This is a genomic window from Prosthecobacter sp., assembly GCF_014879935.1.
Lineage (GTDB): Bacteria > Verrucomicrobiota > Verrucomicrobiia > Verrucomicrobiales > Verrucomicrobiaceae > Prosthecobacter.
On sequence record NZ_JACSRD010000075.1, the window covers coordinates 1 to 57,671 of the forward strand.

Below are 57,671 nucleotides of genomic sequence, written 5' to 3' on the forward strand. Positions count from 1 at the left end.
TCCCTCTTCCTACCACTCCGCTTTCGCCGCTGCTACCTTCGATACCCACTCAGGACAGCGAAGACTCCTTCTTTCTCGCGCTGGAGAGGCCCCAGTTCACGGGGACGCTTTGGTAGCCGTCATCGAAGCCCTCACTCTTCATACGGAAGTCGAAGTAGCCCCAGGAGACGTGTTCCTTCACGGCGGCGGTGAAGTTGTTGTCTGGCTGGTCGAAGTCGAAATGATCGTCCTCATTCACCACGATGGGGATGTTCCGGTCGCCACGGGCGGCTTTGACCTTGGCGATGAACTTCCGCATCGCGTCCGGTCCTTTGACGCCGTTGCCGTGGATGAGGAGGAAGTCGGAATGCTCGATCACCTGGGACGTTGGCACGGCGCCGCCGCCAAACGACGTTCCCACCAGCAGGCGGCGGCCGTCCACCGCGATGCCTTTCACGCGCTGGATCAACTCATGCACACGATCTGGATTCAGGATGGCGTGATCGTATTTCACGTTCGCTTCGTTGTTCACCTCCAGCAGCACGTTCTGCCACTTGTGAGCGAGAACCCACCGCGTGGTGGCCTCCACGGCGGCGACGACGGCACTTTCGTCCTTCAGCCGCTGATCCTGGCCGAAGTAGAACACCCCCAGGATCACGACCATGCCCAGTTCGTCGGCCCTCGCGATGATCTTCTCCGCACGGCTGAGATCATCATCCCGCAGCGTGCCGTCGTCATTGATGGCGGAGTTGTGCCAGGGCTGATCCTTCGAGTAGCCATAGGGGGAGCCGCCTTGCAGGTTCAACGTGAAGGCCAGCAGGCCATGCGCGCGCCATTCCGGCATCGCGACGATGAATTCGCGTGTGTTGCGTTCCGCGTCCCACTTGCCGGTGTCAGGGTAGGCCCAGTTCTTCACGGTTTCCCGATTCCGATCATCGAAGATGCCCTGCACCATGCGCGAATTCATGAGCAGCCCCTCGATCCGATGCCCCTGCCACTCGCGTCCGGCGTAGGTGGGACGGCCGTTCAGGTGAAAATCCCCGCCTTGGATGGAGACGATGGTTTCGGCATGAGAAACGACGGCGACCGTGAAAAGAAGTGCGAGGAGGCGCATGTGCCGCGAAACGCGAAATCCCCCGTCTTGTTGCGATGAAGATTTCCTTGCCAGAACAGCCGCTTTTTGGCGGTATGAGTCACTCCATGCGCATCCTCCCGCTTCTCGCCGTCCTCCTTTCCGCCGCCAGCCTGCGCGCGGAGTCCCTGCTGCCACCCAATGCCCGCGTCGCCGTGATTGGCGACAGCATCACGGAGCAGAAGATCTATTCGAAATACATCGAGACCTACCTGCTGGCCTGCACCGGCCGCAGCGACATCAAAGTCTTCCAATTTGGCTGGAGCGGTGAGCGGGCAGGCGGTTTTGCAGCGCGGCTGGAAAACGACCTCGCGATCTTCAATCCGAACGTCGCCACGACGTGCTACGGCATGAATGATGGCAGCTACAAGGCCTACGAGGCCGCGATTGGTGCCGAGTATGAGAAGAACATGCGTGCCGTGATCGCCGGGCTGCAAAAAGTGGGCGTGAAAGTCATGGCCGTGGGCTCTCCCGGGGGTGTGGACCCGGATTTCTTCAAGCGTCCGACAGTCGAGGGCGGCGTTTACAATCAGAACCTCGCCCAGCTCCGCGACATCGCCAAGAAGCTGGCGGCGGAGAACAAGCAGCCGTTCGCGAATGTGCATGACACGATGATGGACGCGCTGGCGAAGTCGAAGGCGGCTCTGGGAAAAGACTACGGCCCCTTTGGCGGTGACGGCTTTCATCCGGCTTCGGCGGGCCAGCTTCTCATGGCACAGGCCTTTTTGAAGGCACTGGGATTCGATGGCGAGATCGCCACGATCACGGTGGATATGAAGGGCCAGGGCTCCGCGAGCAGCGGTCACGTCGTCAAAGCCAGCCAGGGCGGCAGCGTGACGCTGGAGAGCACGAAGTGGCCCTTTGTCTTCGATGCTGATCCGAAGAGCGCCGGCAGCAACCGCAGCATCCTGCCCTTCACCACCTTCAATCAGGACCTCAATCGCTTCACTTTGGTGGTGAAGAACCTCGGTTCGGCGAAAGCCAAGGTGACCTGGGGTGCACAGGGCAAGGAGTTCAGCCGGGAGCAGCTTGAGACCGGTGTCAATCTGGCCGCCGAATTCACGAAGACGCCGTTTGACGGCGCCTTTGCAAACCTGAGCAATGCCATCGCCTTGAAAGAGAGTTTTGAGACGACGCTGATCAAGAGCCTCGTCACCCACATGCGTGTGATCGCCGCCGAAGCCGCTGAGGAGCCGAAGGTGGCCGCCGCACTGGTGAAACTGAAGAAGAAGCTCGGCGATGAACACGCGAGGATGGACGCCAACGTGCGCAAGCAGGTGGTGCCGGTCACCCACACCATCCAAGTCGAGGAAATCCGCTGACCGCCATGCAGCTCGCCGATTTGAAATGGAGTGAGGTCGATGCGCTGAGCCGCGACACACCGGTGGTGTTTCCGATTGCCGCGCTGGAGCAGCACGGGCGGCACATGCCGGTCTTCACGGACAGCATGCTGACGAATGAACTGGTGCGCCGGACCGAGACCGCGATGGGCGGGCGTGTGCTCTTCGCTCCCTTGCAGTGGCTGGGGAATTCGCATCATCACATGGATTTCCCCGGCACCCTCTCAGCCGAGCCGCGGGTGTATCTCGATCTGCTGAACGGGCTGCTGGAAAACTTCATCGCGCACGGTTTCAAGCGGCTCGTCTTCCTGAACGGCCACGGCGGCAATGACGTGCCTGGAAAGCAGTCTGTGTTCGAGGTGCGGCAGAAGTATCGCGACCGCAAAGACCTGCTGCTGCTCTTCGTGACCTACTGGAACCTCGGCGCGGAGCCTTGGACGCGTGATCCATCGATCCAGCAGCGCGTCATGGGCCACGCGTGCGAATGGGAGACCAGCATGGTGCTGCGATTGCGGCCCGAACTCGTTGGAGACCTTGCCAAAACCAATGAGGTGCCGTTTGGAAACCCGTTCGAGCCCGCCAGCCGCGGCTGGATCATGCCCGACCGCAGCGAGCCCGGCCATGTCGGCGATCCACGCGGTGCCACGGCGGAGAAAGGCGAGGTTTTGTTCCAGTGCTTCAGCGAGCAGGTGGTGAAACTGCTCGATCGCGTGATCGCTTGGGATGGGAAAAGCTGGGAAGGGTAAAAAACGTGCCTGCCATTCCGGAAAACCCAAAGCCCTCCTCAACTGATCACCATCACCACCAGTATGACCACGCAACGCTCCTCCCTCTGGAAATGGTACATCTGCGGCCTGCTGCTGCTGGCGACGATGATCAACTACATGGACCGCCAGACGCTGGCGAACGCGGCGGCGGCGGTGAAGGCGGAGTTCAGGCTGGATGATTTGCAATACGGGAATCTGGAGACGGCTTTCGGCCTCGCCTTCGGACTTGGGTCGCTGGTGTTTGGCTTCCTGTGCGAACGCTTCAGCCTGCGCTGGATGTATCCGGTCGTGCTCGGAGGCTGGTCGCTGGCAGGCTTGTTTTCCTCCTGGGCGGCGGACTATCACCAGTTCATGGCCGCACGTGTGATGCTGGGCTTGTTCGAGGCGGGACACTGGCCCTGCGCGCTGAAGACGACTTTCCGCCTGTTGCAGCCGAGCGAGCGCATGATGGGCAACAGCGTGCTGCAAAGCGGCGCGTCCATCGGTGCGATCATCACGCCCCGGCTTGTGCTCTGGCTCTCGGAAGGGCATCCACAGGGCTGGCGCTTCGCCTTCCAGGTGATCGCGCTCACAGGCGTGGTGTGGATCGTGCTCTGGATGGTGTCGTTCCGGCTGCAAACGAATGCAGAATCAGGAAATCAAGGCAGCGAGGCCAGCGAACGTGACACAGCCTCGCTGATGCCCATCATCATGGGCAAAAAGTTCTGGGCGATCGCGCTGCTGCTCATCGGCATCCAGATTCCGTGGCAGATCATTCGTGCCTGGCTGCCGCTGTTTTTGCAGGAGGGCCGCGGTTACGATGCGCTCAGCACGGCGAACTTCGTCTCGGTTTACTACATCGCCACGGATGTGGGCTGCATCCTCGCCGGCATATTGTCCATGCAGCTGGTGAAGCGCTTCTCGCTGTCGAATCATGACGCAAAACGCCGCATCTTCAATGTGGCCGCGTTTCTGGCATCGTTGACGGTTTGCATCCCGTGGCTGGGCCAAAGTCCGCTGCTGCTGGGGCTGCTGCTGGTGGTCGGCGCGGCCTCGCTGGCGATGTTTCCATGTTACTACAGTTTCGTGCAGGAGCTCAGTGCCGAGCATGTCTCGCGACTGACGGGACTGTTCAGCATGTGGGTGTGGATCACCACTTCGCCGCTGCAATCGCTGTTTGGCTGGCTCCGCGTGCAGCTCGGCAGCTATGATCCTGCGCTCGCTCTCACGGGTCTGACGCCGTGGCTCGGCGTGATCGCGATGAAACTGCTGTGGGATGCAACGAAGGAGCCTGCTGCGGCCGTGTAGAGCTGAAAAGCCTCACACCAGCAGATCGCGGATCACATGCCCGTGCACATCCGTGAGGCGCCGGTCGAGGCCGTTGTGACGGACGGTGAGTTTCTCGTGATCAATGCCAAGCAGGTGAAGCATCGTGGCGTGGATGTCGTAGCAGGTCGTCGGATTGGCGCGGTCGAGCGGCTTGTAACCCCATTGATCGCTCTCGCCGGCCACCACGCCGCCTTTGATGCCGCCGCCGCAGAGCCAGTTGGTGAAGACATAGGGATTGTGGTCGCGCCCCTTGCCGCCCTGCGTGCTGGGCATGCGGCCGAACTCCGTCGTCCACAAAATGATCGTCTCATCGAGCAGGCCACGCTGCTTCAAATCGAGAATCAGCGCCGAAACGGCCTTCGCCATCCCCCAGGCGAGCGGACCGTGGTCACGCTCGACGTCTTCATGGCTGTCCCAGTTGCGACGCGGGAAGCCATTGTCGTTGCCGCTCCAGATCTGCACAAAGCGCACGCCGCGCTCCAGCAATCGACGCGCCGCAAGGCACTTGCGGCCCATGTAGTCGGCTTCTTCCTCGGCGTTGATCTCCGTGGGCCACACTTTGCGGTGCTCCTGGATGCCATACATCGTTTTCATCGCATCGGACTCCTTTGAGATGTCCAGAGCCTCCGGCGCGGCGAGCTGCATCTTCGCGGCCAGTTCATAGCTCTGGATGCGACTTTCGAGTCGTGAGTCTTCCTCACGTAGTGCGGCGTGTTTTCGGTTCAGCTTCTCCAAAAGGTCAAAACCACCGCGATCCGACCTCGCACTGATGTAGCGGCCGTTTTTGTGCGGAAATAGATCCGCGATCGGCACCTCTGCTCCGGGATAAATGATCGTCCCGGCATGCTGCGAGGGCAAAAAGGCCGAATCCCAGTTCTTCGGCCCGTTCGAGGCAAAGCCACGATGATCCGGCAGCACGACAAAGGTCGGCAAATTGTCGCTGATCGAGCCCAGCGCGTAACTCACCCAGCAGCCCATGCCAGGAAAGCCGGGCAGATTGAACCCCGTGGCCTGCAGCAGCGTGCCTTGCGAGTGCACGCCCGTTTTGCCGACCATGTTGTGCACGAAGGCCATGTCATCCGCACACGCACCGAGCGGTGCCACGGCCTCGCTGAGCATTTTGCCGCTCTGGCCGTAGGCTTTGAAGTCCCAAACGGGCTTCTTCCATGGCCCGAGGCCGTTTTGAAACGCCTCCACCGCCTCGCCGAAGTTCGATTCTTCGCCGTGATGCTTGATGAGCGCGGGTTTGAAATCAAAGAGGTCGATGTGGCTCGCCGCGCCGCCCATGAAGAGCTGCACGACGCGTTTCGCCTTCGGCGCGATGACCTGCGAGCGATGCGACGTCTCCGCCGCCTGCATCGAGGCAAACGCGAGCGCTCCGAAGCCTTGTCCGGTCGTTTGAAGAAGCTGGCGGCGTGTGAGCATGCTTGATGTTGTTGCCATACCAACGCCGACGCCAGTCACGCTTTTGCGGGACACCCAAGTTGGCTCAATCGGCTCTCAAAATGCGGATGATCTTCAGATCACGATCGGCAAAATCATCCCAAAAGTAGATGGCGTGCTTCCCGGCGACATGGACATCGTATCGACGAAGATCTGGCTCGATGTGCACGAAGTCAGAAAACAGTCGGGGCTCCTCTGTCATGCGCATGAACAAGGCGCGTAGCCGGCGGCGTTCGCCGGGCCGCTGCCGCTCCAGATACTCGATCGCTTCGAGCGATATGAGCAGACGATAGCTCATGCGGCATCGCCTTTGTCCCAGCCGAGGCGCACATCCGCCTCCTCCATGGTCAGCCACTGCCCGGGGCTTTTGTCATCGCAAATCTCTCCGAGGCTGCGACCGCCGCCAGCCCTCGAAGTCAGGCGATTGAGTTCAAGGGCAAAGATGCCGATCTCCCGTCGTTCGTTGGGACTCAGGCTTTGGATCTCAGATTTCAAGGTTTCTAAGCTCATGCCGTCAAGGATGCCTCTGGCCTTGGAATGTTCAAGGTTTGAATCAATCCACAAAAGAGAACTCGTTAAGGTTCAAAATCACGCGGCAGGCATTTTCGAGGCCTTCGCGTTTCGCGTAGTCCTCCAGCGCGGCGAGTTCTTCCGCCGTGGGCTCGCGGGCGAGGGCGAGCTGGAACGCACGTTTCACACTGCCCGCATGCGCGGCGAAATGCTTAGCCATCGTCACGGTGAGGCCGTTGTTCATCATCGCGAGCGCTTGGAGCGGACTCAGCGACTCGTTGCGCTTGTCCACGCGCATGGATGGGTCGGCACAATCGAGCACGGTCATGAATGGCTGCTGCTGGCTGCGCACAATAAAACGATAAATGCTGCGGCGATGGCTCTTCGGATCCTCGGGGTCGTGCAGATGATATTCGTAGTGCGGCGAGTGCTGCGGCTTGTCGATCACGAAGTCCTGAAAGCTCGGCCCGCCCATGGTGAGGTCGAGTTTGCCGCTGACGGCGAGGATGGAATCCCGAACGGCCTCCGCATCGAGCTTGCGGCGGGTTTGGCGGGCGTAGAACGAGTTTTCCAACTCGTTGCCTGAACGAGTTGGAAAACTCGTTCTACGATACGCCTCGCTCATCACGATGAGCTTGTGCAGCTTCTTCAAACTGCCGCCGAGGTCGTCGCGAAAGGTCACCGCCAGCCAGTCGAGCAACTCGGGATGGCTCGGCTTCGCGCCCATGCGGCCGAAGTCGTTCGCGGTCTCCACCAATCCGCGACCGAAGTGGTGCTGCCACACGCGGTTCACGATGCTGCGCCAGGTGAGCGCGTTGTTTGGATGCGTGATCCACTTCGCCAAAGCGGCGCGACGGTCAGATTCATTGTGCCCCCAAACTGCAAAAGGAATGTCGAAGAGACCCGCGAGCGCTTGAATCGTGTTTGGCCCGACCTCTTGCGCAGGTTGTTTGAGGTCGCCTCGCTTGAGCACCTGAATCGTGCGCGGCGTGCCGTGCGTGCCTTTGAAGGCACCGCTGCCGTAGTGAACCGCTCCAGCATACACTTTCTGCGGCGCGGGCAGCGCAGGCTGGGAATCGCGCTCTTTTCGCAGCGCGACGAGCTGCTTCTTCCTCGCTTCATCCGCTTGAGCGAGCATGAGGGCATCGCGCTGCCGGATGAGCTGCTTTTTGTCCTCTTCACTGCGGCTTTCCGGGGCGATGCCATCGGTGAGGTTCGTTTTGCGCCAGCGCGGCGGAGCCTCGATGCTGTCGAGCGAGGTCACGGGCTTGCCTGCGGCCAGATTCGGCCCGGTTTTGCTGTCATAGACTTCTAACTCGGCGAGCGCGAAGATGTAGTCGCCTCGGCGCGACGCGAGCTTCACGGCGGTGACGCGCACAAACCGACCCGTGACGCCGTCATCGCCTGCGGTGCCGCTTTCGAAGGGTTTGAGGCCGGGATTCGCGAAATCCTGCATGAAGGTGGCGTCATGCTTTCGCCACACGAGCGAGACTCCGGTTTTGAACTCCGGGTCGTCGCTCACTTCGACCTTGAACCGCACCGGGAAGCCGAAACCGCCGCCGATCTTGCCGTAGTCGTCGTAGCAGGGCTTCAGCACGATGCGCTCGACCTGCACGCTCTTGCCGAGATCGACCTGCACCCACTTTGTGGCGTCTTGCGTCGGCGAAATGGCGCTGTGCCAGCCGAAATCGGGCTTTGCGTTCGGATTCGCGCCTTTTTCCGCCGCCCCGTCGATGCGCTTGCTGAGCGCGGTGTAGGCTTCACCGGCTTTTTGCTTCAATGGAGCCTCCAAAGCCGCGATTTGATCGGCGAGCCTCTTCTTCTGTTTTTGCAGCGCCGCGAACTTCTGCATCGACGCGTCATCCGGGTAGTAATCGACCTCCGTGCGGTCGATCGCGGCAAAGACGGCGTGCAGCGAATAGTAATCCTCCTGCGTGATGGGATCGAATTTGTGGTTGTGACACTGCGCGCACTGGATCGTGAGGCTGCACACGGTGCCGATGGCGTTTTGCACCATGTCATCGCGATCCAGATGACGTGCGATTTTGCCATCGAGCTTCGTCTCCGGCACCTCCGCATGCCCGATGTAGTCCCACGGCCCCGCCGCGATGAAACCCAGCGCCGTGATGCCATCCACCGTGCCCGGATACAACCCATCCCCGGCGATCTGCTCCTCGATGAAGCGTGCGTAAGGTTTGTCGTTGTTCAGCGCGCGAATAACGTAGTCGCGATACGGCCAGGCATTGAAGCGCGGCTTGTCTTTGTCATAGCCGTGGGTTTCGCCATAATGCACCGCATCCAGCCAATGCCGAGCCCAGCGCTCGCCGTGGCGCGGTGAGGCGAGAAGATGATCAACGAGCTGTTCGTAGCGTTCGTCAGACAGGTCCGACCAGTCTGACAAGTCAGACGGAGTGGGCGGAAGGCCGGTGAGATCGAAAAAGAGCCTGCGAATGAGTGTGCGCACATCGGCACGAGGAGCGGGCGTGAGGCCTTTCTCCTTCAGCTTCGCTTCAATGAAGGCATCAATGGAAAGTGGCTTGAGCTTCAGCTCAAGTTTGGCGGAATCTTCGGCTGAATCCGAAGCCACTTTGAGCGGCTTGAAGGCCCACCAGTCCGTTTTGTCCTCCAACTTCGCCACATCGACCCCATCCGGCCAGTTCGCGCCTTCATCGATCCAGCGTTTCAGCGTTTCGAGCTCTGCTGAGCTCAGTTTCGACTTCGGCGGCATCGGTGTGTCCTTCTCCAAACCGCTGACGAAGCGAAACAGCGTGCTTTCGGCACTTTGGCCGGGTTTCACGTGCTTCAGCGCCACCGCCTTGATATCGAGCCGGTAGTCGTTCTTTTGTTTTTCGGCCCCATGGCACTCGTAGCAGTGCTTTTCAAAAATCGGCCGCACCTCACGCACAAAATCCACCGCGAGGGCGGAGGTCGTGGAAAGGATGAGATGGCAGAGGAAGCGCATGGGACTTCATACGTGGTCAAACCGGATCTTTCATGTCCCGTCTGGGCGGCACAAGCTCACTTCACGAATTTGACTTCCACATTCGGCAGCAGGGCTTTCACCTTGGCCAGCGTTTCATCGGGATAGCCTTTGCCGTAGCGGATGAGCGTGAGCGTTTTGAGGTGAGTGAAGGCTTGGAGGTGCGGCAGGCTGGTGTCGGTCAGTTCAAGGTTAGAGAGGGAGAGTTCTTTGATCTGATTGACGCCCGCGAGGGCGGTGAGATCAGCGTCGGTGAAGGCTTTGGCATCGAGGGAGAGCTTGCGCAGGGTCGGGATGGCTTTGATGGTGGCGATGGCTTCTGCGGCGGGACTGCACACGCCGTATTCGAGCGCGACGTATTCCATCGGCAGGTCGCGCAGGTGCTTCATGAGGCCTGCGGTGGCTTTGGCGCAGCTGATCTCGATGCCGGTGAGGTGCTTGAGCTTCTTGAAGTGCTCGGCACCGGCATCGGTGAGCTGCTTGGAGTGCCAGAGCTTGATGAACTCGAGGTTCGGGAACTTTTCGCATACATGGCCGAGTCCCTCGTCATCGAGACCGTTGCTGTGGAAGTTGATGCGCTTCAGCTTCGTCCAGCCATCGAACTTCGCGAAGAAGTGGCCGGGATACCCCGCGCCTCGTGGTGTGAACGACTCCAGGTTCTTGAGGCCGGCGAGCTTTTCCCAACCGGCATCGGTGGCCTTGCCAAAATAGGCGAGTTCGAGGTTGGTGAGATCCGGACAATCGGTGAGTTGCTGGAGTTGGGCCAGGCTGGCATCGCCCAGTCGGCCAAAGCCACTGACGCTGAGGCTCTTCAACTTCTTGAGCTTGAGCAGCGGAGCCACCCAGTCGTCCTGAATGCCCGAAGCCTCCAGCTTCACCGATTCCAGCCAAGCGATGTGCCCGAGGTGCTCGATGAACGCGGCGTTGTAGGGATCGGCGTTCTCCTTGCGATGATCGTGCGCTTTGCCGCCGAGGATGTTCGTGCTGACCTGCGTAACCGTGTCAAAGAGCGCGATGTCGCCGCCAACCGCTTTCTTCAAAATGTCGGGCGTGGTGTTGATCTTCGTGAAAGCGCCCGGCGCACCCTGGATGGTGCGCATGACGGCCTCGACATGCGGATGCTGCTCGGCGGCGGCCAAGATCTCGCCAGCGTGATCGCTGAGCGCCTGTTTCAAAGCGGCATCCGTCGTGGCGGCGATGACAGCATCGAGTTCGGCACGCGAGCTGACTTTGGAGACATCGGGCGCGGCAGCACTGAGCGCCGCGAGAGAGCCGAGAAGGAGGGTGGTGAGAAAAGCGGCGCGGATCATTTGCTGAGTTCTTGGTTCATCGTTCTTTGTTCTTGGCTCATCTTCTCGGCATCTTGGCGACTGTCAGGTGAACCAAGAACTAGAAACAAAGAACCACGAACAGTAGGCATCAATACTTCGGAAAGATCGTGGGCGTGGGGAAGCGGTCTTCGGGGTTGCTGCCGTCGCCGATGTATTCTTCGCGGGGGAGGTTGACGAGGGGCCAGTTGCTGGGGCGGACGCGGACGACACGGCCAAGGCGGATGCCTTCGATGATGAGATCGGTCTCGAATCGAATCTGAATGCCGCTGCTGCCGAGCGGGATGTCGCCGGTGGCGTTCGTGACATCGAGCAGCGTGCCTTTGGAGGCCATGTGGGCAGGGCCGTAGCCGCCGCCGGCGTGTTTGAGGGTGGCTTCGGCACCGTTCATGTTGGCGGTGGCGCCTTTTTTGAAGTCGGCGTAGAGCGCGGCGTCCATGCCGCCGAACAAGGTGGCGGTGACGGTGGCGCGACCGAACTTGCCATACTCGACGGCGTCGATCCACGCGGGCATCCAGCGGGTGCGGATGAAGGTCTTGTGCGTTTCGGTCTGGTTTTGCGCGGCGCGTTGCATGGAGGCGTCGTCGAGCCAGATGTCGGAAACGTGGAAGCGAGTGAAGATGCCGTCGGGCGTGGGTTTCCAGGTGATGCCAAGCAGCACCGCCTGACCACCGAGCGCCTTTTTGCCATCGGCAGGCCATGCGCCGTCGGCGATGAGTTCGTCGATGCCGAGGCACTCGCGACCGCGCCAGAAGCGTGTGGCGGCATCGAAGGTGAGCTTTTCTTCGGTCGCTTTGGCTTTGCTGCCTTGTTTGGGCTCGCAAGTGGCGATGAGCATGCCTTCGCGGTTTTTGACCTCCACTTCCTTCAGCTTCCACATGAGGCCTTCGCGCTGGCAGTGGCTGGGTTCGTCTTCGAGCAGCAGGAGGTGATTCTCGGCAGGCGCGACGCCTTTGCCGCTGTAGCCGGCAGTTTTGTTTTTGTTGTCCACCGGCAGCACGGGCACGGCCGAGGTGGCCGGATCAGGCGGCAGATACGCGCGGATGTGCAGCAAGGTGCCGAGCGGAATGTCGCGCAGATCCGCCGGGGCACCGTGGTAACGCACCACCGCATACGGCAGCAGCGCGAAGGGATGCGGCGCATTGCGGAAGTAGGTGCCCTCGCCCGGAATGCGCACGCTGCCACGACGGTTCGCATGATCGACAAAGACGAGTTCACCGCGATAGGAGAGCGCTTTCTCCAACGGCGGGAACTTGCCAGCTTCGGGGCGGAAGGGCTCGGTTCCTTGTTCTTGGTTCTTAGTGTTTGGTTCGTTCACGGCGTGGGCTTGAACGCATGCGAGCAGGGCAAAACCGAGGCAAATGGTCGTGAAGTGCAGTGGATTAGTCATGATACTTCGATTTTTTCATTCGGGTTTTTCTCCCACAGATTCAGGGAGGCCCACAGATTGGATTTTGGCATTGAACATCAGTGTAAAGATCATCTGTGGGCTTCCCTGAATCTGTGGGAAATCAGTAGGTGGGGAAGATGGCGGGCGTGGGGAAGCGCTCGTGGATGTTGGAGGCTCCGTTGCCGAGGTATTCTTCGCGGGGCAGGTGGACGTCGGGCCAGCTACTCGGGCGGACTTTGACGATGCGCGTGGGGCGCATGCCTTCGGTGATGAGATCGGTTTCAAAGCGGATCTGAATGCCGCTGCTGCCGAGTGGAGGGCTTGCTGAGTTTTGATTTCCCACAGATTCAGGGAGGCCCGCAGATTTCTTTTCTGAGTCGGATTTGGTTTCTGAATCAATCTGTGGGAGAAAAGGATTGCCACGAACTTCAATGAGTTTGCCGCGTGCGGCCATTTGCGTGGGGCCAGCAGTGCCGCCTTCGGTGTGCTTGAGGGTGTTCTCGACGCCGTTCATCAGGGCGGTGATGCCTGGTTTGAAGTCGGCGTAGAGCGAGGCGTCCATGCCGCCGAAGAGCGTCGCGGTCACGGTGGCGCGGCCGAACTTGCCATACTCGACCGCATCGACCCACGCGGGTATCCAGCGGCTGCGGATGAAGGTCTTGTGCAGCTCGGTTTGATGCTGCGTGGCGTTTTGCATCGCCTCGTCGTCAAGCCAGATGTCGGAGAGATGAAAACGGCCAAACACACCGCCGGGCGTGGGCCGCCAGGTGATGCCGAGATTCACGACTTGGCCGCCGAGAGCCTTTTTACCTTCGGCGGGCCACGTTTTGTCGGCGATGAGATGCTCGATGCGCAGGCATTCGCGACCGCGCCAGATGCGCGTGGCGGCATCGAAGGTCAGCGTTTCATCGCTGGGCTTCGCTTTGGCATTGTTTTGGGCTTCGCGGCTCGCGAAGATGGTTCCTTCGCGATTTTTGATCTCCAGCTCCTTCAATTCCCAAACCAAGCCTTCGCGCTGGCAGTAGCTCGGTTCGTCTTCGAGCAGCAAAACGTGGTTTTCCGCTGGCGCGGTGCCCAAATTGCCCGCTGGAGACTTTTCGCGATTGTTCACCGGCAAAACGGGCACGGCGGAGGTCTTCGGATCCGGCGGCAAAAACGCCCGCACATGTAGCATGGTGCCCAGCGGAATGTCCCGCAGGTCCGCCGGTGCGCCGTGATACCTCACGACCGCATACGGCAGCAGCGCAAAGGGATGCGGTGCCGTGGTGCGGAAGATGCCGCCGGATGTCAGGCGCAGGCTGCCACGCCGATTCGCGTGGTCCACAAAGACGAGTTCGCCGCGATAGGAGTGCGCTTTTTCCAACGGCGGGAACTTGCCGGCTTCGGGACGATATGTTCCTGGTGCTTCGTTGGCAGCGTGAGCGGTGACGACGAGCAAGCCGACCAAAACCAAGAACCAAGAACGAGGCACCAAGAACATCACAAAGCGATCACTTTGTTGCTATCGCCGAACTGCTCCGTCTCGACGCCCATGCGCTGGGCCATGAGGAGGAGGAGGTTGCTCATGTGGGCGTCGGTGTTGACGGGGCGGCTGCAGACTTGGTAATGCGCGGTGGTGAGCGCGCCGTCGGTGCTGAGGGAGTAGCCTTCGAAGGCTTTGGCGTCCTTGTTGAAGTCCAGATGGCTGCCGTGCTTCAGGCCGAGATCGCCGCCGCCTGCGAGCACCAGCGGGAGATTCGCATTGCCGTGGCTGTGGCCGTAGGACATGCCGCTGCCGAAAAGCGCCATCGTGGAGCCGATGAGCGGCTTGCCATTGAGGTCCTTCGTTTCGGTGAGTCGAGTGATGAAGTAGCTGAACTGCTCGATGGCGAAGGTGTCATACATCGTGAGCTTTTCCATGTAACCGGCATCGCCGCCGTGATGACTGAGCTGGTGGCGCGATTCGGTGATGCCGATCTCGGGAACGGAAAAGGCATCGCCCTCGCCGCCGAGGCTGAAGGTGGCCACGCGGGTCACATCGGTCTGAAAAGCGAGCACCATGAGGTCATACACGGTGCGGAAGTAATCGCCGGCCATCGTTGCGGCGATATCGCGGTTCGTACGCTTGCGATCGGCATCAGTGATCGTCGGCAGCGGCGTGTCGAGCCACGCATCGGCGCGACGCGTGCGGATCTCCGTCTCACGCACAGAGGTGAGGTATTGCTCCATGCGGCCTTTGTCCTCCGCTCCCATCTTTTTCTCCAACTGGCGCACCTCGGCGAGATTCGCGTCCAGCACGCTGCCCTTGCGACGCAAGGCGCGGCGCTGAGCCTCTTTTCCGCCCTTCGGTTCTTCAAAGAGCGAGGCAAAAATCTCGCTGCAACGCCGCAACGCGGGCAACTGCACGCCATCCGCCGTCCACGCGAGCGAACCCTGCGTCAGCGCGACCTCCATCGATGGGTAACGCGTGTGCGGCGCCGTGATCTCCGCCATCTTCTGGTCCACGGAGATGGTGTTGCGATCCGAAGGCCCCAGCTTGCCGCCCGTGAGGAAGATATTGATGCAGTTGTGATGATGACTGAGGCTGCCCGGATGATGCAGCCCGCTGATCGGCGTGATGACCTCGCGATGCTTCTCCAATGGCTTCAACGAACGTGAAAACTCGTAATCGCGGCCTGATTTCAAAATCTGGTAGTTCAGCGAGTGCACGCCATTCGCCAGGTAGATGAACGCGCTGCGTTTCGGCGTCGCCGCGATGGCTTTTTCTGCTGCACGCAGCGGCACCATGCACTCCAGCATGGGCAGTGAGATGAAACTGCCGATGGCTTTGAGGGCGTGGCGACGATTGAGGAGCCAGGATTGAGTTTGGATGTTCATGGAAAGCGTGAGTTGTTGGGTTTGATTTCCAGCAGATTCAGGGAGGCCAGCAGATTTCTTTTTTTGAGTTCAGGGAACCCTTCAGAGATAATCTGTTGGCCTCCCTGAATCTGCTGGAGGTTTCTTTTTGGGGTTTTGGACAAAGCTGAGGTCAGCGGTGGTTTTGCCGAAATTGAAAACGATGCCCCATTCTAGGTTGAGCCAGCGCAGGTGAGTTTGGAGCGTGGCGCGGTCGGTGGCGTTGATGCCGTCGGTGAGCGCTGTAACGAGGACTGCGCAGGTATCGTCAATCACGAGGCTGGGCATCGTGATGTGCGGGTGATGGAGCACCGTGGCCGTTGGATTGAGATGCACTTTGATGCCTGCCGATTGGATCGCGGCGCTCACAAGCCCCTTCCAAGTCGTTTGCCGGTAACCAAGGCCAATCTCATCAAGACACTCGCTCACGGCGCGAATGATGTGGGTGGCCAGCGATGGATTGGAGACAAAAGCAGGCAGTTTGACATCTGGAAGGCTCGCCGTGTGCGAACGATAAAGAAAGCGATCCCAGATCAGGCTTTGCTTGCCAAAATCGACCAGCAGGCTCGTGCGCAGCCGCCAGAACTTGCAATAGCACACCACCTGAACCCAATGCTCCGGAGCAAAAGGACCACGCAGACACTTCAACTCGGGAATGAAGTGATTCTCGATAACAAAGTCCGGCTCAAAGGTATCCGCAACGATTCCGCGATAAACCAAGTCACGCCTCGGCTTGGAAAGGTGAGAGATGCCAGCCGCCGTGAGTGCCGTGACAAGCTCCTGATGATAGATTTCTTCATCAAGCCCAGGCCCCACGGCTGAATGCACCTTCATCGCCTGCCCGATAAAGGCGCGCGTGATGGGATCATCAGCAGATTGGGATTTGGGTTTCACCATTGGCAGTTTGTTGGATCAGAAGGGATGTCCCACAGATTCAGGGAGGCCCACAGATTGTTTTTTGAGTTTAAATCCATTCTGAAAAATCTGTGGGCCTCCCTGAATCTGTGGGAGACCTCATGTTTGTCATCGCTTCCTTAACAGCTCCGACATCGCCACGGCACGCACGATGTCCTTGATGCGGTAGCCGCTCTTCTTGGCTTCGGTTTGGATGGCGTTGAGGTCGTCTTGGTCGTCGAAGGCGACGGCGCGGCGGAGGGCGTAGGTGGTGAGGTGCTCGATGAAGGCGCGGGCGAGTTTGTCGCGGTCTTCGAGGAGGCGTTGTTTGAATTCGGTGGCGTCTTTGAAGGCGCGCCCGTCGGGCATTTGGCCGGCGGGATTGATCAAGGGGTCTTCGCCGACACCAGCGGCGATTTTTTCGCGGGTGCGCCACTGGCCGATGGCGTCGTAGTTGTCCCAGGCTAGGCCGAGCGGGTCGATCTTCGCGTGGCAGGCGGCGCAGTTGGCATCCTCGCGATGAGCTTCGATCTTTTGGCGCAGCGTTGCCTTGGGGCTTTGCGGCGTTGGGGGCTCGATGGCGGGCACATTCGCAGGCGGCGGAGGCGGTGGTTTGCCGAGCACGACCTCGCTCAGCCACACGCCGCGATGCACGGGACGATGACGCGTGCCGTCGGAGGTGAGACCGAGCACGGCACCCATCGTGAGCAGACCGCCGCGGCGATCTTCGGGCTTGAGCGACACACGCTGAAACCCGCCCGACTTCGGCTCGGGCAGGCCGTAGAAGTCGCAGAGCCGCGCATTGGCGATGGTCCAGTTGGAATCGACGAAGGCATTGATGGGCAGGTTTTGAGCGAAGGTCTCGCGGAAGAACTCCACGGGCTCGTTGCGCATGCTTTCCTCCAGCCAGTCGTCATAGACGGGGTAGAGCTTTTTGTCCGGCGGGAACATGCCCACGCGATGCAGTTGCAGCCACTGACGCGAGAAATCATCGATGAAGCGGCTCGCTTTGCCATCGGCGAGCATTCGATCGACTTCCTTCTTCAAAACATCGCCTTTCAGCGTGCCGGCTTTCGCGGCGGTGAAGAGCGCGTCATCCGGCATCGAGCTCCACAGGAAATACGACAACCGGGTGGCGAGTTCGGCGTCGTTGAGTTGCTCGCGAGCCACGGGATCGCCCTCGACGATGTAAATAAAGTGCCGCGAGGTCAGCACGCCTTGCAAGGCCACGCGATACGCATCCGCGAGCTTCTCGCCCGCATCGCGCTCCTCGCGATACGCCTTCAAATACTCCTCCAGTTCCTCCATTTTCACCGCACGACGCCACGCACGCTCGGCGAAGCGCTGCAAATGCGCCGCGACGACTTCCGGCGATGCGTCATCCGGCGGCACGACATCCTTGCGACGCGATTTTTCCGCCTCGGAAACCAGCGGGCCTTCCCACTCGATCCAATCGAGCAGCACGGTGGAGAAAAGACCGTTCCCCTTGTCGTCGAACATCTGCGGCGCGTTCGGGTTTAGGAGCATCGTCTCGCTGCTGTGCGTGAAAATGTAGCCGCCGCGGCTCGCGAGCGCATTGCGGAAGGCCGCGCCAGCCCGGCGATCGACCACATCGGTGGCCACGACGCAGAAATCGAGCTGCGTGGGCATTTCGAGGAAGACCTCAAATTCATACACCTGCGGCTTGTCCTCCGGCGCGGTGATGTCGAACTCCACGATCCCATCGACGGTCTCCTCGCCCGTGCGTTTGCCGATGCTCAGATGCGCCGTCTGGCCGCCCGGCGGACGAATGCCGCTGGCCTGGATGCGCAGTTTGTAGAGCCCGCTGTGCTCCGGGCCTGTCTTGCCAAACCAGTTCGGCGAAAGCGCATCCTGCGTGCGCCCCGGGAACATCAGATAACGCAGCGGCCGCTTGATGCCGAAACGATCCAGAGCCGCCTGCTGGTCCTTCCCGCCGCCGTAGCGCAGATCCGCCGCCGTTTTGCGCACCTTGCGTGCCTCGCTCGTCGCCGTCGGAAAGGCCCGGTCCAGCACTAGCTCCGCCGCACGATAATAACGATCCACATGCGAAGGCGAGAGCGACAGCTCCGACCCGATGCGCTCAAAGCCATGCCAACGCGTGTCCTCATTCAGCTCGCCCGGTTTCGCGGGATCATAGCGCACGCCGAGCAGGTCATAGACTGTGTTTTGATACTCCTTCCGGCTCAGCCGGTAATGGGCCACTGCCGGTCGTGCCGCCATGCGGGCCGCCTTGCCCTCTTTGATGCGTGCATCGAGTCCCGTCACAAACGCCGCGATCTCCTCCTGTGTCGGTTTCTTCTCCTTCTTCGGCGGCATCTCGCCCGAGTTCACCTGCTCGATCACCTCCGCCCAATGATGCGTGTCCGCGCCCAGTTTGAAGTCACGAGACAACTCATCGATGCGCAGATCCCCCTTCTCCTTCTCCGGCCCATGGCAGCGGATGCAATGCGTCTCCAAAAACGCCTCAAACGGCTCTGCGGCGGGAATCGCGCTGATGAAAGCAACACCGGTGGCGAGAAACAGCGCGGCGCTGAAGAAAGATTGGGAACGAGAACAGACAGTCATGATTTGGGGGAAAAGAGATACGCCCCTGCGCAGCCTTCCTTAGCGGTGTCCCACGCCGAATGCATGAGGGCGTAGGATGCGAGGGACGTGACACGAAAGCCTATGCCGCCTTCCAGCCGCCGACGAAGTATTCCTTCTCCATGTCGGCGTAGAAGGCTTCGATCTGCTCGCGGGAGTCGCTGACGCGGATTTCGCGCTGGAGCGGCTCTTTGCGCCCGGGGCTGAAGTCGGTGAGGTGGAGGACGTAGGCGGGGAATTCGCCGCGCAGAGCGGTTTCCTTGTTTGTCTTCCACAGCATGAGTTTGCGGACCATCTTTTTGCCTTTGAGCTCTTTCACGCGCACTTCGCGCTTGAGCACTTCGCTGGTTGGTAGGGCCAGATCAGCGGCGGTGGCGTCGAGTTGTGGGATTTCGACAAGTTCAGCAAGCTGGTCGATGCGGCAGTCGTGTGCGTTGGGCGTTTTGTCTTCACGACGACGCACAAACTGCGGGCTGATGGGGCTGCACAGCGGCAAGCGGCGTGTGACACGCCAGGTGGCGGCGGCGGAGTCCCAGTTCAGCACCATGCGGTCGATGCTGGCACCGCGAGTGGTCTGGGTGATGAAGTCGAGGCAGGAAATCTCGACGACCCACTCGGGTTTGACCATTTCGTAGGCCACGCGGTCGCTGTTCACCTCGGCGTATTCGCTGTGCGTGACGATGTCGCGCAGATCGCTCAAAAAGGCGCGGCGCTCGTCTTCGGAGAAGCCGCCGCCGACGCGGCCGAGCACCTGCCAGCTTCCATCGGCGCGGGCAATGCCGAGCAGCATGTCGTGAAGCATGCCGGCGCGGTCGTCGGTGCCTTCGGCGAAGCCGATCACGGCGCAGTCGATGGTGTGGCGCGGCTTCACTTTGAACCAGCCACCCTCATCGCTTCGTGCGACGACACCTTCGCCGCCTTCGGCATCGACCCACTTCTCAAAAGCCTCCAGCACGCCCTTCGCGCCGCTGGTGGCGATGGTTTCGACTGGTGCGACGCGTTCTCCGGCTTGGAAGAGCTCCTGGATCTTCTTCCACGTCGTGGCGAAGGCTCCGCCGATTTCCTCGCCATTGAGTTCGATCAAATCGAAGACCGCGAAGGCCAGTTGGGCGACCTCGGCGGCATTGGCGGGCTTGCGGGCAATGCGGGAGACATCGTGCACACGGGCGCGTTTGCCATCGCCGTGCCGCACGTGCAGTTCACCGGCGACGATGGCGTTTTTGATGCCTGCTTTTTTTAATAAGGCGGCGGCTTCATCGAGCAGCGGCAATCCCACGCGCACGGTGCCGCCGGGATTGACGAGCAGGGCATCGCTGCCGTCAAAGACGAGCACGTTGAACTCACCGTCGATCTTCTTGCTGACGAGGAAATCGCCCGCGGGGATCTTGTCCTTCGCGCCTTTGGAATCGAGCGCGATCATGCGGTTGCCGAGGCCGCGGCGGTAGGCCTGCACACGAGGAAGCAGCAGCGTGTCGGTGAGCGCCACGCCCGGAGCGGTGGCGTAGGTGCCGAGTTTGATTTCGAGGCGCGATTTGTCGATCATGGCGTGTTCGCAGGCTTTTTGAGTTCTTGATTCGAGAGATGGAGGATGAGCGCGTATTTCGCGCCATCGACGCGACCTTCGAGGAAGCCGCGGTAGGCGAGACCGCCGCGGCGGAAGGTGAGCGGCTCGCTGCCTTTGGCTCCGGCGCCGAGGAGCAGGAGGCTTTCGCTGGCGGCGAGCTCCTTGGCCATGCTGTGGAGGAAGTCGTAGGTGAGGCCGTTGACGTGCTGAATCTGCATTTTGCCGCTGAAAACGAAGCGCTTCATCGCATCGGCCTTCTTCATGAGCTTGCCGGTCCATTTCAGCGGGATCTCGGTGGCGACGTTTTGCTCGCTGACCTTCTGCGGGCGGCGCTCCTTCTCATTGCCCTCGGGATCGTGCACGATCTCCCAGTGCGAGATGTGATGCACGATGTTCTGCTCGGGATTCACATAGACGCGGGAGGTTTCGCTCAAAAAGCGGCCGAACTGCTCCACATCGACCTCAGGATCGCCGCTGATGAGCAAATCGGAGAGAGCATCCAATCCACCAGCCTTCGCGGCGAGCGTGGACTCGTCCTGCTGGATGGTGGCGCGGAGAATTTTGCGATTTTCGGCCTGAGTACCGTCCACATCGATCCAGCGATAGCCTGGCGGGCTGCTGACGCTTTGCGTGGAAACGACGGCGTCGCGACCGCGGTTGTCGGTGAGGTTGATTTGAGGCATCGGGATAGAAAAGAGGGCTGAAGTGTTAGCGGGAGCGGGAAATGACGAATGAGTAAGCCCGAATGACGAAATAAGGCCGAATCACGAATGCCGAAGGCTTCGCGTGGCGGCTTGTCATTGGGAATTCGTCATTCATTCGTCATTCGGATTTACTCATTCGTCATTTTTAAGCAGCTACATCATGCCGAAGTCGATCTCTTCAGCTTCAGCTTCTTCTTCAGCTCCAGCCTCGTCCGTGATCGTGGCTTGTTGCTCGAAGCTGATGAGTTGGATGTTGGTTTTTTTGCCGACGAGGAGCCAGGTGCTGCCGTCGTGGCCTTGCATGAGGAAGGCGGTGTCGGCGGTGAGACCACCGCGGTAGCTGAAGGGGAAGGTGTAGATCTTTCCAGCGGCGAGTTCGCTCAGGAGCGCGGGAGGAAAGGCCGCGCCATCGCCTTCGGGCGTGAGGAGGTAGGACATGCGGATGTTGTGATCGAGCACGTCCTCGGCGCTGGCGGTTTGCGTGAGGTCGACGGGCGCTTTGAAGGTGGAGATGACCGGCTCGATGGGCTGGCCTTCGAGGTTCACGGCCTTGAGATCGCCTTTGTCACGCCAGAGGCCGTTCGGCGAGAGATAGGCGAGCGCGACACCGCCGGAAGGCATGAGCGTGCGCCCATCCGAGGCAAGCGTGGCTAGGCGGCAGGGCCGCTGCTGCTCATCGAGCACCTCGGAGTCGATGTAGCCGTAAAGTTTCGAGCGGTCGATCTTGTCGAGGCCGCAAGCGACGGAGGTGCCTTGGAATTGAAGCTGAAGCGCGGGCATGGTGGCGCGGATTCTGGGCAGAAAGCCGCGCGCTGGCAAGAATGACGCAGGATCATTTTCTCAATGAGAGCCTTTGGCCGCGGCCTTTGACAGACGGGATGAACCGAAGCATGTTTCGCTCATTGAACACCCACTCTCCAACATCCAGCCAGACCAGCCGCCCAGTTCTCCGGAGCGGTTCCTCGGTTCGACAGAGCTTCTCCGAAGCGCGGCGCAGAGCCTTGCGCACGCAGGGGAAGGTGACGTTTCAAATGGTGCAGGCGAATCAGTTGACGATGAAATCCGTGCCTTGAGGCACTTCATCACAAAGGCCGCTTTGTGGATGCCTGATGAAGAAGTGAGGTCTTTGCTCTCTGAACGTCCGATGAGGGGAGGAAAAGAGCATCGGGTGGCTTATCTGCCAGATCACGATCTTGTGCTGAAAGTGGCCGATGCACGCAAGCTCGCCACCGAGTCGGTTTTCGACTACCTGAGCGATTTGGTGCTCTCCAATCACTACTTCGACGATGACATTCGTCTTGTAGGCGGCTGTGAGGAAGACGGACGCATTCTGATCATCACCACTCAGCCTTACATCAACGGCATTCATCCAGACTGGCCGGAACTTCGCGCCGGACTGGCCCTGCATCATCTCCGCGATCCCGCTCCGAGATCACTCGGAGGCAATTTTATCTTCGATGATGAGGTGCTCGGCGAGGTGGATGTGTTCGATCTGCATCCCAACAACGTGATTCAAGATGCGACCGGGTGGCTGAACCCCATCGACGCCCACTTTTACTTTCACGACCGCCAGTCGCGACTCGTTGCAATGAACAAGCTGGGATTGATTTGAGGCTGCACGCTGGCTGGAATGCCGAATTCGCCCTTCGACATTCATTCGTCATTCGCCATTGATGCGCTTCGCTTCTCTCCGGGCTGCCTGCGGCAGTCTGTCTCGCTACGCTCGGCTCAAAATTCATCATTCCTCTTCATGGCCCGCCGGTCGAAAAACAGCCTCAGCGACGATCAGCCCGATCTTTTTGATCTGGCGGCCGTTCCTGTGCCAAAATTGGAAAAGGCCGCATCACGGCCTGCGCTGAGCCTGGAGGCCGAACCGGAGCTTCGGCGGCATTTTCTGGGCTGGGATCGCTCGCTGGTGCGTGCGGCGGCGGAGCACATCGCGGCGGGGTGGGCCGGCACTGGAGCGCTCGATTTGAGCGGGATGCTCATCATCGTGCCGACGCGAAACGCGGGCCGCAGGCTGCGGGAGGCGCTGGCGATGCATGCGGCGGAAAAAAATGCCGCAGTGCTGCCGCCGCGCGTGGTGACGCCGGATTTTCTCACGTCGCCGGAACGCATCGCGGAGGTGCAGGCGGCGGATCGCGTGCAAACGCTGCTCATCTGGGCCGCGGAGATGATGCGGCTGGACTTCGCGGCGCATCGTCATCTGTTTCCCATCGATCCGGTGGAGCGTGGCTTCACCTGGGCGCTGAAAACGGCGGGCGATCTGCTCGAACTGCGCGAAACGCTGAATGAAAAGGGCCTCTCCATCGCGGATGTGGCGCGTGAGTTTGCCGATTCGGATCGCGAGCCGGACCGCTGGGCCGATCTGGCGAAAATCGAGCGCCAATGCGTGCGCGTGACCGAGCAATCAGGCCTCGCCGACTGGCAGGCGACGCGGCGTCGTGCCGCACGGCAGGGAGCGCCGCCGCCGGACATCTCACGCGTCGTGATGGCCGGTGTGCTCGATCCCTCCGCTCTGGCAATCGAGGCTCTAAAACGCTGGTCAGGCACGCTGCCCGTCGAGATTCTCATCCACGCACCGCAGCGCTCGCATGCGGACTTTTTCGATGCGTTTGGCCGTCCGGTCGTCGAGGCATGGCTCACGCAGACCATCGATATTCCTTCGCCGGAGGCCACGATCCATGTCGCTGGCACACCCGCGGAGCAGGCGGAGGCCGCGGTGGAGCTGCTCGCCGCGCATGATGATCCCGGCAGCATCGCCGCGCTCGGCGTGGCGGATGCGGACATCACCGCGCCGCTGGAAAAAACACTCGCCGCACGCGGCATCGACGCTTTTGACCCTGCGGGACGCCGCATGAGCACGCACGGCGTTTTTTACCTGCTGCGCGTGCTCTCGCAGCTCGCGGCGACGCGTTCGTTCCGCGCCGTGATGGAACTCGTGCGCTATCCTGATGTGACGGACACGATCCAGCGCATCGTCACCGGTCCAAAGCCCTCGCTGAAAGCGCTGCTCGATGATTTCGACACGCTCGCCATCGAATCGCTGCCGGACACGCTCGATGATGCGCTCGAACTCGCCCCGCGTGTCTTCAGCAGTGAAAAACGCCGTGTCAGCGCCGTGCCCGCTGCGCTCGCGTGGATGAATGACGTGCTCGAGTCGCTCTCCGGCACAAGTTTTGCCATCGGGCTCACCACCTTTCTCGCGACGGTGTTTGAGGAGCGCGAGTTCCGCGCGAATCGGCCGCAGGATGCGGTCTTCGCGGAGATCGCCAAACAGATCACCGAGGTGCTCGACACACTCGAAGGCCCCGCAGTGGCACGTTTTCCCGCGCCGCTCGATGCGGCGAACAAACTCGAACTGCTGCTGCTCGTGCTCAACGAACAGGTCTTTTATCCCGACCGCAAAGCGCGCGACATTGACCTGCAAGGCTGGCTCGAGCTGCTGTGGGAGGATGCGCCGCATCTCGTCATCACCGGCATGAATGACGGCAAAGCGCCCGAGGCCATTCTCGGCCATGCCTTCCTACCCGACAGCGCCCGCCGCGCACTCGGCCTGCGGCACAACGACACGCGTTTCGCACGAGATGCGTCCCTGATGACCGCGCTCATCGAAAGCCGCCGCGGCGGTGGGCGCGTCGATTTCATCTTTGGCCGCACCGGCACCGCGGAGGAGCCGCTGCGGCCTTCGCGACTACTTTTCCAGTGTCCGGACGCGGAGCTGCCCGCACGCACGCTGCACTTCTTCAAAAAGCCACCACGTCATGTCGATCCGATGCCGTGGCAGCTCGCGTGGCGTCTGCGCCCGGAGCCGCTGCCGGATGACGCGACCATTTTTCACAAGCTCAGCGTCACGCAGTTCCGCGCGTATTTGATGTGCCCGTTCCGCTTTTACCTGCGGCACGGCCTGCGCATGGAGGAGATCGACACCAACTGCGGCGAGATGGATCACATGGAGTTCGGCAGCCTCATGCACGCGGTACTGGAGGAGTTTGCGAACGAACCGGATGCCAGCGCCGCCACCGATCCGCATGTCATCCGCGCCGCCTTCCACGCCATCCTCGATCGCAAGTTGCACAGCCTCTACGGCCCGCGTCTCACCGTGCCGGTGACCATCCAGCGCGAATCTGCGCGGCAACGTCTCGGCTGGTGGGCCGAGTTTGAGGCTCAAGAACGGCGCAAAGGCTGGCGCATCGAGGCCGCGGAGACGCGCATCAGCCCGGACGGTGATCCGTGGACCTTCGCCGGCATGACCATCAGCGGCATCGTGGACCGCGTGGAGCGTCATGCGCAGTTCGGCGTGCGCTTGATCGACTTCAAAACATCGTCGCCCTACGATTCGCTGCGTCGCGCCCGCCGCACCGTCGAGGAATACCACATCGCGAAACTCAAACGCAGCGAAGATCCCGCCACACTGCCCGCCTGGCTGCTCACGCATCGCAGCAACGGCGACGCCGCCCGCTGGACCGATCTGCAATTGCCGCTCTACCGCCTCGCGATGGAGCGCCGCTTCCCCGGCGTGCCCATCACCACCGCGCACGTCACGCTCGGCAAAACGAAGGCCGACATCGGCCTCGATCCCTGGCCGGAACTCGAAGGCCGCCTCCTCGAAAGCGCCCGCGCCTGCGCCGAAGGCGTCATCGCCGCGATCCGCGAACGCGTCTTCTGGCCTCCCGCCGCAAAGCTGCCCTTTGGCGATGACTTCGGCCATCTCTTCTTCGGCGAGCCGCTGGAGGCCATCGATGCGAGCCTGCTCACACGAAAGGAGGCCGCATGACGATCCCGAACGAAATGATCCTCGCCTCTGCGGGCTCGGGAAAGACGTGGCAACTCACGAACCGCTTCATCGCGCTCATGGGGCAGCAGTTGCTCGCGGGCAAGGAGATCACGCCGGAGCGCATCGTGGCCGTCACCTTCACGCGGAAGGCCGCGGGCGAGTTCTTTGACTCCATTCTCGTCAAACTCGCCAAAGCAGCCTCCAGCGCGGATTTCGCCGCGAAGCTCGCAGGCGATGAAACCATCGATCCCGAGGCCAAGGACGACCCGTTGCGGCCCATCCTCGGCGGCATGAGCAGCCTGGATCACCGCCAGTTGCTGCGCGTCTTCATCTCGCGCATGCCGCAGCTGTTTCTCGGCACGCTCGACAGCTTCTTCTCGTCGATTTTGCGCAGCTTTCCGGCGGAGTTTGGCCTCGCCGGCGATTTCGAGATCCTGAGCGAGCATCTCGGCTCCGTGGAGCGCGAGCGCGTCTATCGCCAGGTCTTTCAGCGCTCGCTGCCCGGCCTCAAATCACGCGGGGAGACGCTCGCGGCACAGCAGGAGTTCCTGGAGGCATTTCGACGTGCCACCTTTGGCAAAGAGGAGTCCAGCATCCGTGCCGTGCTCGATCAATTCGTCGAGAATCAGCACGAAATCCTGCTCCACGCCGCGCGTGAGGAGCTGTGGGGCAATCCACACGCCATCTGGCCGAAAGGCAGTCGCTGGCTCGGCGCGGACATCGATTTGAAGGCGGAGTTCGAACGCTTGTTCGAGGTTTTCAGCGTCGAAGGCATCAGGGATGAGCAGTGGGAGTTTTGGGAGCAGTTTCGCGATCAAGCGCTCGAGCATGTGCCCGGCAATCCGCTGCCGAAGCGCGTGAAATTCTTCCTCGATAAGCTGCTGCCCGTCTGGAGCCAGGTCGAGGCCGAGGAGTGCGAAATCATGGTGAACCGCCAGAAGCAGCAGCTCGGCGCCGAAGCCTGCGAGGTGCTCATTCCCATCGTCACGCACCTCGTCGGCGCGGAACTGCGCGTGCGGCTGGAGCGCACGCACGGCGTGTGGGAGGTGCTCAGCCTCTATGAAGAAGCGTGGTCGCGCCAGGTGCGCCGTCGCGGACGGCTCACCTTTCAGGACATGGAGCTCATCCTCGCAGGTCATGAATTCGCCGCCGACATGCCGCGCCCGCTGCTCACGCAGGCCCTCGATGACGACACAAAGCTGCGCATCGACTACCGGCTCGACGCCCGCTACGACCACTGGCTGCTCGATGAGTTTCAGGATACGAACTACGTCCAGTGGTCCGTCATCGAGAACCTCATCGACGAAGCGGTGCAGGACAACAGCGACGAGCGCACGCTCTTCCAGGTCGGCGATGTCAAACAAGCCATCTACGCCTGGCGCGGCGGTGACACGCGGCTGTTTCACGACATCTACTCCAAATACAACGCCGGCACCGAGAACCGCATCCACGCACGTCCGCTGAATGTCTCCTGGCGCAGCGGCCATGACGTCATCGACATGGTGAACCGCGTCTTCGGCAGCGAGTCCGCGCTTGTCGCGCTCGAGATCGGCAAAGAGGCACGCCAACGCTGGCAGTGGCGGCCGCACACCGTCGCACGCATCCACGATGCGCTGCCCGGTCACTCGATGCTGCTCCATCCGCAGCCCTCCGATGGCGACAAAGTCAGCGAGGACGACCGCTTTGCGCTCACCGTCGGCCTTTTGGAGGAAATCCAGCCCGTGGCCCGCGGCCTGAGCTGCGCGATCCTCGTGCAGGACAACAAAACCGGCCGCGCGCTCGTCGATCACATCCGCTCGCACTCGCCGAGCCGCATTCCTGTCATGTGCGAGTCGGAAGTCAGCATCGCCACGGACAATGCGCTCACGCTCGCGCTGCTCAGCCTGCTCAAAGTGGCCGCGCATCCCGGCGACACGCTCGCGTGGGAGCACCTGCGCATGACGCCCTTCCGCGCCTTGCTCGAAAACCACTCGCCCGGCCGACTCGCCGATGAAGTGCTGCGCCATCTCTTCGAGCACGGCTTTGAAAGCGTGCTGCGTGACTGGCTCGACAAGCTCGCCACCGCCCGCGTGCCGCTCGATGCCTTCAGCCAGCGCCGCGCGGAGGACTTCGCACTCGCCGCAAGGCTCTTTGACGAAGGCGGCAGCCGCGATGTCGATGAATTCCTCGCCTACGCCGCCGGCTACACCGTGCGCGAGCCGGACACTCGCAACGCCGTGCAGGTCATGACGATTCACAAATCGAAGGGCCTCACCTTCGACTGCGTCATCCTTCCTGATGTGCAGGGCGGCAAGCTCACCGAAGTGCGCCGCGGCATCGGCGTAAAACGCGACCGCAAACGGCATGTCGAGTGGGTTTTCGACCTCCCGCCCTCCGAAATCGTGAAGGCCGATCCCGTGCTCGCCCGCTACCGCGAGGAACGTGAGGCCGAGGCCGCCTACGAGGAGCTGTGCAAATTCTACGTCGCCCTCACCCGCGCCAAACACGCGAACTACATCATCGCCGAGCCGCGCTCCGAAAGTTCCACCTCGAACAACTTCGTGAAGCTGCTGGAGCTCACCCTGGCCGGTGGACGCCAAAAACCTGCCGTGCGCTTCGGCGGCGTGAGCGCCGAAATCGTTTACGAATCCAAAACCAGCTCCACCGACCGCCGCTGGTTCGAACACGTCGTCCGCGAAAATCCGCCAGAGCAGCCCACCACGCAAATCGCGCCCGAAATCACCTCCGCCGCCCGCCAACGCCCTGTTCGCCGCACGCCGAGCGGCAGCGAAACGAGCGTGGTGACCGCCAAACAGCTCTTCTCACGCGGCGGCCGTTTTGCGCGGGCTTACGGCACGTTGGTGCATGCACTGTTTGAGCAGATCGAATGGCTCGACGAGGCCAATGACGCCCTAAAATGGGCCGCCGTGCCCTGCGGCGACGAAAACGCCCGCGTGCGTGCCGAAGACGAAGTGCGCCGCAGCCTTCAATCGCCCGACATTCGCGCCATTTTGAGCCGTCCCTCGCCCGAAGCCGTCTGCTGGCGCGAAAAGCGCTTCGAGATCCTCCTCAACGGCGAATGGCTCAGCGGCACTTTTGACCGCGTCATGCTCGAAACCGACCGTGCGACCATTTTGGACTTCAAAACGGACAAAACAGACACCGATGAGGCGCTAGAGGCTCGTGTGGAGGGTTATCGTCCGCAGCTTGAGACGTATCGCGAGGTGCTGGCACGCATGACGGGGCTGCGACACGATCAGATCACGTGCCGGTTGCTGTTCACGCACCGACAGATGGTGGTGGAATTGTGAGGCTCAAATCCCGCTTAGCGTGCCGGTGCTCGATCCAAACGCATCGGTCTCTGCGCCCATGTGCTGCAGCATGGAGACGAAGAGATTGCACAGCGGCTTGTTGTTGTCGGTCTTGAAAGCGTGATGCTGGCCGTGGTTGAACCCGCCGCCAGCGAGGATGATGGGGAGGTTCGTGTTGTCGTGCTTGTTGGCGTCTCCCATGTTGCTGCCGAAGAGCACCATCGTGCGGTCGAGCAGTCGGGAGTCGTCTTCACGCTTTGCGGCAAGGTTCTGGATGAGTTTGCGCAGCAACACCATCTGCTGGCGGTCGGCGTCTTCGAGCTGTTTCACCTTTTCCGGTGCCTGACCGTGATGACTGAGGCCGTGATAGCCTTCCGTGGTGTTTTCGCCGTCGTGAATCTTGAACGCGGGCGTGGCAAAAGCATCGACCATCAGCGTGATGATGCGCGTGGAGTCCGATTCGAATGCCAGTTGCGACATGGCGAGCATGAGATCGAGCTTTTCAAAGATGAGCTTCTTGTCCTGAATGTCAGCAGGCTCGGGCAACGTCGTCGCGGGTTTGGGTTTCAGTTCCCACTCACGGGCGGTGAGCAGGCGTTCCTCAATCTCGCGCGCGGAGGTGAGGTATTGGTCGAGGCGCGAGCGGTCATCGCTGCCGAGGCCGCGGCTGAGCTTCTTCGTGTGCTCCATGAGCGTGTCGAGAATGCTGCCGCGTTCGTCGAGGCGGTTGAGCTGCTTCTTCACCGCCTCGGGATCGCCCTGCACAAACATGCGGCGGAACAAGGCGGGTGCGCTGTCCTCGGCGGGCAGCAGCACGCCGTCGCGCGTCCAAGAGAGGCTGCGGTTCGCCTTGTCGATGTTCACGCCGAGGTTCAGCGTCGGAAACCGTGTGAGCTGGCCGAGCTTTTCCACCGCAAACTGATCGAGCGAGATCTGATTGCGAAACCCGCTCTTCGTCGGCCCGCGTGCGGCGGTGAGGAAGCAGTTCTCCGCGCTGTGCCCGCCATTCACATCCGGATGCGACATGCCGCTGAAGAGGCTGAACTCGCTGCGCACCTCCGCGAGCGGTGCAAGCGTCTGCGTGAGTTCGTAATCCTTCCCGGCGGTCGTCGGAAAAAACGGTTTGGGCAGGAAGCCAAGGTTGTTCGAGATGATCAGCATCCGGCGCGGTGCCTTCACCTGCACGGCCCGGCCAAACACCGGCGTCATGCATTCGAGCAACGGCAGCCCCAGCGTGACGCCCGCGCTTTGCAGAAAGCGGCGACGCGAGAAGGTCTTGGCGATGTGAGGGGCATTCATAGTGAAATCAGTTTTGGATGCCAAGCGGGCGGAAACGGCAGGCCGGATGCCGAAGGCATCCAAGCGATTAGCCGGTGGTTGAGCGAAGCGATACCACCGGATACGATGCGCCGACACGCCGCATCCCGGAGGGATGCCAGCAAACCCGCATCGCCATGGCATCGACGTTTCTTGCTCTGCACTACCACATCGTTTTCTCCACCAAGGACCGGGCACCGCTCATCGACGTCGCCTGGCGTGACCGGTTGCACGAATACCTCGGCGGCACCGTGGCGGGGTTGGGTGGCTTCGCGCAAGGTGTCGGCGGTGTGGCCGATCATGTGCATTTGCTGGTGGGACTGAAGGCCACGCATTGTCTGGCGGACTTCATGCGGGAGTTGAAGAAGGCATCCTCCGTCTGGGTGCATGAAGAGATCAAGCTGCGTGAGTTTGCGTGGCAGGAAGGCTATGGGGCATTCACCGTGAGTCCGACGGCGAGAGCCCAGGTGCAGAAATACATCGCAAACCAAGCCGAGCATCATCGCGTGAAGTCGTTCCGCGAGGAGCTGGTTGAGTTTTTGAAGTCGGCGGGCGTGAAATACGAAGATCGTTATTTGGACTGAGGCGTGGCGTGGCTGGTATCCCTCCGGGATGCGGCCTTGTGAAACGGGAAATGGATCGTTGCGGACCGGTGGTGTCGCTGCGCTCGACCACCGGCTAATGGCTGGGATGCCTTCGGCATCGGATGGGAGTTTGCGGATCATTTTTCGGTCCCTCCCAGAAAAATCCGGCTCTGCACCAGCCCCAGCATCAAATCGCGCACGCGATACCCGTCTTTCTCGCACGCATCGGGCATCGACTCGATCTCGCGGCGATCGGAGTAGCGAACGGGGGTGCCGGTGGCGTAAACGGTGAACTGGTGCAGCAGGTTCCGCGCGAGCTGGCGAGAGTTCGCAGCGAGGATGGCTTTGAGGTCGTTCACGTTCTTGAACTCGCGGCCGTCGATGAGTTTGCCGCTCGGATCGACCGATGCCGACAGCGTGTAGGTGAAGTCGTGGCCGGCGCGGTCGATGCCGGTGATGCGTTCGCCTTCTTCGACGCCGCGATAGCGCGTGCGCCAGCCGCCGAGGATGTCGAAGTTTTCCAAGGCGAGGCCGACGGGGTCAAACTTCGCGTGGCATCCGGCGCAGGTCTTGGACTTCGTGTGGAGCGCGAGCAGATCGCGGATGGTTTTGGCGCCGCGGATGTCCGGTTCGACGGCGGGCACGCTGGGCGGCGGAGCTGGTGGCGGTTGGCCGATGAGGCGCTCCATCACCCACGCGCCCCGCACGACCGGCGAGGTGTTCGTGCCATTCGCGCTGACCTTCAAAACCGCCGCCTGGGTGAGCAGACCGCCAAAGGGACTGTCGGCGGGCAGTGAGACCTTGCGCAGCGCCGAGCCGACCAGCGGCGGCAGATTGTAGTGCTTGGCGAGCCGATCGTTCGCATAGACGAAGTCCGCCTTCACCAGCACGCTGGCGGGCAGATTGTCGCGAATCATCGCGGTGAAGAAGGTGCGCGTCTCGCGCTCCATGCTTTCCACGAGGTACTCGTCGAAGCGATATTCAGGAAACAAGCGGATGTCGGGATCGTCACGGCGGACGTGACGCAGGCTGAGCCAGTAGTCGGTGAAACTCTTCACGAAGCGGTCGAAGCCATCGCTCGCAATCAAACGCGTGGTTTCTTCGCGCAGCGTCTTCCCATCACGCAGTTGTTTCTTCGCCGCGAGATCGAGCAGGCGTGCATCGGGCCGCGAGTTCGTGAGGAAATGCGACAGGCGCGAAGCGATGGCGAAATGATCGTCGGCAGATTCCGGCTCGCGCAGATAGATGAAATCGCCGGAGGCGAGGAAGGCCTTGTAACCGGCCAGCATCGCCTCGCTGAAGGGCGTGCCCTTGTCCAGTCGCTGCCGGATGAGTGCGTCGAACATCTGCAGATCGTCCTCCGACACCGGTTCACGCGCCGCGAGCTTCACAAAGCGGCGCAGCAGGCGTTTCGCGTCTTCCTGTGCGTGCGTCGGCTTCATCTCGATGCCGAGATCGTCAAACAGCACGCGATGCGACGGCGGTGGCCAGCTTGAAGGTGGAATGGGGCCTTCAACTTCGAGCCACTGCACCGCGATGCCCGGCTGTCCGCCTTCCGGAAACGGCGGATAGCGATAGGTCGGCGCGGAGCCGTTGGGATTCATCGCCAGCGGCATCGGCAGACCGAGCAGGCTGTATTCGAAGGACTCGCCCTCGCGCAGCAGAACCGTGGTTTCATACACCTGCATTTCCGGCTGGATGTCGATGACACCGCCGCTGGCACGCACCTCATTGATGATGTCCACACCGGCGGGTTTGCGGGTGCGGAAGGTCATCGGCACCGGTTGCTTGGCGGGAAGCAAGGTGAAGCCCGGCTGCTGCAGCACGGCCCGCGCGGAGAAACGCACCCGGTAATGCCCGGCGTGCTTCGCCACGATGCCTCTCGGCGTGCCCAAGTAGGGCCAGCTTGCCGAACGAAACAGCGCCAGTTCGAGTCTCTCGTCCGTTTCGGCCTCTTTTGCTTTGTCCCGGCTCAGTTCGATGAACTTGCTGTCCTTGGCAAAGAACATCGCCTCGCGATTGCCGAAAGTGCTGGTGCCGGGAAACAGATCCGTGCCGACCACGCGGCGTTTCATCACTGGCGGCGGTGTGGGCTCCGTGACCATCGCCGCACGCAGGGCTGCTTCCGCCGCGTCCAGATAAGCGGCGAGCTGCACGCGCGACATGTCGAGCATGTCACTCGTCTTGTTGAAGAGATGTCCCTCGCGGTCCTCGGGCAAAATATCGCGGATGTCGAGGTCTGGCAGTTGCAGCACATCGCGCAGGTTCTGCTCGTATTCGTCGCGATTCAGCCGGCGCAGCGGCCCGCGTCCCTGCGCGAGGATTTCGGCGCGATCGGCGTCAAAGATCGCCGAGTCGAGGGCCTTCAGCAGCTCCACACGCTGAGCCTTCGGCAGATCCTCGTCCTTCGGTGGCATCTCACCTCTCTCGACGCGATCGTAAATGCGGACCCAGCGTTCGCGATTGGAGCGATCCTTGGGGTCAAAGGTCAGCGCGGTGAGATCGAGGCTGCCTTTGGAGGTTTCCTTGTCATGACATTCGATGCAGCTCTGCTCGATTTGCGCAGGCACTGTGGACAGAGCCGTCGCAGTGATCGGGCAAGCGCACAGGATGAAGACTCTGATCACGAGGCGGCGCATGGATTCATTTCTTGCCCGTCGAAATCAGAATCTCCTCCAACACGCGGCCATCCGGCTTTGGCAGCGTCAGATTCATCAGCTTTGCAATCGTTGGCGCGACGTCGAGGTTCGCCATGCGGTCAAGCACGACACCTTTCTTGATGCCACGGCCGCTGGCGATGAAGATGCCATCCAGTTCGGGGTCACCGTTGAAGTAACCGTGGGTGCCGCCGTAGTTGACCGAGGGTGTCACCGCCGCATCGCCACCCGCGTCGTTTTTGAAGGCGTAGCCGGCTTTGGCGTAGAGCACGAGGTCACCCATGCCCTGGTTCTCCTCCGGCGTGGGCATGCCGAGCGTGTGGCCTTCGGCGCCATCGATCACGCGGTCCACGCCCTCGGTTTGCGCCAGCATTTCCTTCAATTTCGGCAGCAGCTCGGCCTTGCGGGCGGGGTTGGTGACATAGACGAAGGACATGCCGCCCTGAGTCATCGCGTAGGCGTCGCAGGTGTTGATCGTGGGTCCGAGCCCTTGTGCGAGGCCGGCTTTCTTCAGCACCACGTTCGGCAGGATGATTTTGGTGACCTTCTTGAAGCCGTGATCGGTGGCGATGACGAAGGTGGTCTTGTCGCGCAGGCCGCTTTCATCGACCGCCTTGACCAAATCGCCCACCAGGCGGTCGGCATAGGCCAGGGCGGTGTGGCTGGCCATCGAACCGGGGCCGTAGGTGTGGTGCGTGGCATCGGTGTTCAGCGTGTGATACAGCAGCAAGTTCGGCCGGTGCTCTTTGAAAATGTGGATCGCCGCCTGAGTCCACATGTTGTCCAGGTAGGTGACGCTTTTGCGCTTCGGGCCGAGCTGCATCCACTCGATGTGCTCCGGCTTGATCTTGCCGGCGGCGATCATTTCCTTCACCACCGGGCTTTCGGCTTCCGGCAGCTCCGCGAAGCTCCAGGTGATGGTGCCGGGCCGCGTGACGGCCACCCAGTCGGACTCGGCCGTGGTCAGGCCGTTTTGAAAGGCGATGTCATACAGCGTCGGCACGTGGACGAGTTTTGACTTGTCCACCCACGGTTCGATCTTTGGTGGCTTGTTGTCACCCTGACGCACGAGCAGGCCGTTGAAGAGAACGCCGTGCTTCCGTGGCTCCACGCCGGTGACCAATGTCGTGTGGTTGATCCAGGTGATCGACGGATTGCTCACCGTCATCGCCTTTGTGCTCGCACCTTCGGCCGCCAGCTTGCGTAGGTTCGGGATCTGCAGCGACTCGTCATTCCAAAGCCACGCAGGGAAGCCATCAATGCTGATGAGGATGACATGGTGGTCTTTGCTGCTCTCCGATTTGGTGCAGGAGGTCAGACCGAGGACGATGAGGATGCCGACAATGACAAGGGCGCAAAATTTCATTTGGGGCGAAGGGTTACGAGTGCTTGCCTCGTTAGCTTTCTCGCTCATGAACCGCCTTCTCGTTTTCGTTCTGACCGCCATGTCCGCCCAAGCTGTCGAAATCGTCGCCCACCGTGGTTTTTCCGCTCGTGCGCCCGAAAACACCCTTGGCGCCTTCAACCTGGCCTGGGAGAACGGCACGGATGCCTGCGAGCTGGACGTGTATCTCACCGCCGACGGCAAAACGGCCGTCCTTCATGACAAGGACACCAAACGCACCTCCGGCGTGAAGCTCGACGTGACGAAATCGAAGCAGGCGGAGCTGATCGCGCTCGATGCTGGCTCATGGAAGGGCAAGGAGTGGACCAAGGAGAAGATCCCGACGCTCGAGCAGGCTCTCGCCACCTTGCCGCCGGGCAAGAAGCGCTTCTTCATCGAGGTGAAGTGCGGTGCGGAGATCGTGCCGGAGCTGAAACGCATCCTGGAGCCGATGAAGGACCGCGCCGACCAGCTTGCCATCATCGCCTTCAATCGTGCGGCCGCCGCTGAATCGAAGAAGGCGCTGCCGTGGGTGAAGGTTTACCGTCTCGCTTCGGGCAAAACGAAAGACAAGAAGCCGACCGACCTCACCCAGCTCATCGCTGACACAAAAGCCGACCAGCTCGACGGTCTCGACCTCAGCATGGCGGATTTCCCGTGGGATGAGGCCATGGTGAAGCAGATCCGCGACGCCGGTTTCGGACTCTACGTCTGGACGGTGAACAAGCCGGCGGACGTGCGGCGCTTTGCGAAGCTGGGTGTCGATGGCATCACCACCGACGATCCGGTGATGGTGCGTGAGTCGTTGGCAAAGCCGTGATGGGAGGCGAGTCGATGATCCCGGAGGGATCAAAGATGATAGCCGGTGGTGGAGTGAGGCTTTGCGAGCGAGAACCACCGGAAAATTGCGAACCAACCCAGGATCAAGAGCGCATGCCGGAGGTATGCGAGCAGCATCCCCAAATCCGGCGAAAACGAACAGTCGATGGACGCCTCTGGCATCCCTGCGGGATGCGTCCTTGAGAAACGGGGGGCGCCTTCGTGCTTTCCAGGGGTCTTTGACCCCTGGCTACCTTCTGTGATCCCTTCGGGATCACAAACCAGACGATCAAATCCCGGACGAAAACATCGCAGCCTCGACAGATCGTGCTATCTCAACCGCCCCACATGTCCCCCACCACCCAAGCCGTCATTTCCGCCAAAGACCTGCGCCTGCAATTTGGCCTGCAGCAGGTTTTCAATGACGCGACGATGAGCGTGCATGAGGGCGAGAAGCTGGGCCTTGTGGGCCGGAACGGTTCCGGAAAGACCAGTCTCATGCGCATCATCGCCGGAGTCGAGAATCCGGACAGCGGCACGGTTTCGCGGCGCAATGGCATGATCGTCGGCTACCTGGCGCAGGAGTTCACGCTTGATGAAGAGGCCACGGTGATCGAAAACGTGCGTTCCGGGGCCAAGGCCCTGCTCGACATGGTGGCACGCTATGAATCCGGCGACTACAAGGCCGATCAGGAGGCCGAGTTGCTGCACCAGATCCAGCTTCACGACGGCTGGGGCGTGGAGACACGCATTTCGACCGCGATGAATGAGCTCGGCGTGCCTGCGAGCGATCGAGTCGTTAAAGGGCTTTCAGGCGGTGAGAAGCGACGCGTGGCGCTCGCACGCACGCTCGTCGCGCAGCCGGATCTGCTGCTGCTGGACGAGCCGACGAACCATCTCGACGCCGAATCCATCGAGTGGCTGGAGAAATACCTGCGCGACTTCAGCGGCGCGGTGCTCTTCGTCACGCACGACCGCTATTTCCTCGACCGCATCGCCACGCGCATCATCGAGATCGATGACGCGCGCATCTACAGCCACCCGGGCAACTACAGCGCCTATCTGGAGAGCAAGGCGCTGCGCGAATCCATCGAAGCGGGCACGGAACGCCGGCGGCAGGCCTATCTGCGGCACGAGCTTGAGTTCGTCCGTGCGGGCGTCAAAGCCCAGCGGCGCAAATCACGCACGCGGCTGGAGGAATTTGACCGTGTGGCGGCTCTCGACGCGCCGGAGGAGGATTTGGTGATGGATTTGATCATCCCGCCTGCTCCGCCGCTGGCGAACACGGTCGTGGATGCGAAAAACATCAGCGCGCACGTCGGCGACCGCTGGCTGTTCAGTCACCTTGATCTCAGCTTCGAGGCCGGCACCTGCACCGGCATCATCGGGCGCAATGGCCTCGGCAAAACGACACTGCTGCGCATCCTCATGGGCGAGCAGCAGCCTGCCGAAGGCAGCGTCGTGATCGGCAAGCGAACAGTCTTCAATTACGTCGATCAGCAGCGCCTGCTGCTCGATCCTGAAAAAAGCGTGATGGAGGAAGTCGCGGGGCCGAACAGCGACTTCGTGCAGTTTGGTGATGAGAAGCTGCATGTGCGTACTTACCTGAAGCGCTTTCAGTTCACAGACGAACGCGTCACGATGCGCGTGAAGGAACTCAGTGGCGGCGAGCAAAGCCGTGTGCTGCTGGCGAAGATCCTGCGCCGTGGCGGCAACTTCCTCATCCTGGACGAACCGACGAACGACCTCGACCTCGCCACCATGCGGGTGCTGGAGGAGGCGATTCTCTTCTTCCAAGGCTGCGTGCTCGTGGTCAGTCATGACCGCTACTTCCTCGACCGCGTGTGCGACCGGATCATCGCCTTTGAAGGCCATGGCCGCATCCACGAGTGCGCCGGGAACTACAGTTACTACCAGGAAAAACGTGCCCAGCAGGCCGCTGCGGAGGTGGCCATCGTCAATGTGGCCGTGAAGAAGGAAAAGCCCGCCACGACGAACAAGCCACGCAAGATGACGAACCGCGAGTTGCGCGAGCTTTCCGAGCTGGAAGGCCAGATTGCCTCGCTGGAGACTGAAATCGCCGGAATGGAGGCCGAATTGAACAACCCTGAGTTCTTTGTGAAGCTCGGCGCTGACACGAACGACTACCTGGCGAAGATCGAGGCGAAGAAAGCCGAGCTGGACACGAAATTCACCCGCTGGGCCGAACTGGAGGAGATCAAGGCCGCCTGCGCGGCCTGAGCCAGACGGCGACCAGGTGTCACCGCCGCTGCAGGGCGCGATCCACGAGGCCCTCGTAGATCTTGCGGCGGTCGTCGAGGCCGAGGCCTTGATTGCGGTGGCCGAACATGGTGCGGTTGATCTCCTCGCGCTGGGAGCTGCTGAGACGTGAGAGTTTGGCGACCATCTCCGGCGGCGGCTGGCGCGGATAGCCATCGGCGTTGAAGCCCTCCTTGTAGTTCACAGCGGCGTTCTTTGCCTCGTCGAGCTGGGAGCTGCTCAGCGGCGGCAGCTTGCCACCGGAACTGCCGCTGGAGCTAGGCGTTTTGCCGGAGGAGGTCTTCTTGGGAGGAATGGGCGGCGGCTTTTGATAACGGATGGACACCACCTCGCCGCCGGGAATCTGGATGCGTGCCGACCACGTCTGCATGCGCGCTGGATCACCTCCGACGCCGACGAGCTGCCAGCCCTGCTGGTTCGCTCTCGTCGAGACGACCTGGGATTCCATCGTTTTCGTGTCGAGCAGCGTGGCGACGACATCTTTCTCAAAATGAGCGACTCCCGTGAGGATGAGCGAGTCGGAAACACCGAGCGTGCGGGTGAATGGCGGGTTCGTGACGAGCGCGTCGAAGTCCGCGTCCCTCAGTGGCAGAGGAATCGCGCCGTCGTCCGCCGCTGAGGCTGTCTCCGGCACTGATTCGACCGCATAGCCGGTCATGACGCCCCAGACGACCACAAGAATGACGCTGCGGGCGCAGGTCGTGGCTGTCTGGAGAATCGAAGGCGGTCGGGAACGCATCAGTGACCGCCGAATACGGCTGCTCACAGGCCGAAACATTCATTCCTGGCGCAGAAATGCCCGATTGACCTCGTCGCGGTGTTCTTCAGCATCGCGGCAGCTTCAACCGAACCATTCATGACACGCAGCACCTTCCTCAAAACCACCGTGGCAGCCACCGGTCTCGTCAGCGCCGCCCAGGCCGCCGAATCGGCCTCACGTGAATACTTCGAGATCCGCAAGTTCACCCTCAAGAGCCCGGAGAAGCAGACGCTGCTGGAAAACTACCTGCGCGACGCCGCCATTCCGGCGCTGAACAAGCTCGGCGTGGCCCAAGTCGGTGTGTTCCTGCCGGAGAAGCCGGAAGGCGCGGCGGTGGTGTATGTGGTGCTGCGTCACGCCGCGCTCGAAACCGTGGCGAAGAGCGCCGATCTGCTCAGCGACGCGGCCGTGCAGCAGGCGGGCGCGGCTTACCTCGGCGTGAAGGCGGAGGAGCCGGTGTATGAGCGCATCGAAAGCTGGCTCACGCGTGGAATCGACGGCATGCCGGCGCTGAAACTGCCCGCGAAGGGCAGCGGCCTCTACCAGCTCCGCATTTACGAAAGCCACAGCGAGAAGGCGGCGAAGAAGAAGCTGGAGATGTTCAACATCGGCGAGCTGGCGATTTTTGCACGCTGCGGCCTGAACGCCGTGTTCTTCGGCGAGACAATCATCGGCCCGCTGATGCCGAACCTGACTTACATGCTGGCTTTTGCCGACACAGCCGCGAAGGACGCCGCGTGGAACACTTTTCGCGCTGATCCAGAATGGGCGAAGCTCAAAACGACGCCCGGCTTCACCGACAAGGAGATCGTCTCCCGCATCACGAACCTGCTGCTCGTGCCTGCGGCCGGTTCACAGATTTGAACCGATCACTCCTTCAATTCGGACGCCAGAGCGGTTGCTTCGGCCAGGAATGCTTCGCCCAGGGGTGAAAGCCGCCCCGTCCACATCACACCGAAGCTTAACGGTGGAAAATCATCGAGTGGCAGCACTTTGACACCCGCAGGCAGCTCGACACGCGGATGGCGCAGGGCCAGGCCCGCGCCGAAACCTTCCGCCACGTAACGCACCACGAGATCCAGGCTGCCAACCTCCAGACTCGGCAGCCAGTCCACGCCACGCTGCCGCAATGCGGCCTGAAACGAACGCGAGAGCACGTCCTTGGAGTCCAGGGTCACGAGCGGCAGATCGATGCGGTCTTTCTCGAAGATTTGCGCTGCTTTGGTGAGACCACTTTGCTTTGGCACGAGCAGCACCATCGGCAGACGCAGCAGTTCACGTGCCTCCATGTTCGCCGCGGTCCTGTCCATCAGGGTGCTGAGGCCCACGTCGATCTCCTGGGCCGCCAGCATCGCCTCGATCTCGTGCTGCCGTCCGTGCGTGAGGGTGAAATGAAAGCCCTTCACCCGCCTGCGCATGCGGGCCAGCAACTCCGGAAGGTAGTCACGCTGCACGACTTCCGCCGCGGCAATGCGCAGGCGGCTTTCACCGCCGCCACGCAAGCGGTCCGCCATCTCCGACATGCCGCTGAAGAACGGCGCGATGAAGTCGAACAGCATCTGCCCCTCCTTGGTGAGCTGGAACGGCCGCCGCTGATAGAGCGTGACGCCCAGAGTGTCCTCCAGTTGCAGGATCTGCGAGCTGATCGCCGGCTGCTGGATGCCATACGGCATCGCCCGGGCTGCCGCGCTGACACCGCCGTTTCTGGCCACATGGTAGAAGAGTTCGAGGTGATGAACGTTCATGCGCGGGAGGGAAGGCTATCAGCTTTATCAATGATGCGGCCGGAAATATCAATTTTCATCCGCAGCGGGCCTTGAGACACTCCGCGGCAGTATGGAAGGTCTCCTCATTCTCATCCCGCTGGCCCTGATCGTCTTTGTGATCGTGCTGCCAGTCACCGCCATCCTCCGTGCAGGCGATGCCCGGCGAAAAGCCGAGCAGCTCCAGACCGACGTGATCGTCCTGCGTGAACAAAACGCCCGGCTCAAAGAGCGTCTCGACCGGCTCGAAGGCGAAACACGGCTGCCGCAGACGGTTGCTCCGTCTGCCGCCAAACCGGAGGCGCGATGTGCACCACCTGCGGAGATCGTGATGTCTCCCATCGTGGAAAAGGCCGGTCCGCCGCCGATTCCGCCACCAGCGGCAGCGCCAAAGCCCGTCGAAGCGCCGCCGGTTTCCATCCCCGCGACACTGCCTCGGCCAATCGCGAAACCGCAGACGCCCATCAACCTCGAGCAATTCATGGGCGCGAAGCTGTTCGCATGGGTGGGCGGACTGGCTCTGTTCCTGGGCGTCCTGTTCTTTGTAAAGCTCAGCATCGAGCGCGGCTGGATCTCACCGGAGCTTCGCACCGCGATCGGATTCGCCGTCGGGATCGGCCTTGTGGCTGGTGGTGCGGTGATGCATCGACGCGCACGCTACGCCACGCTGGCGCACACGCTGTGTGCCACCGGCATCGTGGTGCTCTACGGCGTGACCTTCGCCGCGCATCAGTTCTGGAGCATTCGCCCGCTGAACCAGCCGCTGATCGCCTTTCTGCTGATGACACTCATCACCGGCGCGGCCTTCCTGCTCGCCGTGCGGATGAATGCGCAGGTGGTGGCCGTGCTGGGGATGCTGGGCGGCTTTTTGACACCCATTCTGTGCTCCACCGGCAAAGACAATCCCTTCGGTCTCTTCAGTTACATCGCCCTGCTCGACATCGGCGTCCTGGCAGTCGCCAAAAACAAGCGCTGGCTGCATCTCACGCCACTGGCGGCCGCAGGCACGATCCTGATGCAGGCGGGCTGGTTGCTGAAGTTCTTCCGCTCCTCACACTATGCCATCGGCACGGCGACCTGGGTGCCCATCGGCGTGTTTCTGGGCTTTGCGATGCTCTTCATGCTCGCAGCGTGGTGGTCGCGGCAGCGTGAGGATGAGGATGCGTTCCCGGCTGGCTCCGCGCTGGCCTTGTGTGGCAGCGCCATGGCCGCCGCGTTCCTGTTCCTCACGTCTGGGACGATCACGGAGCGGCCGCTGCTGCTCTACACCTTTGTGCTGGGCCTCAATGTCGTGGTGATGCTCGTGGTGTGGCAGCAGACACGTGTCGCCATCGCCCAAAGCATCTTCGCAGCGCTGACGTTCCTGCATTTGTCTCTATGGACGGCCGACCGGCTCACTGCCGAGCTGCTGCCGCAGGCATTGGGCATCTACCTCGCGTTCGGGCTTCTTCATGCGGCCTTTGCCGTGCTGCTCGAACGCAAATCGCCGGCGCTGCCGACGTTTGGCGGCTGGACACCGATTCTCTCGCTCGTGCTGCTGCTCATGCCGATGCTGTGGCTGGATGTGATGAGCCTCACAATCTGGCCGGCGATCTTGATCATCGATCTGCTCATCATCGGGCTGGCCATCGCCAGCGGACGTCTGCTGCCGGTGCTCGCCGCCTTGGTGCTCACTTTGATCACCGCAGGCGCGTGGCTGTTCCGCTGGCCGCGTGAACTCGGCCTCGTGCTGGCTCCGTTCCTCTTCGTCGTGGGTGGTTTTGCGGTGGTGTTCGGTCTCGCGGGCAGTTTTCTCTTCCGCAAACGGCCGCAAGCGCCGTTCGTGTCGCTGCTGCCCGTCAGTTCGGCCATTCTGCCCTTTCTTCTGCTCATTCTGGCCACGTTGCGGCTTCGGATCGCCGAACCATCGGCGGTCTTCGGCCTCGCGCTGTTGATGGTGGTTTTCCTGCTCAGTCTCGTGCGTGTCAGCGGTGTCACCGTGCTCGCCCCCACGGGACTCGGCTGCGTTTTGGCTCTCGAATGGGCCTGGCATCAGCAGAGCTTCGATGCGACCCGCCCGGTGGTGCCGCTGCTGTGGTATCTGGGCTTCCACGCGGTCTTCACCGCATTCCCGTTCGTGTTTCAGAGGCACTTCGCGACACGAAAACTGCCCTGGATCACATCGGCAGCGGCTGGGATCGGCACTTTCAGTCTCGTTTACCGGCTGGTCATCGCCGCGTGGCCGAATGATGCCATGGGCCTGCTCCCGGCCGCCTTTGCCATCGTTCCGCTGCTGGGGCTGGGGTTCGTGGCCAAGCGGCATTCTGCGGAGAATCCGGCGCGTCTGACGCAGCTCGCGTGGTTTGGTGGCGTGGGGCTGTTTTTCATCACGCTCATTTTCCCGATTCAGTTCGAGAAGCAGTGGATCACGCTTGGCTGGGCCTTGGAGGGAGCGGCGCTGTGCTGGCTCTTCCGCCGCGTGCCGCATCCAGGCCTGCGAGGCACAGGAACGGTGCTGCTCGCGGCTGCGTTCGTGCGTCTGGCGGTGAATCCGGCCGTGCTGGAGTATCAAACGCGTGGTGACACGCCGATCCTGAACTGGCAGCTCTATGCTTACAGCGTGACAGCCTTGGCGATGTTCGCCGCCGCCTTCGGGCTCACGCCGCCATCGCATCTTTGGCACAAGCTCAATCTGCGCGGCCTGTTCTGCTCGCTGGGTGGCATTCTGCTCTTCCTGCTGCTCAACATCGAGATCGCCGATGCCTTCACGCCGCCAGGCCAGCGCTCGATCGCGTTCGACTTTGAAGGCCATCTCGCCCGCGACATGACCTACAGCATCGCCTGGGCTTTGTTCGCGCTGACCTTGCTCGTGCTCGGTCTTTGGAAACGCAACGCCCCGACGCGCTACGCCGGCATCGGTCTGCTCGCAGTCACGCTGTTGAAGCTGTTCCTGCACGACCTTGCCAACATCGACAGCGGTTATCGCATCGGCGCCTTGATCGGCGTCGCTCTGATTGCTCTGGCGGCCTCGTTCTTGTATCAGCGCTTCCTTTCGGATGAACCCGGGTGATTTGGTTCTTGTTGGACCGCCAGCGTCGTGTGTAGGCTTGCTCCATGACTCCATCCAGCCTCTCCCGCCGCCAGTTTGGAACCCTCGCCAGTGTCAGCGCCATCGCGGCCGTGCTGCAAACGCAGATCGAAGCCGCCGACAAGGCTGCTGGAGGCAAGGTGAGGCACTCCGCTTGCAAGTGGTGCTACAAGGACATCCCGCTGGAGGACTTCTGCCTCGCTGCGAAGGAGATCGGCCTGGAGTCGGTCGAGTTGCTCGATCCGAAGGACTTTGCCACGGTGAAGAAACACGGTCTGCATTGCGCGATGGTCAGCTTTCCGACCATCGAAGGCCCCGGCGGCGTGAAGATCGGCCCGATTCCGAAGGGCTGGAACCGCATCGAGCATCACGACCTGCTCGTGCAGGCCTACGAGCCGCTTTTGAAGGCCAGCGCCGAGGCCGGTTTCAAGCAAGTCATCTGCTTCAGCGGCAATCGCGAGGGCCTGAGCGACGAGCAAGGCCTGGAAAACTGCGCCAAGGGCCTCCAGCGCCTGCTTCCGCTGTGTGAGAGGCTCGGCGTCACGCTGGTGATGGAGCTGCTCAACAGCAAGGTGAACCACCCCGACTACATGTGCGACAAGAGCGCCTGGGGCGTGTCGTTGGTGAAGAAGCTCGGCTCACCGCACTTCAAGCTGCTCTACGACATCTACCACATGCAGATCATGGAAGGGGATGTCATTACCACCATCCGTCGCGATCACGAATCCTTCGCCCACTACCACACCGGCGGCGTCCCCGGCCGTGCCGAGATCGATGACACGCAGGAGCTGAACTACCCCGCCATCATCAAAGCCATTCAAGAAACCGGGTACACCGGCTACCTCGGCCAGGAATTCATCCCGAAGCGCCCCGACAAGCTCGCCTCGCTCAAGCAAGGCGTGAAGATCTGCACAGTGGCGTGAGAAGCCGGGAGGCCATCCAGCCGGTGATGAGCACCATGATCAGCGGGGCGAGGCCGACTTTGAGGTTCGGGCCGATCCAGGGAAGCCAGCCGGTGTGGTAGGTCACGAGGGCGCTGAAGTATTTCAGGCCGAAGACCCAGCCGCCATGCAAGCCGATGCCGGCCCAGAGGGCGCCGGTCTGCATGCGCACTGTTGCGAGCACCCAGCCGACGGCGAAGAGGGTGGCGAATTCGGCGAGGAGAAACTGCACGTCGCCGAAGCCGGCCGCGATTTGTTTCAGGACGAGAAAACCGCTGCTCCACGTGACGGCGGCGTCTTCGATCTGCCAGCCTTCCGGCGGCTTGAGGAAGTGCACGAGTGCGAAGACGAAGGTTCCGGCGATCAGGGCGGCCCTCGGGGTCATGGTGCGCAGAAGGAGGCCAAGCAGGAGGCCGCGGAAGAAGAATTCCTCGACGATGCCAGCGCCGAGCGCGGCGGTGATGGGCTCGCCAAATTTCAACCAGCGTGGCGAGGTGCTGAGTTGATAAGCGCCGAATTTGAAAAAGACGAAACCGAGGGCGAGGAGGAGGCCGCTGGCGAGTGCAAAGCCAAGCGCCCACTGTTTGAGGCCGTCGCTGATGGGTTTCCACACGGGCAGGAGCGAGCGATCGAGCCTGACCCAGCGCAAAAAGGGCCAGATGAACGCGATGGCGCAGACGAGGACGGCACGGTTGAAGTAGCGGGTGAAGTGGGCGCGCTCAATCTCCTTGAGGAGCCATCTGGCGATGCCGATGTCCTGCCAGGCGGGGGTGGAGAGCCAGCCGTGGGCTGCTTTGCCCAAATGAAACAACGGAACGGCGAGCAATGCGCCGCCAAGCATGACCGCGAGGAGGTAGAGCAGAAGTTTCGGCAGGGCGGAGGTGTTGCCGGGGCTGGCAGCTTGCATGGGGGCGATACTAGCGCATTCTGCCCGCGCTCAATGACCAAAAACCAAATCCACGAGTGGCACGAACGAATCGAGGACGGACGCAAGCAGTACATCCGCGCCTATTGGAACTCACGCGCGTGGGAGTTCCAGCTTGCCCATCCCGATGGCGAGAAGTGGATGCCGATGGAGCCGACGCGGGAACGCTGGCTGGAGCTGCGAGACCTGCTTTTCCGCAAATATCAGCGCAAGAAGCTGCCGTGGAAGTATGTGGAGCACCTCGACAAGCAGATGGAGAAGATGGGAATCCGGCAGGACGAAGAAATGTCGAATGACGAATGACCAACGCGATCATTGTGCGTTGGCGTGGGCTTTGATCTCAGCGGTGACGCCACCACCGTAGGGAGCACCCAGCCGCATGCCGACCTGCACCTCCGGCAAGCTGAAGCGCAGAGCTGCCCTTGAGTTTCGCAGCCGTGACGCCATACCAAGAATTCCAGCGATCACTGCCGCGCCAGCCAGGGCGATGACCAGACGGAGCGCGAAGGGCTTCTCCTCACGCTGGATCCAGAGCGACTGCCGCAGGCGGATGCTCTCCATGACGCGGAGGCGGTCGATCCAGTGGCGGGTGGCCACGGCGATGCGCTCGTCCAGTGTGAGCTTGGTGTCGGTCAGCATGCGGCGTGTGTCCTGCATGATCTCGACCAGCTCGGCGGAGGGATATTTCTCCCAGAACTGAGGCGAGAACGACATGGCGCTGCTGTTGGTGGCCCGGTCATAGGCCATGAGGACGCCGGGGCGGTCCCCGCTCCACTCGCGCCGTGTCTGCTGGGCATGACGGCGGACCGTGGCCCCGGCCGGAGCAAAACTGAAGGCGGTGATCCAGGCATCGCATTTCAGGTCTTCACGACACAGCTTCAATTCATAAGCGAGCTGCTGGTGCGTCTCCGGCGTCAACGCACGGGTTTCGTCGGAGATGCCATCTGCCGGAGGAGCTGCGGCGAGAACGCTGGCGAATCCGGCTGCCACGAGCCAGGCGGTGGCGTGGAGTGCCGCTGAGAGCCGTTGACTGAAAGGAAGACGCATGAATCTGGATGTGAGTGTGTCCCAAGTAGCGCCACAGGGCAACCCGGAGCGGTTCCATGAGTTGTCAGGGGTGGGGAATATGCGGAAGGGAGCCGCGCTTGTGAAATTTTTCACAAAATCGCCTTGCCGCTCTTTGGGCAGCGTAGATAGATACCTCCCTTCACGTCAATACCCGCATCTTTCATGCCCACAGTCACCCGAGAATACGAGGCCCCGGACACCGCTGCCAAGGCGGCGCGTCACCTCGAAGCTGTGGAAGAGACGACGACGGACATCGTGGGCGAGAAGCTGGTGCTGAACATGGGGCCGAGCCACCCGGCGACCCACGGGGTGCTGCGTCTCGTGCTGGAACTGGACGGTGAGATCATCACCAAGGCCGACCCGGATGTGGGCTTCCTGCATCGTGGCGACGAAAAAATCGCCGAGAACATGCATTACAACCAGTTCGTGCCCTACACGGACCGGCTGGACTACCTGGCGCCGCTCGCGAACAACGTGGCCTACGCCTTGGCCGTGGAAAAGCTCCTGGGATGGGAGCTTCCAGCTCGTGGCAAGGCCATCCGTGTCCTTTGTTGTGAACTGGCCCGGATCTCGGCGCACATGCTCGGAGTCGGGGTGTTCGCGATGGATGTGGGGGCCATGACGGTCTTCCTCTACACCTTCACCGAACGCGAGAAGATCTACAATCTGTGCGAGCAGCTCACCGGAGCCCGTTTCACGACGAGCTACACCCGTGTCGGCGGCCAGATTCGCGACCTTCCAGCCGGGTTCGTGGATGCCGTGAAGCATTTCTTGAACGAACTGGAGCCGGTGATTGAGGAGATCGACAAACTGCTGTCGCGGAACCGGATTTTCATCGATCGCACCCAGGACATCGGGGTCATTTCGAAGGAGGAAGCCATCGCCTACGGCATCACCGGCCCCAATCTGCGTGGTTCGGGCGTGGAATTCGACGTGCGCAAGGCGCACCCCTACCTCGACTACGACAAGTACGAGTTCGATGTCCCCATCGGCACCAAGGGCGACTGCTATGACCGCTACCTCGTGCGCATGGAGGAGATGCGGCAGAGCGTGCGCATCCTGCGTCAGGTTCTGTCGAATCTCCCGGACGGCCCGATCAACGTGGCGGATGCCAAGGGTCTCCTGCCGAAAAAAGAGAAGGTCTTGATGAAGATGGAGGAATTGATCCACCATTTCATCATCGCCACCCAGGGCATTGATGCCCCTGCGGGTGAAGTCTATTTCTCCGCTGAAAATCCGAAGGGTGAGCTGGGCTTTTATATCAACAGCACAGGTGGTGGTGTGCCGCATCGCTTGAAGATTCGCAGCCCCTCGTTCCTGAACCTCTGCATTCTTTCGAAGCTGCTGCCCGGTCACATGGTCAGCGACATTCCCGCCGTGCTTGGCAGCCTGGATTTCGTCATGGGCGAATGTGACCGCTGATTCAAACCGCAACCCCTTTCATTCGAGACACGCAGCATGGCCTTTGAAGTTCCAGCCGAGTTGGAAAAGAAGATGGATGAGGCCATCTCCCATTACCCAGTGTCGAAACGCAGCGCCGTGCTGCCCCTGCTGCATCTGATGCAGCATCACTTCAGGCACATCAGTGATGAGGCGGTGAACTGGGTCGCGAACAAGCTCGGCCTGGAGCCGATCCAGGTCCTCGAAGTGGTGACTTTCTATCCAGGATTCCGCCAGAGTGCCCCAGGGAAGTTTCATATTCGCGTCTGCCGCACCCTCTCGTGCGCGATGGCAGGCAGCTATGACCTGATGGAGTCGCTGTGCAAAGCGACCGGCATTGACCGCTCTCATACCGATCATCATCACCCGATCGCGGTCAGCCCTGATGGCAGATACAGCATTGAGTTCGCCGAATGCCTCGCCAGTTGCGGCTTTGGCCCGGTGTGCATGGTGGAGGACGATTTCCACGAGAAGGTCGATCCCGACAAAGTGTCTGAATTGCTGGCGAAATACGTCTGATCAGGCGAATAAAAAAGCGCGGCATTTCTGCCGCGCTTTTTTGTGAATTGCTTTCAAGCACGCTCACTTCTGTCGCCATGACACGACGTCATCGCGGGTGGTGGGCATCATATCCTTTCCATAGCTGTAGATGGCGATCTCAGTCGGCAAGTTCTGCGGCGGCGGGCTGGTGGTGTTCTGGGAGATCGACGGGTCCGAGTTGTTCTGGTCGGGGTTCTGAACCTGCTTGTCACCGTTGGTGTCGAGCAACACGTGGTAGGGGGTGCCCCAGAGATCCACCAGCTTGTAAGGAGGCTGTGGATTGACGAGGCCAAACTTGCCGTTCTTGGCGATGGGAAGGTCGATGAACTTGATGTCTTTCGGGTTCAGGTTGGTGCTGCCGCTTCCACCACCGCCGCCACTGCTGCTGGATGACGAGGTGCTCAACAAGGCGTCAACCATGCCAGAATTCTCGTCTGTCGGGAATGCCTGGATGTCTTCACCGCTCGATCCGCTGCTGAGCATGCTCGCATTCACCGGCCAGCGGTTGTACTCCACCTGATAGCTGCCGATGGCGAGCCGCAGGTCTTTGATGACGGTCTGAACCTGGAGCTTGCGTGCGTCCTCCATGATCTTCGGACCTTGGGACATCACCAGTCCTGCAAGGATGGCGATGATGGTGACCACCACGAGCAATTCAATGAGCGTGAAGGCTTGAGCCGCTCCAGTGGCGGGACGTGGGTTGGTTTTCATTTTCGTTCGTCAGTTGTTGTGTGGGTTGTGAATCAGAAAGCTGGCGTTGGATTCGGCCGGACAGATTCGATGCCTCAATTAAATCGCTTTTGAAACTCGACGTCAATACTTGTCCGCGTTGAGGCATGCGTCGCGCGCTGATTCATCTCGTTGTCCGCATACCGCGCGCATGTTTGTGCCATCACCACGCAGCAGCATGATGCGTGCGGCCAAGTTTTGATTGTCAACAAATGCTTGCATCATATAATCCATAGCTATACATCCGCGCTCCAATCCCCACTGAACACAAAACAACCACGGCTGAAAATAAAACGGCCGGCAATATCTATGGCTAAGAACGCAAACGGCAGCGCAGACAAAACGAAATACGTTTATTCCTTCGGAGCAGGAAAAGCGGATGGTGATGGCTCCATGAAAGCTCTCCTGGGCGGCAAAGGCGCCAATCTTGCGGAGATGAGCCGCATCGGCCTCCCAGTGCCTCCCGGCTTCACGATCAGCACCGAGGTCTGCACCTATTTCTATCAGAACAAGAAGTCCTATCCATCCACGCTTCGTGCGCAGATGGAATCGGCCATCGCGAAGATGGAGAAGATCATGGGCTACAAGTTTGGCGATGCCAAAGGCTTCCCGCTGCTCGTGGCGGTTCGCTCCGGCGCACGTGACTCCATGCCTGGCATGATGGACACGATCCTGAACCTGGGCCTCAACGACCAGACCGTGCTCTCCCTGGTCGCCGCCACCAACAATGAGCGCTTCGCCTGGGACTGCTACCGCCGCTTCATCCAGATGTACGGTGACGTGGTGCTCGGTGTGCAGAAGCGCGAAGGTGAGGACCACGAGCCGTTCGAAGTCGTCATCGAAAGCTACAAGCACGAGACCTATCACAAGGACATTCTCGACAGCGATCTCACCGCCGCCGACCAGCAGGAACTGGTGAAGCGCTTCAAGCAGCTCGTCAAAGAGCGCACAGGAAAGAGCTTCCCGTCTGATCCGTGGGACCAGCTCCTGGGCGCCGCTGGTGCCGTGTTCGGTTCCTGGATGAACGACCGCGCGATCGTGTACCGCCGCAAGTACAACATCCCTGCCGAATGGGGCACCGCTGTGAATGTGCAGGCCATGGTGTTCGGCAACACGGGTCCGACATCCGGCTCCGGCGTGGCATTCACCCGCAATCCTGCCAACGGCGCGAACGAGTTCTACGGTGAGTTCCTCATCAACGCGCAGGGCGAGGACGTCGTCGCTGGCGTTCGCACGCCTGAGCCTGTGGCCCAGCTTGCCAAGGAGATGCCAAAGTCGTATGCGGAGCTGCTCAAGGTCCGTCAGACGCTCGAAAAACACTTCAAGGATGTGCAGGACGTCGAGTTCACCATCCAGGAAGGCAAGCTGTTCATGCTTCAGACCCGCAATGGCAAGCGCACCGCCGCCGCCGCCCTGAAGTTCTCCATGGACATGGTCAAAGAGAAGCTCATCGACTGGGAAACCGCCGTGTTGCGCAACCCCGCCGACCAGCTCGACCAGTTGCTTGCTCCGATCTTCGATGCCGCCGACGTGAAGAAGGCCAAGGCCATCGCCTCCGGTCTCCCCGCCGGTCCAGGCGCTGCCTCTGGCAAAATCTACCTCAACGCGGATCGTGCCGTGATCGCCGAGCAAAAAGGCGAGAAGGTGCTGCTCGTTCGCAATGAGACGAGCCCTGAAGATCTTCGCGGCATGATCGCAGCGGAAGGCATCCTCACGGCTCGCGGGGGTGTTTCCTCTCACGCGGCCCTCGTCGCCCGGCAAATGGGCAAGGTCTGCATCTGCGGTGCCGCCGCTCTTGAGATTGATTATGACAAGAAGACCGTCACCGTCGCCGGCCAGACGTTCAGCGAAGGCGACTATCTCTCCATCGATGGCACCAGTGGCACGGTTTACGCCGGTCAGTTGAAGACCGCCCCCTCCGAAATCATCACCGGCATGATTCATGGTGACACTGCCGCGAAAGCCACGGAGAAATTCAAGAGCTTCCAGCAGCTCATGAACTGGTGTGCCAAATCCACCCGCCTCCAGGTCCGCACGAACGCGGACAACCCGGAGCAGACGCAGAACGCCATCGCGTTCGGCGCCCAGGGCATCGGCCTCACCCGCACGGAGCACATGTTCTTTGAAGGTGATCGCATTGACGCCGTGCGTGAGATGATCCTCGCCGACAATGTCGAGGACCGTAAGAAGGCGCTCGCCAAGCTGCTTCCATATCAGCGTGAGGACTTCACCGGCATCTTCGAGTCACTCAAAGGACTTCCCGCCACGATCCGCCTTCTCGACCCGCCTCTTCACGAATTCGTTCCGCACGATGAAAAAGCGCAGGCCGAGCTTGCGAAGAAGATCGGTGTCTCCGTCGAGAAAGTGGCGGCACGCGTGCAGGCTCTCCACGAATTCAATCCCATGCTCGGGCATCGTGGCTGCCGTCTCGGCATCGCTTATCCTGAAATCACCGCGATGCAGGCACGTGCGATCTTTGAAGCGGCCGCTGATGTCGCGAAGAAGAAGATCAAGGTGAAACCGGAAGTCATGATTCCGCTCGTCGGCTTCAAGAAAGAACTCGACCTCCAGGTCGAAATCGTGCATAAAATTGCAAAAGAAGTGATGAGCGAGAAAAAAGTGAAGCTCGACTACCTTGTCGGCACCATGATCGAGGTGCCGCGTGGAGCCCTCACCGCTGATGAGATCGCCGAGACGGCGCAGTTCTTCAGCTTCGGCACGAACGACCTCACTCAGACCGCTCTCGGCATCAGCCGTGATGACATGGGCAGCTTCCTGATGCCCTACACCGAGAACGAGATCTTCAAGAAGAACCCCTTTGCCACGCTGGACCAGACTGGCGTGGGACAGTTGATCAAGATCGCCATCGAAAAAGGCCGCAAGACCAAGCCGGACATCAAGCTCGGCATCTGCGGCGAGCACGGCGGCGATCCTGACAGCGTCAAATTCTGTCACCGTGTGGGTCTCACTTATGTGAGCTGCAGTCCTTTCCGTGTTCCTGTCGCGCGCCTTGCCGCCGCGCAGGCTGCGATCGAAGAAAAGCGTGCCGCCGAAAAGGCCGCCGCTGGAAAAAATGTCCGTGGAGGCAAATCCGCCCCCTCGGCTAAACAAAACAACGCAACCAACAACAAGAGGACAAACACCATGGCTAAGAAAGCTGCAAAGAAAGCCGCCAAGAAGGCTGCCAAGAAGGCCCCCGCCAAGAAAGCTGCCAAGAAGGCCGCCAAGAAGGCTGCGAAGAAGTAACGCATTGGCCTCCTTGTGAGGTCAGTGTGACGGGGAGACTCGTCATCAAAAGCCCTGTGGGGTTCAACCCTCACAGGGCTTTCATTTTGTCCGCGGCAGTCACCTGACGGACTCCAGAAACACAGTTGCCCTTCTCACATCAGCAGTCTGTCCGCCTCAGCACTCAACGCCTGACCTCATCCTCGTCGTAAATCGAGCCGGGGGGCGGCTTGGAAAGGTAGGTGCCACCGGCAGACATGGCGTCCTGCCGAATCATCTGCCCGCTGGTGATTTGTTCGTTGGCCGCACGCATGCTTCCCATGCCTGCCGTGCCGCTCATGCCGATCGCATTGCCGAAGTTCTGCTTCGTCATCGGCTGGTAAAAGCCGCCGCTGCCGCTGCCTGGATTCAACGCCACAGGCGCATCCGGCGTTGGCACGCCGTCCGCCTTGCGCTCGGATTCGGCCAGGAAGTGCTTCTGCCACGCCGCGTCATTCACCTCTTCCGCCACCTTGGAGTCCAGACGGCGCTTGTTCTCCACGTAATCCTCCTGGCTGAGGCCTCCTTTTGAGCGCTGCCTCTCCAGATCGTCGTACTCACCTTGGTAGCGGGCCCGGATGACCCTTTCATAGCTGGTCAGTTCCGCCAGCGTCGGCACGCTGTCCATCGTGGATGACGCGCAGGATGCCAGCAGTGCGGAAATCAATGCGGCGGCGATGAAAGTGGGGGCGCTCTTCATGGGTTGGGAGACGTTATGACAACGATTCCGTATTTCAATTCAAAGCACGGTTGCATCCAGTTCCCGCCATCCCACCCTTGAAAGACGAACTTTCCCCTGTTGTGGACCCCATCGACACCGCCCTGAAAGCCCCCGAGCCGCGCGGCAACTATCTTTCCTACCCCGCCTCCCGCCTGGGGGCCAAAATCATCCCGCAGGACCTCACGAACTTCAAATCCCGTGGCGTGTCCCGTGTCGAACGCGAATTGCAGCAGGAGATGCTGGAGATCCAGGAGCGCTACATGGAGGTCATCGACGCCTTCAACTGGAACAAACTCATCTACGAGAGCTTGTTTGGTTTTGAGCCAGTCTGCGGCGAGGTGTATCATCTCTACGATGTGAATGGGAAGCGCCACCTCAGCATGATCGAGCCCGAAAAGTGGCATCAGCGTTGGATTGGCAGCTTCCGGCTCAATGCCGACGGCCGCTGGCAGATCGAAAAGACCGCCAAGGACTTTGACATCCGCCAGTGGGTGCAGACCGTCGTGCAAAGCTGATGCAACCCATCTTTTCCGACCTCGGCCAGCGCCTCGCCGGCCCCAGCGGCATCCAGGAGCTCATGGATGACTGCGGAGCCGCCCTCACCACGCATCCAGACATGCGCATGCTCGGCGGCGGCCAGCCTGCTGCCATTCCCGAGGTGCAAAAGCTCTGGCGCGAACGCATGCACGCCATGCTCGATGACGGCAGCATCGACAAAACGCTGCTCAATTACGATCCGCCCGGCGGCAATCCCGTCTTCCGCGAAGCCTTTGCCGCGTTTCTGCAGCGCGAGTGCGGTTGGGACGTCACGCAGGACAACATCGCCGTGATGCCGAGCTCGCAAAGCGCCTGCTTCCTGCTCTTCAACCTCCTCGCAGGCGACACAGCCGGCAAGAAGCGCCGCATCCTCTTCCCGCTGCTGCCCGAATACATCGGCTATGCGAATCAGGCACTCAGCGAAGGCCAGTTCATCGCCTGCCTGCCACGCATCGACGAAACCGCGCCGCACGAGATAAAATACCACGTCGATTTCGACCGCCTGCGCATCACGCCAGACATCGCCGCGATGTGCGTGAGCTGCCCGACCAATCCCACCGGCAACGTCCTCACCCAAAACGAGTTCGACAGCCTCCAAGCGCTGGCCGCTGCGCATGGCATCCCGCTCATCATCGACAACGCCTACGGCCATCCCTTCCCTGGCGTCATTCACAACGGCTTCCAGCCGAAGTGGCAGCCCGGCATGATCTTCAGCATCAGCATGAGCAAGGTCGGCCTCCCTGGCGTGCGCACCGCCATGATCGTGGCCGATCCGGCCATCGTGAAGGCCCTGTCGAACATGAACGCCATCGTTTCCCTCGCGAATGGCAACCTCGGCCAGGCCCTTCTCCTCCCGCTGCTCAAAGACGACACGCTCATCAAGCTTGGCCCGCAGGTCATCCGTCCCTTCTACCGGGAACGCTCCGACTTCGCCAAGTCCGTGCTCTCCAACGCCCTTGGCGACCGCGTTCCATGGGCGCTGCACAGGCAGGAGGGCGCCTTCTTCCTTTGGCTCTGGATCAACGGCCTGCCGATTCCTGCGAAGCAGCTCTATGCACGTCTGAAGGAGCGGAAAGTCCTCGTCATTCCCGGCCATTACTTCGCCTACGGCATCGACAAGGAGTGGCGCCACCCTCATGAATGCCTGCGCCTCACCTACTCGCAGCCGCAACGCATTGTGCAGGAAGGCCTGGAGATCATCGCGGAGGAGGTGAAGAGCTTGTTTTGAAGCTCTCGATGAGCCGCGCACTCGTTATTTACTCTGAGTCTCCTTGGTCTTCTGATGCTCGATCCACTCGATCATCGCCTTCATGCGCTTTTGGGAGGCCGTATCCAGCGCATTGCAGATGTGCACGATTACTGTCAGCACCCAAAAGAGCCGATACCAAGCATCCTGCCAGATCACGTCCAACCAATTACTCGCGCACAACAACCCGATGCCGATCCAAAACACAGGTTCAAACAGCGCCGGATGCGCCATTTCCTTCTTCAGCCGCTCCTCGAACTCTCGCTCCTGCTTCTTGATTTCGAGCACCGACAAACCTTTCTGAAACCACGCTTCGCTGTTCGCATCGTTATCGGGAGGTGACTCGCTGGGTGCTTTCATAAAGGCTGAGGTTAACATTGCGCGACCTCGCGTCAATTTGTCCGCAAGATTGGCGAAACACGGATCGAAGCGCGTAAAGCGCACCTCATTCGCCTTCACATCCTCAACAACCTCTATCAAGAGTGTCCGGTTTTGAAACGCAATTTTCCTTCGCCTTTGGCGCTACCAGAAGGTATATACCAAGCCATGAGCGCACGAGCCAAGGTATTCATGAACGGTCGCAGTCAGGCCATCCGGCTGCCGAAGGACTTTCGAGTCTCTGGTGGCGTCGTCACTTTAAAGAAGGTGCCAGAGGGCATCCTCATCACGGAGCGCGATCCGTGGGATGCCTGTGAGGAGGCTTGCGGGGAGCTTTCGGACTCGTTCTTTCAGGTCATGGAAGGTCGCAACAAGGGACTCAAACTCGAAAAACGCGCCTGGCGTGATGAGGCATGATGTATCTGCTCGACACCGATACCGTCATCCTGATGATGCGGGGCGCCAGCATCACCGCCCCAAAGTCGGAAAAGCAGCGTGAACGCCGCGAGACGGGGCTGCGAATCCTCGGTGCGTGTAGAAGACAGGCGATGACGGGAGATGTGATCGCGCTTTCCGCCATCACCATCTCCGAACTGGAATATGGTGCCTGCGGCGCGGATGACCCTACCGCCGAACGAGCACGCATGCAGCGCGTATTGTCTCCTTTTGCGCGCTTTGACTACAAGGCCACGGACGCGCCCCGTCAATATGGAGTGGTGCGAAGCGCCCTGGAGTCCAAGGGGCGGAGCATCGGCCCGAATGACCTCTTGATCGCCGCGCATGCCCTGGCTCTCTCCGCCGTGCTGGTGACAAACAACACGAAGGAGTTCCGCCGCGTCCGAGGGCTGGCCTGTGAGAATTGGGCCGTGTAAGCAGGACTGCTTCTTCCTCCCCGTGCGCCTCCACATCCTCAAGTGGATCCTGCGGAACTTCACCGACGTGCCAGTCATTTACATCAGCGGGAACCACGAATACTACGGAGAGAACTATCCTTCGCTGCTCGACAAGCTCCGCGACATGGCCCGCGGCACAAACGTCCACTTTTTGGAGAATGAAGCGGTGACGATCGGCCACATTCGCTTCTTTGGCTGTACACTCTGGACAGACATGGCGCTCATGGGCGACTGGGAACTCGGCTGCGTGGCGGCAGAGGCCGTCATGAACGACTACAAACGGATTCGCAACTCGGCCATTGGCTACAAGCGCCTTTCGCCGCGCAACACACGCCATGCCCATTTAGTGTCCGTTCAGGCCATGAGAGCTTTTTTGGAGGCGGGTGACTCGCGCTCGTCCGTCATCATCACACATCATGCGCCGTCTTTGCGCTCGCTGCCGGATCATCGCCGCTCGGAAGAGATCAGTTGCGCTTATGCGTCGGATCTGGAGTCCCTGATCGTGCAGCACCAGCCCCAGCTTTGGGTTCACGGCCACATTCATCATTCGAACGACTTCCAGATCGGTGAAACCCGGGTGCTTTCGAATCCAAGAGCCTACCCGGACAAGCCGAATCCTGCCTTCAAGCCAGATATGCTGGTGGAGGTCAAACCGCCATTGGGTCCCTCAAGTGTCTGAGCCCTTCTCCAGTTTCATGGCCCGCGCGCTGTTCGATCCGGAACGCGGCTACTACACGCGTCACATCCAGACGGTGGGCGCACGCGGGGATTTCTCCACATCTGCCACGCTATCACCGAGTCTCGGGGCGGCGATTGCTGCGTGGATCAAAGCGGAATCGCGCATCCAGCCACGTTTGCGTCATGTGATTGAGATCGGTGCCGGTGATGGATCGCTCATGCACAGCGTGCGGAAGGCTCTCGGCTGGTGGACGCGGCGTCGGTTCACATTTCATATCGTCGAGACTTCTCCCGTGCTGCGTGAGCAGCAGCAAAAGCGCCTCGGCAGCCAGGTTCACTGGCACACGGACATCGAATCCGCGCTCGCCCAGGCTCAGGGTCACGCGTTCATCTATCACAACGAACTGCTTGATGCCTTTCCCGCCACGCTGGTGCAGTGGAGTGCCGCTGAGCAACGCTGGTTCGAGGTCTGGGTTCCGGAGTCACTCCACCCGCACGAGATCGACGCGGCGCACTACAGCGTTCTCCGTCACACGGCCTTCAAAGACGGCCAGCGCTGCGAGATGCATCCCAGCATCCGCGACTGGCTGCGAAACTGGACACCGCAGTGGAAAGGCGGCGCGATGCTCAGCATCGACTACGGCGATGAATTTCCGCAGCTCTACCATCGGCGGCCGCACGGCACGCTGCGTGCTTATCTGCTGCATCAACGGCTCACCGGAGCCGACATCTATGCCAACCCCGGCCGCCAGGACATCACTGCCGACATCAATTTCACCGACTACGCCGCGTGGCT

At 61.0% G+C, this 57,671-nt stretch carries 46 protein-coding genes (1 of these 46 running past the window's edge); 22 read left to right on the plus strand and 24 right to left on the minus strand.

All coding sequences use genetic code 11. The features are described from left to right. Positions 1-49: 49 nt before the first annotated feature. On the minus strand, positions 50-1,093 hold the full coding sequence (locus IAE77_RS03585) for a hypothetical protein (RefSeq protein WP_294221936.1): 1,044 nt from the start codon (positions 1,091-1,093) through the stop codon (positions 50-52). An 86-nt stretch (positions 1,094-1,179) separates the two neighbouring features. On the opposite strand from IAE77_RS03585, the gene IAE77_RS03590 reads away from it, so the two are divergent. From IAE77_RS03590 to IAE77_RS03600, 3 genes are all read left to right on the plus strand, one after another. Beyond that, a complete protein-coding gene (locus IAE77_RS03590; RefSeq protein WP_294221939.1) occupies positions 1,180-2,433 on the plus strand; it encodes an SGNH/GDSL hydrolase family protein in 1,254 nt (417 codons plus the stop codon). A 5-nt stretch (positions 2,434-2,438) separates the two neighbouring features. Beyond that, a complete protein-coding gene (locus tag IAE77_RS03595; protein WP_294221944.1) occupies positions 2,439-3,197 on the plus strand; it encodes a creatininase family protein in 759 nt (252 codons plus the stop codon). 63 nt (positions 3,198-3,260) lie between these two features. Then, positions 3,261-4,505 (plus strand): MFS transporter, encoded by a 1,245-nt coding sequence (locus IAE77_RS03600; protein WP_294221948.1) that lies wholly within the window; start codon positions 3,261-3,263, stop codon positions 4,503-4,505. 12 nt (positions 4,506-4,517) lie between these two features. Here IAE77_RS03600 and IAE77_RS03605 read toward each other — a convergent pair whose 3' ends face one another. The 13 genes from IAE77_RS03605 to IAE77_RS03665 form a co-directional block, all read right to left on the minus strand. Further along, on the minus strand, positions 4,518-5,951 hold the full coding sequence (locus tag IAE77_RS03605; protein WP_294221951.1) for a DUF1501 domain-containing protein: 1,434 nt from the start codon (positions 5,949-5,951) through the stop codon (positions 4,518-4,520). Between the two features lie 64 nt (positions 5,952-6,015). Next, positions 6,016-6,267, minus strand: a complete 252-nt coding sequence (locus IAE77_RS03610; protein ID WP_294221954.1) for a hypothetical protein — start codon at positions 6,265-6,267, stop codon at positions 6,016-6,018. Further along, on the minus strand, positions 6,264-6,479 hold the full coding sequence (locus IAE77_RS03615) for a hypothetical protein (RefSeq protein ID WP_294221956.1): 216 nt from the start codon (positions 6,477-6,479) through the stop codon (positions 6,264-6,266). Before IAE77_RS03615 ends, IAE77_RS03610 begins: the two co-directional genes overlap by 4 nt. A 43-nt stretch (positions 6,480-6,522) precedes the next feature. Beyond that, positions 6,523-9,441 (minus strand): DUF1553 domain-containing protein, encoded by a 2,919-nt coding sequence (locus tag IAE77_RS03620; protein WP_294221958.1) that lies wholly within the window; start codon positions 9,439-9,441, stop codon positions 6,523-6,525. Positions 9,442-9,497: 56 nt separating this feature from the next. After that, positions 9,498-10,769, minus strand: a complete 1,272-nt coding sequence (locus IAE77_RS03625) for a G protein-coupled receptor LGR4 (RefSeq protein ID WP_294221961.1) — start codon at positions 10,767-10,769, stop codon at positions 9,498-9,500. Between the two features lie 109 nt (positions 10,770-10,878). Beyond that, positions 10,879-12,177, minus strand: coding sequence for a hypothetical protein (locus IAE77_RS03630; protein ID WP_294221964.1), 1,299 nt, complete (start codon positions 12,175-12,177; stop codon positions 10,879-10,881). 121 nt (positions 12,178-12,298) lie between these two features. Beyond that, complete coding sequence (locus IAE77_RS03635; protein ID WP_294221968.1) at positions 12,299-13,615, minus strand: hypothetical protein; 1,317 nt, start codon at positions 13,613-13,615, stop codon at positions 12,299-12,301. A 41-nt stretch (positions 13,616-13,656) separates the two neighbouring features. Beyond that, positions 13,657-15,033 carry a DUF1552 domain-containing protein gene (locus IAE77_RS03640; RefSeq protein WP_294221970.1) on the minus strand — a complete coding sequence of 459 codons (1,377 nt, stop codon included), beginning with the start codon at positions 15,031-15,033 and terminating at the stop codon, positions 13,657-13,659. A gap of 81 nt (positions 15,034-15,114) precedes the next feature. After that, positions 15,115-15,948 (minus strand): GxxExxY protein, encoded by an 834-nt coding sequence (locus IAE77_RS03645; RefSeq protein ID WP_294221976.1) that lies wholly within the window; start codon positions 15,946-15,948, stop codon positions 15,115-15,117. Positions 15,949-16,074: 126 nt separating this feature from the next. Next, on the minus strand, positions 16,075-18,531 hold the full coding sequence (locus tag IAE77_RS03650) for a DUF1592 domain-containing protein (RefSeq protein WP_294221979.1): 2,457 nt from the start codon (positions 18,529-18,531) through the stop codon (positions 16,075-16,077). A 100-nt stretch (positions 18,532-18,631) separates the two neighbouring features. Continuing rightward, positions 18,632-20,092 (minus strand): hypothetical protein, encoded by a 1,461-nt coding sequence (locus IAE77_RS03655; RefSeq protein ID WP_294221982.1) that lies wholly within the window; start codon positions 20,090-20,092, stop codon positions 18,632-18,634. After that, the gene (locus IAE77_RS03660; RefSeq protein WP_294221985.1) at positions 20,089-20,796 is read right to left on the minus strand and encodes a hypothetical protein; all 708 of its coding nucleotides are present in this window, start codon (positions 20,794-20,796) and stop codon (positions 20,089-20,091) included. The genes IAE77_RS03655 and IAE77_RS03660 overlap by 4 nt, the downstream gene beginning before the upstream one ends. 174 nt (positions 20,797-20,970) lie before the next feature. Then, entirely contained in the window at positions 20,971-21,597 is a 627-nt protein-coding gene (locus tag IAE77_RS03665) for a hypothetical protein (RefSeq protein WP_294221987.1), read from the minus strand. Between the two features lie 289 nt (positions 21,598-21,886). Between IAE77_RS03665 and IAE77_RS03670 the strand changes: the two genes are divergently transcribed. The 3 genes from IAE77_RS03670 (at position 21,887) to IAE77_RS03680 (ending at position 28,884) form a co-directional block, all read left to right on the plus strand. Next, complete coding sequence (locus tag IAE77_RS03670; protein WP_294221991.1) at positions 21,887-22,429, plus strand: hypothetical protein; 543 nt, start codon at positions 21,887-21,889, stop codon at positions 22,427-22,429. A gap of 138 nt (positions 22,430-22,567) precedes the next feature. After that, positions 22,568-25,594: a PD-(D/E)XK nuclease family protein gene (locus IAE77_RS03675; protein WP_294221994.1), complete on the plus strand. Its 3,027-nt coding sequence runs from the start codon at positions 22,568-22,570 to the stop codon at positions 25,592-25,594. Further along, on the plus strand, positions 25,591-28,884 hold the full coding sequence (locus IAE77_RS03680; RefSeq protein ID WP_294221997.1) for a UvrD-helicase domain-containing protein: 3,294 nt from the start codon (positions 25,591-25,593) through the stop codon (positions 28,882-28,884). The genes IAE77_RS03675 and IAE77_RS03680 overlap by 4 nt, the downstream gene beginning before the upstream one ends. A 3-nt stretch (positions 28,885-28,887) precedes the next feature. On the opposite strand, the gene IAE77_RS03685 is transcribed toward IAE77_RS03680, so the two are convergent. Then, positions 28,888-30,183, minus strand: coding sequence for a DUF1552 domain-containing protein (locus IAE77_RS03685; RefSeq protein WP_294222001.1), 1,296 nt, complete (start codon positions 30,181-30,183; stop codon positions 28,888-28,890). 155 nt (positions 30,184-30,338) lie between these two features. Between IAE77_RS03685 and tnpA the strand changes: the two genes are divergently transcribed. Continuing rightward, positions 30,339-30,785 carry an IS200/IS605 family transposase gene (gene tnpA / locus IAE77_RS03690; RefSeq protein ID WP_294222003.1) on the plus strand — a complete coding sequence of 149 codons (447 nt, stop codon included), beginning with the start codon at positions 30,339-30,341 and terminating at the stop codon, positions 30,783-30,785. Between the two features lie 137 nt (positions 30,786-30,922). Here the strand turns inward: tnpA and IAE77_RS03695 are convergent, their stop codons facing one another. Together IAE77_RS03695 and IAE77_RS03700 are read right to left on the minus strand one after the other, a co-directional pair. Further along, positions 30,923-33,424 carry a DUF1592 domain-containing protein gene (locus tag IAE77_RS03695; RefSeq protein WP_294222006.1) on the minus strand — a complete coding sequence of 834 codons (2,502 nt, stop codon included), beginning with the start codon at positions 33,422-33,424 and terminating at the stop codon, positions 30,923-30,925. 4 nt (positions 33,425-33,428) lie between these two features. Continuing rightward, a complete protein-coding gene (locus IAE77_RS03700) occupies positions 33,429-34,808 on the minus strand; it encodes an alkaline phosphatase family protein (protein WP_294222009.1) in 1,380 nt (459 codons plus the stop codon). Positions 34,809-34,854: 46 nt separating this feature from the next. Here IAE77_RS03700 and IAE77_RS03705 point away from each other — a divergent pair, with 46 nt between their 5' ends. Next, positions 34,855-35,646: a glycerophosphodiester phosphodiesterase gene (locus IAE77_RS03705; protein ID WP_294222011.1), complete on the plus strand. Its 792-nt coding sequence runs from the start codon at positions 34,855-34,857 to the stop codon at positions 35,644-35,646. A 347-nt stretch (positions 35,647-35,993) separates the two neighbouring features. Continuing rightward, positions 35,994-37,886, plus strand: coding sequence for an ABC-F family ATP-binding cassette domain-containing protein (locus IAE77_RS03710; protein WP_294222016.1), 1,893 nt, complete (start codon positions 35,994-35,996; stop codon positions 37,884-37,886). Between the two features lie 19 nt (positions 37,887-37,905). On the opposite strand, the gene IAE77_RS03715 is transcribed toward IAE77_RS03710, so the two are convergent. Next, on the minus strand, positions 37,906-38,664 hold the full coding sequence (locus IAE77_RS03715; protein ID WP_294222019.1) for a hypothetical protein: 759 nt from the start codon (positions 38,662-38,664) through the stop codon (positions 37,906-37,908). 117 nt (positions 38,665-38,781) lie between these two features. Here IAE77_RS03715 and IAE77_RS03720 point away from each other — a divergent pair, with 117 nt between their 5' ends. Continuing rightward, positions 38,782-39,549 carry an NIPSNAP family protein gene (locus IAE77_RS03720; RefSeq protein ID WP_294222023.1) on the plus strand — a complete coding sequence of 256 codons (768 nt, stop codon included), beginning with the start codon at positions 38,782-38,784 and terminating at the stop codon, positions 39,547-39,549. Positions 39,550-39,554: 5 nt separating this feature from the next. Here IAE77_RS03720 and IAE77_RS03725 read toward each other — a convergent pair whose 3' ends face one another. Next, positions 39,555-40,430, minus strand: a complete 876-nt coding sequence (locus IAE77_RS03725; protein ID WP_294222026.1) for a LysR family transcriptional regulator — start codon at positions 40,428-40,430, stop codon at positions 39,555-39,557. 91 nt (positions 40,431-40,521) lie between these two features. Between IAE77_RS03725 and IAE77_RS03730 the strand changes: the two genes are divergently transcribed. Both IAE77_RS03730 and IAE77_RS03735 read left to right on the plus strand, forming a co-directional pair. Beyond that, positions 40,522-43,497, plus strand: coding sequence for a DUF2339 domain-containing protein (locus IAE77_RS03730; RefSeq protein ID WP_294222030.1), 2,976 nt, complete (start codon positions 40,522-40,524; stop codon positions 43,495-43,497). 44 nt (positions 43,498-43,541) lie between these two features. After that, positions 43,542-44,438 (plus strand): TIM barrel protein, encoded by an 897-nt coding sequence (locus IAE77_RS03735; protein ID WP_294222032.1) that lies wholly within the window; start codon positions 43,542-43,544, stop codon positions 44,436-44,438. On the opposite strand, the gene IAE77_RS03740 is transcribed toward IAE77_RS03735, so the two are convergent. Continuing rightward, positions 44,404-45,363, minus strand: coding sequence for a CPBP family glutamic-type intramembrane protease (locus IAE77_RS03740; RefSeq protein WP_294222034.1), 960 nt, complete (start codon positions 45,361-45,363; stop codon positions 44,404-44,406). The genes IAE77_RS03735 and IAE77_RS03740 overlap by 35 nt on opposite strands. A gap of 33 nt (positions 45,364-45,396) precedes the next feature. On the opposite strand from IAE77_RS03740, the gene IAE77_RS03745 reads away from it, so the two are divergent. Then, positions 45,397-45,684: a hypothetical protein gene (locus IAE77_RS03745; RefSeq protein ID WP_294222037.1), complete on the plus strand. Its 288-nt coding sequence runs from the start codon at positions 45,397-45,399 to the stop codon at positions 45,682-45,684. A gap of 9 nt (positions 45,685-45,693) precedes the next feature. Here the strand turns inward: IAE77_RS03745 and IAE77_RS03750 are convergent, their stop codons facing one another. After that, complete coding sequence (locus tag IAE77_RS03750; protein WP_294222040.1) at positions 45,694-46,428, minus strand: hypothetical protein; 735 nt, start codon at positions 46,426-46,428, stop codon at positions 45,694-45,696. A 183-nt stretch (positions 46,429-46,611) separates the two neighbouring features. On the opposite strand from IAE77_RS03750, the gene nuoD reads away from it, so the two are divergent. Together nuoD and IAE77_RS03760 are read left to right on the plus strand one after the other, a co-directional pair. Then, the gene (nuoD, locus tag IAE77_RS03755; protein WP_294222043.1) at positions 46,612-47,871 is read left to right on the plus strand and encodes an NADH dehydrogenase (quinone) subunit D; all 1,260 of its coding nucleotides are present in this window, start codon (positions 46,612-46,614) and stop codon (positions 47,869-47,871) included. A 36-nt stretch (positions 47,872-47,907) separates the two neighbouring features. Next, complete coding sequence (locus IAE77_RS03760; protein ID WP_294222046.1) at positions 47,908-48,408, plus strand: NAD(P)H-dependent oxidoreductase subunit E; 501 nt, start codon at positions 47,908-47,910, stop codon at positions 48,406-48,408. Positions 48,409-48,471: 63 nt separating this feature from the next. Here IAE77_RS03760 and IAE77_RS03765 read toward each other — a convergent pair whose 3' ends face one another. After that, positions 48,472-49,140, minus strand: a complete 669-nt coding sequence (locus tag IAE77_RS03765) for a type II secretion system protein (RefSeq protein ID WP_294222049.1) — start codon at positions 49,138-49,140, stop codon at positions 48,472-48,474. A gap of 327 nt (positions 49,141-49,467) precedes the next feature. On the opposite strand from IAE77_RS03765, the gene ppdK reads away from it, so the two are divergent. Then, on the plus strand, positions 49,468-52,404 hold the full coding sequence (gene ppdK / locus IAE77_RS03770) for a pyruvate, phosphate dikinase (RefSeq protein ID WP_294222052.1): 2,937 nt from the start codon (positions 49,468-49,470) through the stop codon (positions 52,402-52,404). A 163-nt stretch (positions 52,405-52,567) separates the two neighbouring features. On the opposite strand, the gene IAE77_RS03775 is transcribed toward ppdK, so the two are convergent. Next, positions 52,568-53,122 (minus strand): hypothetical protein, encoded by a 555-nt coding sequence (locus IAE77_RS03775; RefSeq protein ID WP_294222054.1) that lies wholly within the window; start codon positions 53,120-53,122, stop codon positions 52,568-52,570. Between the two features lie 77 nt (positions 53,123-53,199). Here IAE77_RS03775 and IAE77_RS03780 point away from each other — a divergent pair, with 77 nt between their 5' ends. Both IAE77_RS03780 and IAE77_RS03785 read left to right on the plus strand, forming a co-directional pair. After that, positions 53,200-53,658, plus strand: coding sequence for a DUF2452 domain-containing protein (locus tag IAE77_RS03780; protein ID WP_294222057.1), 459 nt, complete (start codon positions 53,200-53,202; stop codon positions 53,656-53,658). After that, a complete protein-coding gene (locus IAE77_RS03785) occupies positions 53,658-54,908 on the plus strand; it encodes a valine--pyruvate transaminase (RefSeq protein WP_294222060.1) in 1,251 nt (416 codons plus the stop codon). The genes IAE77_RS03780 and IAE77_RS03785 overlap by 1 nt, the downstream gene beginning before the upstream one ends. Before the next feature lie 24 nt (positions 54,909-54,932). Here IAE77_RS03785 and IAE77_RS03790 read toward each other — a convergent pair whose 3' ends face one another. Then, positions 54,933-55,406, minus strand: coding sequence for a hypothetical protein (locus IAE77_RS03790; RefSeq protein WP_294222064.1), 474 nt, complete (start codon positions 55,404-55,406; stop codon positions 54,933-54,935). Between the two features lie 66 nt (positions 55,407-55,472). On the opposite strand from IAE77_RS03790, the gene IAE77_RS03795 reads away from it, so the two are divergent. The 4 genes in view from IAE77_RS03795 to IAE77_RS03810 are tightly spaced (at most 22 nt apart) and all read left to right on the plus strand, a layout consistent with a single transcriptional unit that may run on beyond the window. After that, positions 55,473-55,721, plus strand: coding sequence for a hypothetical protein (locus IAE77_RS03795; RefSeq protein WP_294222067.1), 249 nt, complete (start codon positions 55,473-55,475; stop codon positions 55,719-55,721). Beyond that, the gene (locus IAE77_RS03800) at positions 55,718-56,176 is read left to right on the plus strand and encodes a PIN domain-containing protein (protein ID WP_294222070.1); all 459 of its coding nucleotides are present in this window, start codon (positions 55,718-55,720) and stop codon (positions 56,174-56,176) included. The genes IAE77_RS03795 and IAE77_RS03800 overlap by 4 nt, the downstream gene beginning before the upstream one ends. Positions 56,177-56,198: 22 nt before the next feature. Beyond that, complete coding sequence (locus tag IAE77_RS03805) at positions 56,199-56,876, plus strand: metallophosphoesterase (protein ID WP_294222073.1); 678 nt, start codon at positions 56,199-56,201, stop codon at positions 56,874-56,876. 16 nt (positions 56,877-56,892) lie between these two features. Next, positions 56,893-57,671, plus strand: partial view of an SAM-dependent methyltransferase gene (locus tag IAE77_RS03810; protein WP_294222076.1) — the 5' portion only. The gene runs 145 nt beyond the window's last position; only the first 779 of its 924 coding nucleotides appear in the window; its start codon is at positions 56,893-56,895; its stop codon lies off the right edge, out of view.

Bases quoted from the DNA above. Each gene is read 5' to 3' on its own strand.
- IAE77_RS03765 (WP_294222049.1), bottom strand. From the start codon at position 49,140: ATGAAAACCAACCCACGTCCCGCCACTGGAGCGGCTCAAGCCTTCACG.
- IAE77_RS03595 (WP_294221944.1), top strand. From the start codon at position 2,439: ATGCAGCTCGCCGATTTGAAATGGAGTGAGGTCGATGCGCTGAGCCGC.
- IAE77_RS03585 (WP_294221936.1), bottom strand. From the start codon at position 1,093: ATGCGCCTCCTCGCACTTCTTTTCACGGTCGCCGTCGTTTCTCATGCC.
- IAE77_RS03615 (WP_294221956.1), bottom strand. From the start codon at position 6,479: ATGAGCTTAGAAACCTTGAAATCTGAGATCCAAAGCCTGAGTCCCAAC.
- IAE77_RS03590 (WP_294221939.1), top strand. From the start codon at position 1,180: ATGCGCATCCTCCCGCTTCTCGCCGTCCTCCTTTCCGCCGCCAGCCTG.
- IAE77_RS03775 (WP_294222054.1), bottom strand. From the start codon at position 53,122: ATGAAGAGCGCCCCCACTTTCATCGCCGCCGCATTGATTTCCGCACTG.
- IAE77_RS03710 (WP_294222016.1), top strand. From the start codon at position 35,994: ATGTCCCCCACCACCCAAGCCGTCATTTCCGCCAAAGACCTGCGCCTG.
- tnpA (WP_294222003.1), top strand. From the start codon at position 30,339: ATGGCATCGACGTTTCTTGCTCTGCACTACCACATCGTTTTCTCCACC.
- IAE77_RS03685 (WP_294222001.1), bottom strand. From the start codon at position 30,183: ATGAATGCCCCTCACATCGCCAAGACCTTCTCGCGTCGCCGCTTTCTG.
- IAE77_RS03640 (WP_294221970.1), bottom strand. From the start codon at position 15,033: ATGAACATCCAAACTCAATCCTGGCTCCTCAATCGTCGCCACGCCCTC.
- IAE77_RS03700 (WP_294222009.1), bottom strand. From the start codon at position 34,808: ATGAAATTTTGCGCCCTTGTCATTGTCGGCATCCTCATCGTCCTCGGT.
- IAE77_RS03785 (WP_294222060.1), top strand. From the start codon at position 53,658: ATGCAACCCATCTTTTCCGACCTCGGCCAGCGCCTCGCCGGCCCCAGC.
- IAE77_RS03660 (WP_294221985.1), bottom strand. From the start codon at position 20,796: ATGCCTCAAATCAACCTCACCGACAACCGCGGTCGCGACGCCGTCGTT.
- IAE77_RS03750 (WP_294222040.1), bottom strand. From the start codon at position 46,428: ATGCGTCTTCCTTTCAGTCAACGGCTCTCAGCGGCACTCCACGCCACC.
- IAE77_RS03655 (WP_294221982.1), bottom strand. From the start codon at position 20,092: ATGATCGACAAATCGCGCCTCGAAATCAAACTCGGCACCTACGCCACC.
- IAE77_RS03745 (WP_294222037.1), top strand. From the start codon at position 45,397: ATGACCAAAAACCAAATCCACGAGTGGCACGAACGAATCGAGGACGGA.
- IAE77_RS03680 (WP_294221997.1), top strand. From the start codon at position 25,591: ATGACGATCCCGAACGAAATGATCCTCGCCTCTGCGGGCTCGGGAAAG.
- IAE77_RS03760 (WP_294222046.1), top strand. From the start codon at position 47,908: ATGGCCTTTGAAGTTCCAGCCGAGTTGGAAAAGAAGATGGATGAGGCC.
- IAE77_RS03625 (WP_294221961.1), bottom strand. From the start codon at position 10,769: ATGATCCGCGCCGCTTTTCTCACCACCCTCCTTCTCGGCTCTCTCGCG.
- IAE77_RS03705 (WP_294222011.1), top strand. From the start codon at position 34,855: ATGAACCGCCTTCTCGTTTTCGTTCTGACCGCCATGTCCGCCCAAGCT.
- IAE77_RS03725 (WP_294222026.1), bottom strand. From the start codon at position 40,430: ATGAACGTTCATCACCTCGAACTCTTCTACCATGTGGCCAGAAACGGC.
- IAE77_RS03610 (WP_294221954.1), bottom strand. From the start codon at position 6,267: ATGAGCTATCGTCTGCTCATATCGCTCGAAGCGATCGAGTATCTGGAG.
- IAE77_RS03800 (WP_294222070.1), top strand. From the start codon at position 55,718: ATGATGTATCTGCTCGACACCGATACCGTCATCCTGATGATGCGGGGC.
- IAE77_RS03695 (WP_294222006.1), bottom strand. From the start codon at position 33,424: ATGCGCCGCCTCGTGATCAGAGTCTTCATCCTGTGCGCTTGCCCGATC.
- IAE77_RS03620 (WP_294221958.1), bottom strand. From the start codon at position 9,441: ATGCGCTTCCTCTGCCATCTCATCCTTTCCACGACCTCCGCCCTCGCG.
- IAE77_RS03650 (WP_294221979.1), bottom strand. From the start codon at position 18,531: ATGACTGTCTGTTCTCGTTCCCAATCTTTCTTCAGCGCCGCGCTGTTT.
- IAE77_RS03675 (WP_294221994.1), top strand. From the start codon at position 22,568: ATGGCCCGCCGGTCGAAAAACAGCCTCAGCGACGATCAGCCCGATCTT.
- IAE77_RS03630 (WP_294221964.1), bottom strand. From the start codon at position 12,177: ATGACTAATCCACTGCACTTCACGACCATTTGCCTCGGTTTTGCCCTG.
- IAE77_RS03605 (WP_294221951.1), bottom strand. From the start codon at position 5,951: ATGCTCACACGCCGCCAGCTTCTTCAAACGACCGGACAAGGCTTCGGA.
- IAE77_RS03735 (WP_294222032.1), top strand. From the start codon at position 43,542: ATGACTCCATCCAGCCTCTCCCGCCGCCAGTTTGGAACCCTCGCCAGT.
- IAE77_RS03715 (WP_294222019.1), bottom strand. From the start codon at position 38,664: ATGCGTTCCCGACCGCCTTCGATTCTCCAGACAGCCACGACCTGCGCC.
- IAE77_RS03740 (WP_294222034.1), bottom strand. From the start codon at position 45,363: ATGCAAGCTGCCAGCCCCGGCAACACCTCCGCCCTGCCGAAACTTCTG.
- IAE77_RS03645 (WP_294221976.1), bottom strand. From the start codon at position 15,948: ATGGTGAAACCCAAATCCCAATCTGCTGATGATCCCATCACGCGCGCC.
- ppdK (WP_294222052.1), top strand. From the start codon at position 49,468: ATGGCTAAGAACGCAAACGGCAGCGCAGACAAAACGAAATACGTTTAT.
- IAE77_RS03665 (WP_294221987.1), bottom strand. From the start codon at position 21,597: ATGCCCGCGCTTCAGCTTCAATTCCAAGGCACCTCCGTCGCTTGCGGC.
- IAE77_RS03795 (WP_294222067.1), top strand. From the start codon at position 55,473: ATGAGCGCACGAGCCAAGGTATTCATGAACGGTCGCAGTCAGGCCATC.
- nuoD (WP_294222043.1), top strand. From the start codon at position 46,612: ATGCCCACAGTCACCCGAGAATACGAGGCCCCGGACACCGCTGCCAAG.
- IAE77_RS03730 (WP_294222030.1), top strand. From the start codon at position 40,522: ATGGAAGGTCTCCTCATTCTCATCCCGCTGGCCCTGATCGTCTTTGTG.
- IAE77_RS03720 (WP_294222023.1), top strand. From the start codon at position 38,782: ATGACACGCAGCACCTTCCTCAAAACCACCGTGGCAGCCACCGGTCTC.
- IAE77_RS03600 (WP_294221948.1), top strand. From the start codon at position 3,261: ATGACCACGCAACGCTCCTCCCTCTGGAAATGGTACATCTGCGGCCTG.